The sequence below is a fragment of the Duganella rivi genome, assembly GCF_009857435.1.
Classification (GTDB): Bacteria; Pseudomonadota; Gammaproteobacteria; order Burkholderiales; family Burkholderiaceae_D; genus Rugamonas; species Rugamonas rivi.
Window position 1 is genome coordinate 230,686 of record NZ_WWCK01000005.1, and the last position, 55,813, is coordinate 286,498.

Consider the following 55,813-nt stretch of genomic DNA (forward strand, 5'->3'; position numbering starts at 1 on the left):
CGGATTACCCACTTCCGACGAGTCCAGACCCACACCAATAAATTTATCGCGATATGGCAGCGCCGCTTCCAGCGTGGCAACCGCATCCTCTTCCGACAGGTGACGCAGGAAGCACAGTATCAGCGTGGCGCTGACCGGGCTATCCTGGCAGGCGCGATAGATACCGTTGATGATCACATCCATCGGCACGCCGCGCGCGGTATGCGTTTGCGGGTCAAAGAAAATTTCAGTGTGGCGCACATTGTCCGCCTCGGCGCGCTTGAGGTACGCGGCCGTCATGTCGTAGAAATCCTGCTCCTTCAACAGCACGCTGGCGCCGGCGTAGTAAATGTCGAGGAAGGATTGCAGATCGGTGAAAGCGTACGCCGCGCGCAATTCCTCCACCGAGCCGTAGGCCAGCTTGACGCCGTTCCGTTCGGCCAGCGCGAAGATCAGCTCCGGCTCCAGCGAGCCTTCGATGTGGATGTGCAACTCGGCTTTCGGCATCTGCTGCAAAACACGGCGCAATTGATCATTCAACATTTTAATTTTTTCCTATTACTGAGTTACTGAATCGATCCATCTTATCTCATGCGGCCACAGTACGTCAGCACATCTTTCCTAGGCATGATACTGTGGTGAAAACGAACGAAAAAACATCGTGAAAAATGCGTAGTTAATTCGATATTTCGGTTTGAAATCAGACTCTTACAAAAGAGTATTAACGATATTACGACATACCTTTTGACTTCCTGCACCAATAGCGCAATAATCAATTTCATAGACGTAAGAAGCGTTACGACCAACACATAAAAGCCGCCATCCGGCCATAAAGCCAGCTCATCGATACGGGCAATCCGTGTCACACCAAGAAGCTGACCAGAAGAAAAATAAGATCACAAGGAATTATACGAACCAGAGCCAAGGCAAAGCGAACTGCCGGTGACTCGTGACAAGCAGGTTTCCATCATTAAAGGACATTCAAATGACCATTTTTGACAACTACGCCGCACGATACGAACGAACCAAAGAAGAAGAGATGTCCATGAAGGAGTATCTCGAACTTTGCAAGAAAGACCGGCTGACCTACGCCAGCGCCGCTGAACGGATGCTGGCAGCCATTGGCGAACCGACCCTGGTCGATACCCGCAATGACACCCGGTTGTCGCGTATCTTTGCGAATAAGGTCATCAAGATTTATCCGGCATTCCGCGAATTCTACGGCACCGAGGAAGTGATCGAGCAAGTGGTCTCCTACTTCCGCCACGCCGCGCAGGGCCTGGAAGAGCGCAAGCAAATATTGTATTTACTTGGCCCGGTGGGCGGCGGTAAGTCGTCGATTGCGGAGAAGCTGAAATCCCTGATGGAGCATGTGCCTTTCTATTGCCTCAAAGGTTCGCCGGTCAATGAGTCCCCGCTTGGCTTGTTCAACGAGGATGAAGACGGCACCATACTTGAGGAAGACTACGGCATCCCGCGCCGCTACCTGCGCAATATTCCATCGCCTTGGGCGGTCAAGCGCCTGCACGAATTCAATGGCGACATCAACCAGTTCCGCGTGGTCAAGCGCTACCCTTCCGTGTTGAAGCAGGTCGGCATTTCCAAGACCGAGCCGGGCGATGAAAACAACCAGGATATTTCCTCGCTGGTCGGCAAGGTCGATATCCGCAAGCTGGAAGATTACTCGCAGGATGACCCCGATGCTTACAGCTACTCGGGCGGTTTGTGCCTGGCCAACCAGGGCTTGATGGAATTTGTCGAGATGTTCAAAGCGCCGATCAAGGTGCTGCACCCGCTGCTGACTGCCACGCAGGAAGGCAATTACAAGGGTACGGAAGGCTTCGGCGCGATTCCGTTTGACGGCGTGGTGCTGGCGCACTCGAACGAGTCGGAGTGGAAGTCGTTCAAGAATAACCGCAACAACGAGGCGTTCCTCGACCGGATCTACATCGTCAAAGTGCCGTACTGCCTGCGCGTCACTGACGAGATCAAGATTTACGACAAGCTGCTGTTCAACTCTTCTCTGTCGAGCGCTCCGTGCGCGCCGGGCACGCTGCGCATGATGGCGCAGTTTGCGATCCTGTCGCGGCTGAAAGATCCAGAGAACTCCAGTATCTTCAGCAAGATGCTGGTGTACGACGGTGAGAACCTCAAGGACACCGATCCCAAGGCCAAGTCTATCCACGAGTACGTGGACTATGCCGGCGTGGACGAAGGCATGAACGGGCTGTCGACACGCTTTGCGTTCAAGATTTTGTCCAAGGTCTTCAACTTCGATAACACCGAGGTGGCGGCGAATCCGGTGCACTTGCTGTATGTGCTGGAGCAGCAGGTCGAGCGCGAGCAGTTCCCGCCTGAGCTGGAGCAGAAGTACTTCTCCTATATTAAGGAGCACCTCGCGCAGCGCTACGTGGAGTTCATCGGCAAGGAGATTCAGACCGCGTACCTCGAATCGTATTCGGAGTACGGCCAGAATATCTTCGACCGCTACGTGACCTTTGCCGACTTCTGGATACAGGACCAGGAATACCGCGACCCCGATACCGGCGAGAGCTTCGACCGCGAGTCGCTCAACAACGAGCTGGAAAAAATCGAGAAGCCAGCCGGGATTTCGAATCCGAAGGACTTCCGCAACGAGATCGTCAACTTCGGCCTGCGCGCGCGCGCCAACAACGGCGGCAAGAATCCAGCGTGGACTAGCTATGAGAAGTTCCGCACGGTGATCGAGAAGAAGATGTTCTCCAATACGGAAGAACTGCTGCCGGTGATTTCGTTCAACGCCAAGGCCAGCGCGGAAGACGCCAACAAGCACGCCGACTTTGTCGCGCGCATGGTGGAGAAAGGCTACACGGCCAAGCAAGTGCGCTTGCTGTGCGAATGGTATCTGCGCGTGAGGAAGTCGTCGTAAAGCGCCGTCATTCCGGCGCACGCCGGAATCCATAGAACGCGTGATTGCACGTTCAGCATGGGTTCCGGCGTGCCCGGAACGACGCGACAGGGACTCAGTAGGAGGCATCTTTTGACTTACCTCATCGACCGACGTTTGCAGGGCAAGAACAAGTCCGCAGTCAACCGCGAGCGCTTCTTGCGACGTTACAAAGCTCAGATCAAGGACGCGGTGGGACGCGCCATCAAAGGCCGCTCCATCACCGACGTTGAGAATGGCGAAAAGGTCTCCATCCCGGTCAAGGATGTGAGCGAGCCCTCGTTTGGCCACGCCCATGGCGGCGTGTGGGAGGTGGTCAATCCGGGCAACCAGGAGTATCTGAAGGGCGACCAGATCAACCGTCCCAAGGGCGGCGGCGGTTCCGGCCGCGGCAAGGCCGGCAATAGCGATCAACTGACCGAGGACGATTTCATCTTCGAGCTGTCGCGCGAAGAATTCATGAACTACTTCTTCGAAGACCTGGAACTGCCGCACATGGTCAAGACCCAGCTGACCGCCACCACCGATTTCAAGAACCAGCGCGCCGGCTACAATATGTCCGGCACACCGTCCAACATCCACGTGCTGCGCTCGCTGCGCGGCGCACTGGGGCGGCGCATCGCCGTTGGCGGCAACTCGCGCAAGCGCGTGATTGAAGCGGAGCGCGAACTGGAAGAGCTGCTGCTGGAAGGCGTGCCGCTGCAAGACCAGCGCGTGGTCGAGTTGAAAAAACTGATCCACCACCTGCATACGCGGCTGCTGGCGATCCCGTTCATCGATCCGTTCGACCTGCGCTACACCAACCGCGTCAAGGTGCCCAAGCCGATGACGCAGGCGGTGATGTTCTGCATCATGGACGTATCCGGCTCCATGGACGAAACGCGCAAGGACACGGCCAAGCGCTTCTTCATCCTGCTCTACCTTTTCCTCAAACGCGTGTACGACAAAATCGAAGTGGTCTTCATCCGCCACCACACCGCCGCCGCGGAAGTGGACGAGGAAGAATTCTTCCACTCGCGCGAGTCGGGCGGTACGGTGGTGTCGTCGGCGCTGCACTTGCTGGACAAGGTCATCGATGAACGCTACGGCGCCGGCAGCTACAACGCCTACGTGGCGCAAGCCTCGGACGGCGACAACTGGGACAACGACTCGGTGCTGTGCCGGCAGCTGCTGGTGAACACCATCATGCCCAAGGTGCAGTACTACACCTACGTCGAAATCACCGACGGCCCGCCGCAAAACTTATGGGAGCAATATTCGCAAGTGCCGGATCACCATCCGCACTTCGCCATGCAGAAAATCGTCACACCGGCTGATATCTACCCGGTATTCCGTGAACTGTTCAAGAAGCAGCCGAAATAATCATGAACGACAGGATCGAACCCAAGCCGAAGCATCCTAACGCCCTGCCGGAGCAATCCGAATGGACGTTTGAGCTGATCGAGCAGATACACCAGGAAATCCGCCGCGTGGCCGAGGGCTTCGGGCTGGATACCTATCCCAACCAACTGGAAATCATCACTGCCGAGCAGATGATGGACGCCTACACCTCGGTCGGCATGCCGGTCTCCTACAATCACTGGTCGTTCGGCAAGCACTTCCTCAGCACCGAGAAAGGCTACAAGCGCGGGCAAATGGGGCTGGCCTACGAAATCGTCATCAACTCCAACCCGTGCATCGCCTACCTGATGGAGGAGAACAGCCTGACCATGCAGTCGCTGGTGATCGCGCACGCGGCGTATGGCCACAACTCCTTCTTCAAAGGGAACTACCTGTTCCGCACCTGGACTGACGCCGACGCCATCGTTGACTACATGGTGTTCGCCAAGAATTATATCGCCGAGTGCGAGCAGCGCCACGGCATCGACGCGGTCGAGCTTCTACTGGATTCATGCCACGCCATCCAGAACTACGGCGTCGACCGCTACAAGCGGCCGGCCAAGCTGTCGATGGCGCAGGAGCGCGCGCGCCAGAAGGAGCGCGAGGCTTACGTACAGTCGCAAATCAACGAGCTATGGCGCACCCTGCCCAGGCGCGAGGAAGAGGAAGCGGCCAAGGTCACCAAGCGCTTCCCGCCCGAGCCGGAAGAAAACCTGCTGTACTTTATCGAGAAGTACGCGCCGCTGCTGGAACCCTGGCAGCGCGAGATGGTGCGCATTGTGCGCAAGATTTCGCAGTACTTCTACCCGCAGCGCCAAACCCAGGTGATGAACGAGGGCTGGGCCACCTTCTGGCACTACACCATCCTCAACCAGTTGTACGACGAGGGCGTGGTCGGCGACGGCTTCATGATGGAGTTCCTGAAGAGCCATACCAACGTGGTCTACCAGCCGCCGGTCAACAGCCCGTACTACAGCGGCATCAATCCGTACGCGCTGGGCTTTGCCATGATGACCGACATCCGCCGCATCTGCGAGAACCCGACCGATGAAGACCGCGAATGGTTCCCCGACATTGCCGGCAGCGATTGGCGCAAGACGCTGGACTTCGCCATGCGCAACTTCAAGGACGAAAGCTTTATCGCCCAATACCTGTCGCCCAAGCTGATCCGCGAGTTCCACTTCTTTGCCGTGCTCGATGACGACAATAACGAGAAACTCAGCGTCTCGGCCATCCACGACGACCTCGGCTACCGCTACGTGCGCCAGCAACTGGCCGAGCAGTACAACCTCGGCAACCGCGAGCCGAATATCCAGGTCTGGTCGGTCAATACGCAAGACGACCGCGCCCTGACCTTGCGCCACAGCCAGTTCCAGCGCCGCCCGCTCAACCAGCAGGCCGGTGAAGTTCTCAAGCATGTGGCCCGGCTGTGGGGCTTCGACGTCCACCTGGAAACCGTCGGCCCCGGCGGCGAGGTGGTCAGCACGCTGGAAGTGAAACGGGAGAAACGCGGCCGCACTTTCTGACCCAACATATATATAAGGCTTTTTCCAGCGCCGTCCTGACTCAGGCACGGCTCTTGCAAGGACATCACCGGGAGCAGCGTCGGCGCGCTGTTCCCGGTTTTTTTTGCCCGAGGCACGGTGCGGGCGCGCTGTCAATGTTTTTCTTCAGATACTTGTATAGCGCCCCTCGCAAGAATTTCATGAAAGAAACATTTACGGCCAAATTATTAACTGCGCGTAGTAAAATTACGCGCATAAAATTCCGTTTTTGGCCTTAAGGGAAAACTAAGTAACGTCATGGTGCGCCAGCGCCCAAAAATGCGCCAAGCGGTGTTGCCGATTGAGCCAGAACGGTGCAAAGTGAGCGCTACCATATAGGAAAACCCTATGAAATTTAACCGGTTTTAGGGATGAAAATTCTATGTAAAATCAAGAATTCGTATGTATAATTCGCCGACGTCCCGGATGCGGCTGTTGTTTTGTGTCGCCATTTTGGGGTTTAAGTAGCACCAAAGAGAGTTGGTATTGGAGAAAGCAGGCATGAATTTCACGCACAACGAGAAAAGCACCGGGAAGAACTTTACAGGCATTACGATTGTCGTTTTGTTGCACGTCCTGGTTGCTTATGGGATCGTGACGGGCCTTGGGAAACGCCTGGTGGCCAAGATGGTCGCACCAGTGGAGACCAAGATCATCGAGGAGGTGAAACCTCCTCCACCGAAAGAGCTCCCACCACCGCCACCTCCGCCAGAGATGAAGGCACCACCACCGCCATTCATCCCGCCAGTCGAGGTGAACGTGCAGCAGCCGCCGCCGCCGAACAACACGATCGCCAACGCGACCAACGTGAAGCCGGCAACCACGGAAATCCAGAAAGCACCGCCAGCACCACCGGCAGCGCCACCTGGCCCACCTAAAACTGGTGTCCGTACTGCTGCCGTAGTTGACTTTGGCACTTGCGCCAAGCCGGAATGGCCGAAGTCGTCGCTGCGTAACGAGGAAACCGGTACGGTTCAGCTGTCGTTCTTGATTTCGGCCGACGGCCGCGTCACCGAGAGCAAGGTAGTGAAATCGAGCGGCTTTAGAGATCTGGATAAAGCCGCGATCGCTGGTATCACGAAGTGCCGTTTCAAACCGGCAACCGTGGACGGCGTTCCACAAGAAGGCTGGCAGCAGATGCAATACGTCTGGACGCTGGAGTAAAACCGAGACAGAACACCGTCTCACTTAGTAATTTCGTTGTCATTACGCCAGCGATCTGATTATTTTATCAATTTGGAGGAAGCATGTTTAAGAATACCCGTTTGTCCGCTGTACTGGCCGCTGTGCTGTTCTCGGTGACCGCAGCCACCGCCCTGGTGAGCGCCCCTGCCTTCGCGCAAGAGCAAGCCTCGGCAGCCGCTTCGGCACCAGCAGCTGCGCCAGCAGCGGATGCGGCAGCAGCACCAGCTCCAGCAGCTGAAGCTCCAGCAGCACCTGCAGCTCACGGTGGTAAAGAAGAAGTGGAAAACCCATACGGCTTCGCTGCTGTTTGGGAAGCAGGCTTCGTATCGCGCGGCACCCTGATCATCCTGTCGCTGATGTCGATGGGTTCGTGGTACATCATCATCACCAAACTGATCGACCAGACCAAGATCTTCAAACAGTCGAAAGAAACCTCGGCCAAGTTCTGGAAAGCTTCGTCGATCGCTGCTGGTTCGGCTACCCTGACCGAAGGCTCGCCATTCCGCTTCATCGCTGAAACCGGCACCAAGGCTACCCAGCACCACGACGGCGCCCTGCTGGAACAAATCGACCTGTCGACCTGGGTGACCATGTCGATCCAGCGCGCTGTTGACAAAGTTCAATCGCGTCTGCAAGACGGCCTGTCGTTCCTGGCAACCGTTGGTTCGACCGCACCGTTCATCGGTCTGTTCGGTACCGTTTGGGGTATTTACAATGCACTGATCGCCATCGGCATGTCGGGTAACGCATCGATCGACAAGGTTGCAGGTCCAGTGGGTGAAGCACTGATCATGACCGCGTTTGGTCTGTTCGTTGCAGTTCCAGCCGTTCTGGGTTACAACTGGCTGGTACGCCGTAACAAATCGGCAATGGAAGACGTACGTGCTTTCTCGGCTGACGTGCACTCGGTTCTGATCTCTGGCGCAATGTCGACCGCAACCGGCGGCTCGAAAAAAGTAGGCTAATTAATCATGTCCATGTCCGTAGGCTCCGAGAGCGGAGACGAAGATCAAGTCATGTCGGAAATCAACACGACGCCCCTCGTGGACATCATGTTGGTTCTGCTGATTATCTTCCTGATCACGAGCCCGGTTGTGCTGAAGCTGATTAAAATCCAGCTGCCAGAAGAAACCAACCAGGTTATCCAGACCAAGCCGGAAGACGTCAACATCGTCGTTAGCAAAGATGGCGACATCTATTGGAACCAGCGCAAAATGCGCGACGCCAATGAGCTGTTCGACAATCTGAAGGTGGAAGCTGTCAAATTGCCTCAGCCGGAAGTACATGTACGTGGTGACCAAGAAACCAAGTACGAAGCGATCGGCAAGGTTATTTACACTACCCAGCGTGCTGGTATTCAGAAGGTCGGCTTCATCACCGAACCGCCTGATAAGGGTTAATTCCCGACAGTGCACCGCAGGCCTGTCGTTCAGGCCTGCCCTTCTAAAAAGGAAATATTCATGAGTATGAATGTCGGCTCGCCATCCAGTGGTGGCGCGGATCCGGAACCAATGATGGAAATGAATATGACGCCCCTCATCGACGTGATGCTGGTGCTGATTATCATGATGATCATTACGATTCCTAAAGCCAACCACTCGGTCAACCTGAACATGCCGGTCGGCACCCCGCCGCCGCCAACCAAGGAACCAGTGGTCATTACGATTGACGTCGACTTCGACGGTACGATTCTGTGGGATAACGCAGTCATTCCTGACCGCGGCACCCTGGAAGCGAAACTGACCGATGTCGCAGCGCAAGCTGACCAGCCGGAAGTGCATCTGCGTCCGAACAAGCTGGTATCGTACAAGGTCGTAGCAGGCGTGATGGCTTCGGCTCAACGTCTGGGCGTGACCAAGATTGGTCTGGTCGGTAACGAACAGTTCCAATAAAAAGTCCCATGTACAATGATAGGCAGGACCCTTCCTGCCTATTTTCGTTTTTTGATGAAAGAAAACCCACCCATGACCAAGTTTCGTCTCGCTCATCTCGGCCTGGTAATGGCCGCTATTGGTTTTACTGCAGCAGCCCCTATCGCAGGTTTCTCGTCGGTCGCCTACGCAGCAGAAACGGTGCGCGCAGAAATCGGCAAACCATTGCAAGAAGCGCAGAAACTGGCCGCGGCCGGCAAGAACAAAGAAGCGCTTGCCAAACTGAAAGAAACTGACGCTGTCGGCGGCAAAACCGCCAACGAAACCTATTTGATCGAGCGCACCCGCGCTTCGGCTGCAGTTGCTGCCGGCGATAACGACGCCGCCGCTAAAGCCTTTGAAACGGTCATCAATTCGGGCAAGCTGTCGCCTGCCGAATCGTCCAAATTCTCGGAAGCCCTGGCTGGTATCTACTACCGCGCCAAGGACTACAACAAAGCCGTGACCTGGTTCCAGCGCGTGCTGAAAGACAACCCAAGCAATACCTCGGCCCACGAATACATCGTGCAGATCCTGTACACCTCGGGCAAATATGCCGAGGCGGCCAAGGAACTGCAAGCGACCAAGAACCTGAGCGAAAACCAGCTGGGCATGCTGGCCAACATCCAGCTGAAACAGAACGACAAAGTCGGTTACGTGCAGACGCTGGAAAAGATGGCTGCCAGCTATCCAAAAGCCCAGACCTGGGCTGACCTGCTGCAACGCGTACAGACCAAGCCAGGCTTCTCGTCGGCACTGTCGCTGGATCTGCTGCGCCTGCGCCTGCAACTGGGCCTGCTGACCAAGCCGAATGAATACATGGAAATGAGCCAGTTGGCCCTGCAAGTCGGCAACCCGGCTGAAGCCATCAAGATCATCGACCAAGGCTACAAAAAAGGCGCCCTGGGCACCGGTTCCGACGCCGCGCGTCACCAGCGCCTGAAAGATCTGGCCACCAAGACCCAAGCCGAGTTCGGCGCCAAGCTGCCTGCTGCGCAAGCTGAAGCTGAAAAAGCCAAGGACGCAGACGCACTGGCCAACCTGGGCTACGCCCTGGTGTCGGATGGTAAAGCCGACAAAGGCCTGCCACTGCTGGAACAAGCTGTGAAACTGGGCACCGGCAAAAATCCTGAAGCCATCAAGCTGCACCAAGGCCTGGCTCAGAACATTGCAGGCAAGAAAGCTGCTGCGCTGACCACCCTGAAATCGGTCAAAGGTACTGACGGCACCGCCGACCTGGCCCGCTACTGGACCATGAACATTAACCGCCCACTGTAATCCCGGGCTGCTGATGCGCAAAGCGCTGTCCGGTCCGCCGGCAGCGCTTTTTTTTCGCTTTGAGGGTTTGCCCGTATAATCCCTATTTGCGATAGTTTTCCCCAGATTCCCATGAAGGTATTTCGAGGTCTTCCCAATGCAGCGGCGCGTGCGCCCTGCGCGCTCACGATCGGCAATTTTGACGGCGTCCACCTCGGCCATCAGGCCTTGCTGGCGCGCGTGCGCGCTGCCGCCGACCGCCTGGGCCTGGAAGCAGCCGTGATGACCTTCGAACCGCATCCACGCGAGTTCTTCGCCCAGAAATCGGGCGACCTGTCGAAAGCCCCGGCGCGCATCGCCAACTTGCGCGACAAGCTGCAATCGCTGTCCGACAATGGCATCGACCGCGTCATCGTCGAACACTTCTCCTCCTCCTTTGCCGCTTTAACGCCGCAGGAATTCACCGAGAAAGTGCTGGTCGAAGGCCTGCACGTAAAGTGGCTGATGGTGGGCGACGACTTCTGCTACGGCGCGCGCCGCGCCGGCAACGTGCAAATGCTGCTGGAAGCGGGCCAGAAATATGGCTTCCACGTCGAGACCCTGCCGACCGTAATGAACGGCAGCACCCGCATCTCCTCCTCCGCCGTGCGCGAAGCGCTGCACGCGGGCGACTTCCCGCATGCCGAAGCGCTGCTGGGCCACCCTTATGCCATCTCCGGCCACGTGATCCACGGCCAGAAATTGGGCCGCACGCTCGGCTTCCCTACCCTGAACCTGCGCGTGCCGCACCGCCCGGCGCTGTCGGGCATCTTCATCGTGCAGGTGCACGGTTTGAGCGAGCAACCGCTGCCGGCCGTCGCCAGCCTGGGCGTGCGCCCGACCGTGGAAGACAGCGGCCGCGTGCTGCTGGAAGTGCACATCTTCGACTTCGCGCAGAACTGCTACGGCAAGCAAGTGCGCGTTGAGTTCCTGCAAAAGATCCGCGATGAAGAAAAATACATCGACCTGCCGACGCTGACCGCCGCTATCGACAACGACGCGACCATCGCCCGCGCCTTCTTTGCCAAGCGCGCCACCGACCGAATTTGACCGCGCGATTTAGCTACGCGCGCCGGCTACACAAGACACCCGAATAAATCACTGATCGAATACCATGTCCGATAACAAAAACGCAAAAAAGCCTGAAAGCAAATACCCGGTCAATATGACCGAGACCCCGTTCCCGATGCGCGGCGATATGGCCAAGCGCGAGCCGAACTGGGTACAGCAATGGCAAACCAAGAAAATCTACGAGCGCGTGCGCAAGGCTGCCGCCGGCCGTCCTAAATTCATCCTGCACGACGGTCCTCCGTACGCCAACGGCGACATCCACATCGGCCACGCCGTCAACAAGATCCTGAAAGACATGGTGGTCAAGGCCCGCACCCTGGCCGGCTACGACGCGCCTTACGTACCGGGCTGGGATTGCCACGGCATGCCGATCGAGATCCAGATCGAAAAACAATACGGCAAGAACCTGCCGACCGCCGACGTGCTGAGCAAGGCCCGCGCCTACGCGCTGGAGCAGGTCGAGCGCCAGCGCAAGGACTTCATCCGCCTCGGCGTGCTGGGCGAATGGCAGAACCCTTACCTGACCATGAACTACTCCAACGAGGCCGACGAACTGCGCGCCCTCGGCAAGCTGCTGGAAAAAGGCTACGTCTACCGCGGCCTGAAGCCGGTCAACTGGTGCTTCGACTGCCAGTCGGCACTGGCCGAAGCAGAGGTGGAGTACAAGGACAAACGCGATCCGGCCATCGACGTCGGCTTCAAGTTTGCCGACAGCGCCAAACTGGCGCAAATCTTCGGCCTCGACAAACTGCCGACCGATAACGGCTTCCTGGTGATCTGGACCACCACCCCGTGGACCATCCCATCGAATCAGGCGCTGAACGTGCACCCGGAAGTGATCTACTCGCTGGTGCAGACCGAGCGCGATGGCCAGCCATTGCTGCTGATCCTGGCGCAAGATCTGGTCGAATCCTGCCTGTCGCGCTACAAGCTGGAAGGCACCACCATCGGCACCTGCCACGGCGCGGCCTTTGACGGCGTGAGCTTCCGCCACCCGCTGCACGCGGCCGATCCATTCTACGACCGCCTGTCGCCGGTCTACATGGCCGACTACGTGACCACCGACAGCGGCACCGGTATCGTGCACTCGGCGCCAGCCTACGGCCTGGACGACTTTATCTCGTGCCGCGCGCACGGCATGAAGGACGACAGCATCCTGACCCCGGTGATGGGCGATGGTAAGTACGCGTCGACCCTGCCGCTGTTCGGCGGCCAGACCATCTGGGAAGCGTCGAAACCAATCTGCAACGCGCTAAAAGAAGCCGGCGCCCTGTTCGAACTGAAGATGTTCGATCACAGCTACATGCACTGCTGGCGTCACAAGTCGCCGATCATCTACCGCGCCACCTCGCAGTGGTTCGCCGGCATGGACGTGCATCCGAAGGACGGCGGCCCGACGCTGCGCCAGACCGCGCTGCAAGGCATCGAAGATACGCAGTTCTTCCCGGACTGGGGCAAGGCGCGCCTGCACGGCATGATCGCCAACCGTCCTGACTGGACGCTGTCGCGCCAGCGCCAGTGGGGCGTGCCGATGGCCTTCATCGTCCACAAGGAAACCGGCGCGCTGCACCCACGCACGCCTGAACTGCTGGAGCAAGTGGCGCAGCTGATCGAAAAGAGCGGCATCGACGCGTGGCAGGCGCTGGATCTGAAAGACCTGATCGGCGACGAAGCGTCCATGTACATCAAGAACAAGGACACGCTGGACGTCTGGTTCGATTCCGGCACCACCCACCAGACCGTGCTGCGCGGCTCGCACAAAGAGCAATCGGCCTTCCCTGCCGACCTGTACCTGGAAGGCTCGGATCAGCACCGCGGCTGGTTCCACTCGTCGCTGCTGACGTCCTCGATGCTGAACGGCGCCGCGCCGTACAAGGCGCTGCTGACCCACGGCTTCGTGGTCGATGGCGAAGGCAAGAAGATGTCGAAGTCGATCGGCAACACCGTCGCGCCGCAAGACGTCTGGAACAAGCTGGGCGCCGACATGCTGCGCCTGTGGGTGGCTTCGACCGACTACACCGGCGAGCTGTCGATCTCCGACGAGATCCTCAAGCGCGTGACCGAATCGTATCGCCGCATCCGCAACACCCTGCGCTTCCTGCTGGCCAACCTGTCGGACTTCAACTACGCCAAGGACGCCGTGCCGGTAGCCGAGCTGCTGGAGATCGACCGCTACGCCATCGCCAACATGGCGCAGCTGCAAAAGGAAATCGAAGCGCACTACATGCAGTACGAATTCCAGCCAGTGACCTCCAAGCTGCAGAACTACTGCTCGGAAGACCTGGGCGGCTTCTACCTCGACATCCTGAAGGATCGCCTGTACACCACCGGCGTGACTTCGGTATCGCGCCGCTCGGCCCAGACCGCGCTGTACCACCTGACCCAAAGCCTGCTGCGCTTGATGGCGCCTGCGCTGTCCTTCACCGCCGAAGAAGCATGGGAAATCTTCGCCGGCGCCGAAGGCTGGAAAGCCAGCGATGAAACCATCTTCACGCAAACCTGGTGGCAGCTGCCGGAACTGGCCGATGCCGATGCCCTGCTGGCCAAGTACAACGCCATTCGCACCGTGCGTACCGACGTGACCAAGCAGCTGGAAGACCTGCGCACTTCGGGCGCGATCGGCTCGTCGCTGCAAGCGGAATTGAGCATCAAGGCTGCGGGCGACAAGTTCAAGGTATTGGCAAGCCTGGAAGATGATTTGAAGTTCATCTTCATCACCTCGCTGGCATCGGTCACCGAAGTGGCTTCGGAAGCGGAAGAAGCGGTCAGCGTGGCAGCATCGAAAGCCGAGAAATGCGAGCGCTGCTGGCACTACCGCGCCGACGTTGGCGCGCACGCGGATCACCCTACCCTGTGCGGCCGCTGCCACAGCAACCTGTTTGGTGCGGGCGAAAAACGCAAGTTCGCTTAACATATCGCCGGCGCTCCCACGTGGGAGCGCCTACGCTGACGTATTGAACCACTAATTCATGGCCACCAAAAAAATCTTCCCAACCAAATCGTCTGCCAGCCTGACGCCATGGCTGTGCATCGCAGCGCTCGTGATCCTGATCGACCAGCTGACCAAGATCACCATCACCAAGACCTTCCAGCTGCACGAAGAAAAATTCGTCACCTCGTTCTTTAACCTGGTGCTGGCCTATAACAAGGGCGCGGCGTTTAGCTTCCTCAGTAACAGCGGCGGTTGGCAGCGTTACTTCTTCACCGCCATCGGCATCGGCGCGGCCATCTTCATCGTCTACCTGCTGAAGAAGCACGCCGGCCAGCGCATGTTCTCGTGGGCGCTGTCGCTGATACTCGGCGGCGCGGTCGGCAATGTGATCGACCGCCTGCTGTACGGCCACGTGGTCGACTTCCTCGATTTCCACTGGGCCGGCATCGGCCACTTCCCGGCGTTTAACGTCGCCGATTCGGCGATCTGCGTGGGCGCCGGCCTGTTCATCCTGGACGAACTGCGCCGCGTGAACAAATAACGGAGCTGCATCATGATGGAACTGACTGGTAAAAAAATCGTCCTCGGCTTGTCCGGCGGCGTGGCTTGCTACAAGGCTGCGGAACTGTGCCGCGCCTTTACCAAGGCCGGCGCTTCGGTGCAGGTAGTGATGACCGAAGCGGCCACCCACTTCATCACCGCCGTCACCATGCAGGCGCTGTCGGGCCGCCCGGTGTTCACCGACCAGTGGGATCCGCGCGTCAACAACAACATGGCCCACATCGACGTCACGCGCGATGCGGACGCCGTCATCATCGCGCCCTGCTCGGCGGACTTCATCCGCAAGCTGGCGCATGGCGCGTGCGACGACCTGCTGTCGACCATGTGCGTGGCGCGTCCGCGCCACGTGCCGCTGCTGATCGCGCCAGCCATGAACGTGGAGATGTGGCAGAACCCAGCCACCCAGCGCAACGTGCAGCAGCTGAAGGACGACGGCGTGGTGCTGTTCGGCCCTGCGGCCGGCGACCAGGCTTGCGGCGAAGTCGGTTTCGGCCGCATGCTGGAGCCGGAGCAGCTGCTGGAGGAAGTCATCGCTGCATTCCAGCCGAAAGTCTTGGCCGGCAAGCGCATCATGATTACCGCCGGCCCGACCTTCGAGCCGATCGATCCGGTACGCGGCATCACCAATCTGTCCTCGGGCAAAATGGGCTACGCCGTGGCGCGCGCCGCGCGTGAAGCGGGCGCCGAAGTGGTGCTGGTCTCCGGCCCCGTGGCGCTGCCTACGCCGTTTGGCGTACAGCGCATCAACGTGCAAAGCGCGCAGCAGATGTTCGATGCAGTGATGAGCAATGTCGATCACCAGCACATCTTCATCGCCGTGGCGGCGGTGGCCGACTGGCGCATCGCCAACGCCAGCGACCAGAAACTGAAGAAGAATCCAAACGGCACCGCGCCGGACCTGAAGTTCGAGCAGAACCCGGACATCCTCGCCACCGTGGCAGCCCGCACCAACCTGGCCGGTCACCCTTACTGCGTGGGCTTTGCCGCTGAATCGGAAAATCTGGTGCAGTTCGGCGCCGATAAGCGCGAGAAAAAAGGCATCCCTCTGCTAGTAGGGAATATCGGCCACCACACCTTCGGCCAGGACGACAACACCATCATCCTGTTCGACGAAAACGGCCACACGATTCTGCCGCGCGCCGACAAACTGACGCTGGCGCGCCAATTGATTTCCGAGATCTCGAAGCGGATCTCCCAACATTCCTTGTTTGCTAAATAAATGAAAAACGTTGACGTTAAAATCTTAGACCCGCGCATGAAAGACCAGTTGCCGGCGTACGCTACGCCGGGCTCCGCTGGCCTGGATCTGCGCGCCTGCATCGACGCGCCGATGGTGATCGAAGCCGGCCAGACCGTACTGATTCCAACCGGCCTGGCGATCCACGTGGGCGATCCCGGCTACGCCGCCATGATCCTGCCGCGCAGCGGCATGGGCCATAAAAACGGCATTGTGCTGGGCAATCTGGTAGGCTTGATCGACTCTGACTATCAGGGTCAGTTGATGATCTCGACCTGGAACCGCGGCCACAGCGCTTTCACGCTGAATCCGATGGAGCGCCTGGCGCAGTTGATCATCGTGCCGGTACTGCAAGTCGGCTTTAACGTGGTTGAAGAATTCGACACCAGCGAACGCGGTGTCGGCGGTTTCGGCAGCACGGGCAAACACTAACAAGAATGGAGACGGAGCACAGGGATGAACAAGACAAATAAATTTGGCGCATTATCCCGATTGTCCCTCGTCGCGGCGAGCGCCCTGCTCTCCGCTTGCTCCTCCTTCCAGTCCAAGCCGGCCGCGCCGGAAACGCCGCCTGCTGTCGTCAGCAGCGTGACCGAAGCGCCGCCGGTGGTCACCGCCAAGATGAGCGCCGCGCGCGCGCAATTGAGCCAGATGGTGGCCTTGCAGGATCGCCTGTACCGCATCGCCGGCCCACTGCTGATCAATAACGCGGATCTATGCCGCACGCAGGCCCGCAGCCTGCTCGGCTTCACCGCCAAAAACAAATACTCCTACACCGGCGAATTCGTCGACGCCGCGCAAGCGGTGCTGAACTACGGCGACCGCCTTGAAGTCGCCAGCGTGTTGTCCGGCAGCGGCGCCGCGCGCGCCGGCCTGCGCAAGGGCGACGCGCTGATCGCCGCCAACGGCAAAGTGCTGCCGGTCGGGCCCAACGCTGAATCGCTGGCAGCTGCCATTCTCGGCCCGCTGGCCAGCAGCAGCCAATCGCTCGACCTGACCGTGGCGCGCGGCGGCAGCAACCAGCAGCTCAAGGTGCCGATTACGCGCGCTTGCGCCTTCAAGATCGACATCGGCAACTCGGACAATATCAACGCCTACTCCGACGGCCAGCGCGTGATGATCACGCGCGGCATGGTCAACTTCGCGCAGAGCGACGAAGCTATCGCTTATGTGCTGGCCAAGGACATCGCCCACAATGTGCTGGGCCACGCGGCCATCACCAAGCAGGCATACACGGTCGGCAGCATCATCGACAACCTGGTGGCGGTGCGCCCCGACCTGTCGATGCTGATCGGGACTTCCGGCGTGAAGCCTATGCCGCAGGACCTGGACGGCGCCGCCGACCACCTGTCGCTGTACATGGTGGCGCGCGCCGGCTACAGCGTGGAAGGTGCGCGCGCGTTTTGGCAGCGCCTCGCTGCGCAGTACCCGGCCACGGTGCTGAACGGCTATGTCGCTGTTCACCCGGCCACCGCGTATCGCATGGGCGTGATCGACAAGACCGTCGCCGAAATCCGCAGCAAGCAAGCGGGCAAGCGTCCGCTGGTTCCTTAACCACTGAGGGAGCGCCATGAACAAGTCCGGCCTGATCGCAATCACCTTGATGTTGGCGGCCGGCTGGGCGCAGGCAGCGCAGTGGATGAAGGTGGGCAGCAGCAGCGGCAACGTCTTCTACATCGACAAAGCCAGCGTGATCAAGACCGACAAGACGCGCAAGGTCTGGTCGATGCAAAGCTATGCGCGTCCGCAGAAAACGCCGGAAGGCAAGCTGTATCGCTCGGTGAAAATGCTGCACATTTATGCGTGCGAGGAGCACACCACTACCCTGCTGGCACAGGTCTACTACCCGGAAGCGATGGGCAAGGGCGAGCCGGTGGAGAACTATAAATTCGAGAAATTCAACCCGGAAGACATCGTGCCGGACAGCGCGTTTGATAGCGCGCTGGAAGCGGCCTGCAAGATTTAACTAGGGAAGTTGGGGAAGAAGGTCGCCATCACCCACGTCAGGCCGACACACACCAGCACCGCGCAAATCAGCACGATCAACAGGCGGCCGAACTTTGGCGAACCGTCGTCTTCCTTCTGTGGCATGTCAGTCCCCTGCAAAATTAGCATCGGCGTAGTATATTCCATTCATGGACTCTATCGACCTCGAAGTATTGAAAACCAGCGCCGCATGGATTGCGTCCGGGCGCCGCTGTGAACTGATCACTGTCATCAAGACGTGGGGCTCCAGCCCGCGCCCGATCGGCGCCACGCTGGCCATCTGCGAAGACGGCACGGTGATCGGCTCCGTCTCGGGCGGCTGCATCGAGGATGACTTGATTGCGCGCGTGCGCAACGAGGGCATCAGCCGCACTATCCCGGAAATCGTCAGCTACGGCATCACTGCCGATGAGGCGCATCGTTTCGGCCTGCCGTGCGGCGGCACCATTGAATTGTCGATTGAGCCGCTGTCGGAACGCAGCCGCATCGCCGAGCTGCTGGAGCGGCTGGAGCGCCATGAGCTGGTGCAGCGCCGCCTAGACCTGCATAGCGGCGAGGTGGAGCTCTCCAAGGCCGCGCCGGGCGCACAGCTGCAAGTCAGCGAGCAGGCCATGGTGACCATCCACGGCCCGCGTTGGCGCTTGCTGATTATTGGCGCAGGCCAGTTGTCGCGCCTCCTCGCGCAGATTGCGCTGGCCATGGACTACAGCGTGATCGTGTGCGATCCGCGCGAAGAATACCGCGCCGGCTGGCACGTCGATGGCGTACAGCTGGTGCACGAAATGCCGGACGACGTGGTGATCGATATGAAGCTGGATCGCCGCAGCGCCGTGGTGGCGCTCACGCACGATCCCAAGCTTGACGACCTGGCGCTGATGGAGGCCTTGAAGTCGGACGCCTTCTACGTCGGCGCCATTGGCTCGCGCCTGAACAACAGCAAGCGCCGCGAGCGACTGCTTGAATTCGACTTGACGCCTGAGCAGCTGGCGCGCCTTCACGGGCCGATAGGCCTGTACATCGGCAGCAAGACGCCGTCCGAAATCGCCATCTCCATCCTGGCCGAGATGACAGCGATTAAAAACGGCGTGCCGACTGAGATGATCGTGCCGCACGCCGCCGCGCCGACCAAGCCGGGAGACGCCGCCTGCATCGTCGAGATTGGCGCGATCTGACAATTCTATGGCAAGAATCGGCTGGCGCGTTACCGTCGCGCCGGCGGACAATAGCGACTTCACACCACGGGAATCCGCATGAGCACCACCAACCTCCTCCGCCTAATCCTGCTGGCCGCTATCTGGGGCGGCTCCTTCCTGTTCATGCGGATTGCCGCGCCGGTGCTGGGCGCCGCGGTGCTGATCGAATACCGCGTGCTGTTTGCCGCGCTGTTCCTTGCGGTGATCGGCGTGTTCCTGAAAAAGACGCTGGATCTCAAACAACACTGGAAGCACTACGTCATCCTCGGCCTGTTCAACTCCGCGCTGCCGTTCCTGATGTTCGCGTTTGCGGCGCGCACGCTGTCGGCCTCCGTGCTGGCGGTGCTGAACGCCACCACGCCGCTGTGGGGCACGCTGATTGCCGCCGTGTGGTCGCGCACCATGGTCAGCGGCAAAGTGATGCTTGGTCTCGCGCTGGGCACCATCGGTGTGGCGCTGCTGGTGGGCTTTGATCACGTCAGTTCCAAGCCCGGTGCGGGTATTGCGATTGCGGCGGTGCTGTTCGCGTCCTTCAACTACGGCATCGCTTCCAACTACGCCAAGCAGGCCAAGGCGGTGGAGCCGTTCGCCAATGCGCATGGCTCGATGTGGGCATCAGCGCTGCTGGTGCTGCCGGTGGTGCCGTTCTTCCCGGCGCCGGGCGAACCGACCATCGGCATCATGGGCGCGGTGATTGCACTAGGCGTGTTGTGCAGCGGCGTGGCTTACCTGATCTACTTCCGTTTGATCCAGGACGTCGGCCCATCGTCGGCGCTGACCGTGACTTTCCTTAGCCCGCTGTTCGGCATCCTGTGGGGCGTGATGTTCCTTGGCGAGACCGTGGGCTGGTACACCTTTGCCGGCGCAGCTATCGTGATCACCGGCACCGCGCTGGTGACCGGCTTCCGCCCGAGCTTCGGCTTCCTGAGCAAGGCGCGCCAGGCATGAAGCCTTTCACGCTGGCGCTGCCCCAGGATTTTCGGCTAGGCGACGTACTGGCCTTCCATCGCCGCGACGCCGAGAGCATCGCCGAAGAAGTCAGCGCCGAACGCCTGCGTAAAGGCGTGCTGCTGGATGGCGTGCCGATGGTATTGGATATCGCCTTGGCGCCGTCCAGCGCCAGCATCACTGTGCACGCAGACGGCAAGCTGTCCAAGAACGCGCAGGAACACGCGCGCGAAGCGGCTATCAGCATCCTTGGGCTGCGCATTGATCCCGCGCCGTTCAGCGCCTTCGTCAAAAAGGACAAGCTGTTTGCCGCGCTGGCGCGCAAGCAACCGGGCCTGCGCATCGTGCAATCGGCCACCGTGTTTGAAGCGCTGACGTGGGCCATCATCGGCCAGCAGATCAACCTCTCGTTTGCGATCTCACTGCGCCGCACCTTCATCCTGCAAGCGGGCCGTCAGCACAGCAGCGGCTTATGGTGCTATCCCGATGCGCGCAGCGCTGCCACGCTGTCGATCGAAGACCTCACCAGCCGCAAATTCTCGCGCGCCAAAGCCGAGACCATACTGCGCCTGGCCGCCTTGGTCGCTGACGGCACACTGCGACTAGACCTCGCTGAAGACAACAGCATCGAACAAATCTCGGCCGCACTGCTGGCCGTCAAAGGCATCGGCCCGTGGACCGTCAACTACGGCCTGTTGCGCGGCTATGGCTACGCCGACTGCTCGCTGCATGGCGATGTCGCCGTGCGCGCCGCCCTGCAAACGCTGCTCGGCGAAGACGTCAAACCCGACATCAAACGCACCGAACAAATCCTCGCCGCCTACTCCCCCCACCGCACCATGGCCGCCGCCCACCTGTGGGCCAGCCTGCACCCGCGCTCAGAAGATTAAAAAACGCTTGAGCCTCACGCTACGTCAGGCTTTACGATCGGTGCATGAACCTCAAGGAGAACCTCATGCACGATCTGGACGAAATTCAGCAATCCGGCGCCGTCGCCAGCCTTGAATGGCTGGGCGCCAGCGCTGCACTCAAGCCCGATGAAGTCATGCGTATCTTGCAGGACGTTGCGTGCTGCGCGCCTGGCAGCAGCATCACCTTCGACTACGCGCTTGCCACTTTTCAGCCGCAGATGCTGGAGCACATGCTGTCGCAATTCGGCTTCCGCCACGTCGAGCATGGCGCTGCGGCGGCGGGCCTGGGCCTCATCAAAGCCACCGTTTAACGCTACACTTCAACGCATGGATAAAACAGTACTGAAAATCGGCGAACTGGCGACGCGTTCCGGCCTGACCGTGCGCGCGCTGCACCACTACGACAGCATCGGCTTGCTGACGCCATCGGCGCGCGCCGATTCCGGCTATCGTCTGTATAACAGCGCCGACGTGGCGCGCCTGCACCATATACAAGCGCTGCGCAAATTCGGCATGTCGCTATCGGACATCGCCACTTTTCTCGCCAGTCCCGATGCACCGTTTGCCGATATTGTCGCCCAGCAGATTGCGGCGCTAGACCAGCAGATCAAACAAGCCTCCGCGCTGCGCGAGCAACTAAGCCGCTTGCAGCAGCAAATGAGCGGCGATGGCGATCCCGCGCTGGAAGATTGGCTAGGCACGTTGGAACACATGAAACTGTACGAGCAGTACTTCACGCCAGACGAATTACGCCGCCTGCCCTTCTGGCAGCAAGACGCGCGCCGCAACGCCAAATGGCGCACCATGACCGCCGAACTGAAATCCATGATGATGCGCGGCGTACCGCCGGACAGCGAAGAAGCCAGCATGCTGGCACAGCGCTGGATGGAAACGCTGGAGCGGGACACCGGCAACGATCTCGAATTCGCGATGCGCATGACCGCCATGCTGCAACAACAAAAAGACGCCGGCGAGAACTCGCCGATCAGCGAGAAAATCCAGCAGTACATGTACCTGAGCCAAGCCTTCACGGCGCGCAAGATGGCGATCTACGCAAAGTACCTCACCGAGGAAGAGATGCAGCAGTTGCGCACCACCAGCGCCAAGCCATCGATCGAATCCACCGCGCTCTACCTCAATCTACAACGCCAAATGGAAAACGGCGTGCCGCCGGAAGATCCAGCCTCGCAAGCCCTGGCGCGCGAATGGCAGCAACTGATCCGTGACCGCATCGGCGACAGCCCCGGCCTGCAAGCCCGCATCGACCTCGCCCACGACAACGAGCCCGAACTCCTCAAAGGCACATGGGTCAACCAAGCCACCGTCGACTACATTCGCAAAGCCGTGGCCGCTTGCACCTCTATTTGATCCAGCATAAAGTGAAAGTCCGATCGGCGTTCTACGATGGTGCGCTATGGACAATCACATCAACAACCGCTCTGAACCCGACGCTCTGATTTGGTCGGAACAGCAAATTGCTTTGCTGCGCGCTGGAAAATTCGATCAACTTGATCTTGAGAGCGTCATTGCGGAGTTGGAGTACCAAGTGCAAGAAGACAAGGATGAGGTCGCACGTCGTCTACGCGTCTTAATGACGAATTTGCTGAAGCACGAATTTCGTCCGCAACAACGCTCACGACGCTGGGGCAGCTTAATCCTTGAGCACCGATATGCAATACAGGACATACTGGAACAAATGCCCAGTCTGCGACCGCAGGTTGATGAGTACGTGGCACTTGGCTATCCCAAAGCAGTAAAGGCCGCCGCGCGAGAAACACGCATGCCTAATGCCGCCTTCCCGCAAGAAAATCCATACACCGTGGATCAAATTCTTGATCAGGACTTCTTCCCCGGCGAAAACGATAACGCCGTTGATTCAGCATAAAGTGGGAGCTCCCTCCCCGTTCTACGATGGTGCCTCATGGATGATCATCTCAACAGCCTCTACGAAACCGATGCCCTGATCTGGACGGAACATCAGATCGCCTTACTGCGTACCGGTCAATTCGATCAGCTGGATCTGGAAAACATCATTTCAGAGCTGGGGTACCAAGAGCGTAAAGACAAACGAGAGGTGGAGTCTCGTATCGAACTGCTGCTCCACCACCTCTTGAAATATCAATTTCAGCCAACTCGCAGCTGCAATAGCTGGCTCCGAACCATCAAGACGCAACGCAAACATATTGCGAAGGTGCTCAAAAGAATGCCTAGCCTACGGCGAAATCTCGACGAGTACGTCGCCGACGAATATCCCGGTGCAATAAAAGATGCAGCAGCAGAAACCCATCTGCCACGCTCGACGTTTCCGAAGGAAGTCCCCTACACCACCGATCAAATCCTTGATGAAGATTTTTTCCCGGAACAAAACGAAAAAGCCGCTGATCCTTGACGGTATCAACGGCTTTAGAATTTGGTTGCGGGGACAGGATTTGAACCTGTGACCTTCGGGTTATGAGCCCGACGAGCTGCCAGACTGCTCCACCCCGCGTCTGATGCCAGTATTATAGGGCAGATCTAGAGTTTAGGCAATATCAATCCCGGAAAGATTCGCGATAGATCGAATAAATGCCGAGCCCGTACGAGGGGCAACACGCCGCGCAAGCAGCAATCGGTGTAAAGTAAGCATAAAACCGACTTGCTCAACTAGTTTATGAAATTCTGTTCCGAATGCGCCTCCCCCGTCAGCCTGTCGATCCCGGCTGGTGACAACCGCCCCCGCTTTGTGTGCTCCAGCGCCAGCTGCGCCACCATCCATTACCAGAATCCGAAAATGGTGCTGGGCTCGATCCCGGTATGGGAACGGGATGGCGAATTGAAAGTCCTGCTGTGCAAGCGCGCCATCGAGCCGCGCTACGGCTACTGGACGCTGCCGGCCGGCTTCATGGAAAACAATGAAACCACCGCCGAAGCCGCCATGCGCGAAACGCAGGAAGAAGCTGGCGCCAATATCAAACTTGGCAATCTGTTCACGCTGCTCAACGTGGCGCGCGTTCACCAAGTCCACATGTTCTACTTGGCCGAACTGATCGACCTCGACTTCGCACCCGGTGAAGAAAGCCTCGACGTGCAAATGTTCAGCGAAGCGGAAATTCCGTGGGACGATCTGGCCTTCCCGACCATCCGCACCACGCTGGAACTGTTCTTTGCTGATCGCGTCAAAATCCGCGAAGGCGGCAGCTACGGTTTCCACACGCAGGACATCGTCCGCAATATGCGCTCCGACATCGAACCGACCACGTGACGCATCACCTATGATTCCGTGGCTTGACACCCACACGCCGTTCCCCGACGTCTCCGAGGCGCTGACCACGGACGCGCCGGGTTTGCTGGCAGCCGGCGCCGACCTGTCGCCGCAGCGCTTGCTGATGGCGTATAAAAACGGCATCTTCCCGTGGTTCTCGGAAGGCCAGCCGATTTTGTGGTGGAGCACCGATCCGCGCATGGTGCTGATGACCGACCAGTTCCGCATCTCCGATTCACTGAAGAAAACCCTGCGCAAGATCGAACGCAGCCGCGAAGAAGGCGGCCGCTGGCAAGTCCGCTTCGACAGCGCGTTTGAAGAAGTGATGCGCGCCTGCGCCGCCCCGCGCCGCGACGGCCCCGGCACCTGGATCTCGGAAGACATCATCGCCGGCTACACCGGCTTGCACCGCATGGGCTACGCGCACTCAACCGAACTCTGGCTCGATGGCGAGTTGGTCGGCGGCGCTTACGGCGTCTGCATCGGCCGCATGTTCTACGGCGAATCGATGTTCGCGCGCGTGACCGATGCATCAAAGATCGCCTTATCCTATCTGGTGCGCTTCCTGCGTGACAAAGGCGTAACCATGATCGATTGCCAACAAGAGACCGGTCATTTGGCCTCGCTAGGCGCTGCGCCGATTCCGCGCGCGCAATTCCTGGCGCATCTGCGCAACAGTATTGAATTGCCCCATATCACCGGATGGGAACCAATTGCACCACTCGCGCCAGCCAGTTAAGCTAGCATAAAGACATAACCATCGGCCAGATAGGACGTGCATGACGCACTTGAACGACCTGCCTTTCGCGACGCTGCAGTTTTACACGACGGCGCCCTACCCTTGCAGCTACCTCGACGCTCGTCAGGCCCGCTCGCAGGTAGCCACGCCTTCGCACTTAATCAATGCAGATGTCTACTCGGAACTGGTAAAGAACGGCTTCCGCCGCAGCGGCATCTTTACTTATCGGCCATATTGCGACGGCTGCCAGGCCTGCATTCCGGTGCGCGTGGTGGCCGACCAATTCCAGCCCAACCGCACCCAGCGCCGCGCATGGCTCAAGCACGGCGAGTTGATCGCGGGCGTGGCCACACTATCGTTCTCCGACGAGCACTACGAACTGTATCTGCGCTATCAGAGCAAGCGCCACGCCGGTGGCGGCATGGATCAGGACAGCCGCGACCAGTACGCGCAATTCCTGCTGCAAAGCCGCGTCAACACGCGGCTGGTGGAGTTCCGCGAACCGGGCGGCACGCTGCGCATGGTCAGCATCATCGACGTGCTGTCGGACGGCTTGTCGTCGGTGTACACCTTCTTCGATCCCGATGTCGAGGGCGCATCCTACGGCACCTTCAACGTGCTGTGGCAAATTGAACAAGCCCGCGAACTAAAACTGCCTTACGTCTACCTCGGCTACTGGATCAAGGAAAGCCCGAAAATGTCTTACAAAACCAACTTCAAACCGCTGGAAGCCCGCGTGAAAGGCGTGTGGAGCGTGCTGGACGCCTGATAAAATACGGGCGAACTACAACCAGAGCGCCCCATGTCCAACAAATTCCTGTATTCCCTCGCCCGTCCCATGCTGTTTTCGATGGACGCCGAAGAGGCCCACCACTTCACCCTGCCTGCACTGAAACGCGCCGCGTCGCTGGGTTTGACCAAGCTGGTCCAGCAGCCGAAAGCCGACCCGCGCACCGTGATGGGCATTACGTTTAAAAATCCGGTCGGCCTTGCCGCCGGTCTCGACAAGGACGGCGCGTACATCGATGCGCTGGCCGATCTCGGCTTCGGCTCGATTGAAGTCGGCACCGTGACGCCGCGCGCGCAGCCGGGCAATCCCAAGCCGCGCATGTTCCGCCTGCCGGAAGCGCACGCCATCATCAACCGCATGGGCTTCAACAACGGCGGCGTCGATGCGTTTGTCGCCAACGTGCAATCCTCGCGCTTCTACCAGGACAAGGCCGGCGTGCTGGGCCTGAACATCGGCAAGAATGCCGATACGCCGATCGAGCGCGCCACCGACGATTACCTGCACTGCCTGGAGAAGGTGTATCCATACGCCAGCTACGTTACCGTCAACATCTCCTCGCCGAACACCAAAAACCTGCGCCAGCTGCAAGGCGGCTCGGAACTGGATGGTTTGCTGAGCACGCTGAAGGATGCGCAACTGCGCCTGGCTGACCAGCACAAGCGCTACGTGCCATTGGCGCTGAAGATTGCGCCGGACATGGATGGCGACCAGGTCAAGAACATTGCCGACGCGCTGATCCGCCACAAGATCGACGGCGTCATCGCCACCAACACTACGCTCAACCGCGACGCCGTCACCGGCATGCTGCACGGCGCGGAAGCGGGCGGCCTGTCGGGCGCGCCGGTGTTCCAGTTCTCGAACACCGTGATCCGCCTGCTCAAGGCCGAGCTCGGCGATGCGCTGCCGATCATCGGCGTGGGCGGTATCATGCAAGGCTCGGACGCCAAGGTCAAAATGGATTGCGGCGCGCAACTGGTGCAGCTGTACAGCGGCCTGATTTACGCCGGCCCGGCACTGATCAAGGATTGCGCGGACGCGGTACGCTAAGAGGCTGGTTCAAAATGCACGCAGCGAGGCGCGACGACGAAGACAGTGCGTTAGCACGGCGAGGAGCCGCAACGAAGCTGCGGGCTTTTTGAAACGGACTCTAAAAGGAGCGCATATGCAGAAGGTAAAACTGGGTAACAGCCATCTCCACGTCACCAAGGTTTGCCTCGGCACCATGACGTGGGGCGAGCAAAACACCGAGGCGGAAGCACACAGCCAGCTCGACTACGCATTCGAGCGCGGCATCAACTTCATCGACACGGCGGAAATGTACCCAGTGATGGTGCGCGCGGAAACCTCGGGTCTCACCGAGCGCTACATCGGCAGCTGGCTGAAGAAGACCGGCCTGCGCGACAAGGTGGTGATCGCCACCAAGGCGGCCGGTCCCAACGCCGGCATCACCTGGGTGCGCGGCGGCCGCGCGCGCGACTTCGATGCACGCAACCTCAAGGCTGCGGTGGAGACCAGCTTGCAGCGCCTGCAAATCGAGCATATCGATTTATACCAATTGCACTGGCCCAGCCGCAACGCGCCCATCTTCGGCAACAATACCTTCAATCCCAAGCAGGAGCGGCCGTGCGTGGCCATCGAGGCAACGCTGGCCGCGCTGGGCGACCTGGTCAAAGAAGGCAAGATCGGCGCGATTGGCGTCTCGAACGAGACCAACTGGGGCGTGAGCGAATTCATCAAGCAGTCCGAGATGAAAGACTTGCCGCGCCTTGCCTCCATCCAGAACCTGTACAACCTGACGGCACGCCATTACGAGACCAGCCTGCTGGACGAAACCTGCTTCCGCGAGAACGTCAGCCTGCTGGCGTATAGCCCGCTGGCGTTCGGCCAGCTGACGGCCAAGTATCTCGACGATCCGAAAACCCATGGCCGCCTGACCATCTTCCCGCCGACCTGGAGCCCGCGCTACCTGCGCCCGGCCGTACTGGAGGCGACTGCGCGCTACGCCAAGCTGGCGCGCGACAACGGCCTGACGCCGGCCCAACTGGCGCTGGCGTGGTGCTACTCGCGCTGGTTCGTGGCCTCGACCATCATCGGCGCCACCAATCTCGAGCAGCTCAAGCACAACATCGATGCTTACGACATCGTGCTGCCGCCGGACGTAATCAAGCAGGTGGATCAAATCCACGCCGCCATCACCAATCCAGGCCAGTAACTCGAAACTTGAATATCAATAGTCAGAACCATTCGTGGGCAGCGCGGCTGCCCGCTGATAAGCTTTTGGCATTGATACTTCACAGAGTTTACCGATGCGCGTACGCCCACTGCTGTTAGCCAGCCTGATTTCTTCCGTCGTTATTCCTGCCTTTGCACAGCAAGCCGCTGATGGCGAATTGCAGTCCGTGGTGGTGACCGGCACTTATGCCAAAAACCGCCGCACTGTCGATTCCGAATCGCCGGTCGACATCATCGGCGCGCGCGAGCTGCAAGCCAGCGGCTCCACTGAGCTGGCCACCGTGCTGGGCCGCGTACTGCCGTCGCTGAATTTCCCGCGCCCATCCGGTGCGGACGCCAGTGACGCCATCCGCCCTGCGCAATTGCGCGGCCTGTCGCCGGATCAAGTGCTGGTGCTGGTCAATGGCAAGCGCCGCCATTCGTCGGCGGTGGTCAACGTCAACGGCACGCAAGGCCGTGGTTCGGCGCCGGTCGATCTGAATGCGATTCCGCTGTCGGCCATCGATCACATCGAAGTACTGCGTGATGGCGCGGCGGCGCAGTACGGTTCCGACGCGATTGCCGGCGTGATCAATATCATCCTGAAAAAAGGCGCAGCCGGCGGCGATGCCGAGATCGGCTTTGGCGAATACCAGGAACGCGACGGCAAGCAAGTCTCGCTGCGCGGCTCGACCGGGTTCAACCTGGGCGAGGACGGCTGGGTGCGCATCGCCATCGATGCCGCCGACCGCGATCCGACCAACCGTGCCGGCGCCGACTACCGCTATCCGACCGATCCACGCTACGGCAAAGTCAATCAGCGCTTTGGCGATCCTGAAACCAAGCCCCGCGTGCTGTTCCTCAATAGCCAGTACCGCGTGAGCGACAACATCGACTGGTATGCCTTCGCCAACTACGGCCAGCGCGACACCTCGGCAGCCGCCACGTGGCGCAGCTTTGGCCGCTCGACGATTTACCCGGAAGGCTTCCTGCCGCTGGAGAACAGCAAATCGACCGACACCTCGCTGGTGACCGGCCTGCGCGGCGAAGCGTCTGGCTGGCGTTGGGATGTGAGCCTGAACTATGGCCAAAACGAATTCAAGCTGGATCTCGACAACACCGTCAACCTGGATCTGAAAGAAGCCAGCCCAACCCACTTCTACGCGGGCAAGCTGAAGAACTCGCAATCGCTGCTGAACGTGGACGTGGCGCACGACTATCCGGTGGAAGCTTTCAGCGGCCCGCTGACGGTAGCGCTGGGCGCAGAATACCGCCGCGAGGAATATGAGATCGGCGCCGGCGATGTGGCTTCGTACAGCGGCTCCGGCGCGCAAGGCTTCTCCGGTTTCCGCGCCGTGAATGCGGGCAGCAACAGCCGCCACAACGAATCGATCTACGCCAACTTTGAAGCCGAGGTGACCAAACAGTTCTCCGCCTCGGCCGCAGTGCGCCACGAGCGCTACAGCGACTTCGGCAACACCACCTCGGTCAAAGGTTCGACCCGCTACGCCTTCAACGACGTGGTGTCGCTGCGTGCAACCGCTTCGTCCGGCTTCCGCGCGCCGTCGCTGGCGCAGCAGTTCTACACCATCACCACCACCAACTTCTCGGTGGTAAATGGCGTGAATACGCCGATTGAAACCGGCACCTTTGCAGTCGGCAGCCCAGCCGCCGCTGCGCTGGGCGCCACGCCGCTGAAGGCCGAGAAAGCCCGCAACTACAGCCTCGGCTTGTTGTTGCAGCCTAGCCGCAACTGGACTACCAGCATCGACGCCTATCGCATCAATATCGATGACCGTATTGCGCTGTCAGCCAATATGACCTTGAACCAAGCGCTGAAAGACACGCTGGCCAAGCAAGGCTTGCTGGTGGGCGCTGGCCGCTACTTCACCAACGCCATCGATACCCGCACCACCGGCGTCGATGTACTGAGCACCTATCGCTGGGACACCAGCAAGGCCGGGCGCTATGACTTCACGGCTGCCTACAACCACAACAAGAATTCGGTTGAGCATGTGAACGCCAATCCAGCCATCTTGACCGCCAACGGCTTGACGCTGATTGACCGCCAAACCGTCAACCGTCTGACGGTCGGCTCGCCTAAGGACAAGTTCAGCCTGGCGACCGACTGGTCGCTCGATGCATGGGGCGCGCGCGCAGTCGTCACGCGCTACGGCAGCTTTACCGTGCCGCAGAATAGCGCCGCGCTGGATCAGACTTACGATCCGCAGTGGGTGCTGGATTTGTCGGCCAGCGTTAAGCTGGGCAAAAACTGGCGCCTGAGCGTGGGCGTGGACAACGTGACCGACCGCTACCCGGATCAAGTCACGTCGGCCGGCAATCTCAACAACAACGGCATCAACCCGTACAGCGGCTGGGCGCCGAACGGCTTCAACGGCCGCTACTACTACGCCAAGGCCGGCTTTAGTTGGTAAGAGCCGCGTAGCGCCGCGCCGGCAATGCCGGTGACGGCGTGCCGGCCAGCTTGAACACGCTGACAGCCTTTGCCAGCAAGTCCGCCTGGTCGCGCATGCTTTGCGCCGCGGCGGCCGCTTCCTCCACCAGCGCGGCGTTCTGCTGGGTGACGTCGTCGATCGACACGATGGCTTGATTGACTTGCTCGATGCCGGTGCTTTGCTCGCTGCTGGCGGCGCTGATCTGCTTCATGATGTCCGCCACCTGCTGCACCGATTGCACGATGCCCTGCATGGTCGCGCCGGCTTGATCGACCAGCGCTGCGCCCGCGTCGACCGTCTCCACCGAGCGCCCGATCAGCTCCTTGATTTCCTTGGCCGCCGAGGCCGAACGCTGCGCGAGGTTGCGCACTTCCGACGCCACCACCGCAAAGCCCCGGCCCTGCTCACCCGCGCGCGCCGCTTCCACCGCTGCATTCAGTGCGAGGATGTTGGTCTGGAACGCGATGCCGTCAATCACGCTGATGATGTCGACAATCTTGGTCGAGCTTTCCTTGATCGCGCCCATGGTGGTCACCACCTCGCCCACGACTTGCCCGCCCTTGGTGGCGTAATCGGACGCTGCCACCACCAGCTTGGTCGCTTGCCGCGCATTCTCGGCGTTTTGCGACACGGTTGACGTCAGTTCCTCCATTGAAGACGCGGTCTCCTCCAGACTGGAGGCCTGCTGCTCGGTGCGCGTCGATAGATCGAGATTGCCGTTGGCGATTTCGTTGGAAGCGTTGGTGATGGTGTCCGTTCCCGAACGCACCTGCCCCACCGTGCGCGCCAGCGAATCGTTCATATCGATCAGCGCCCGCAGCAACTGGCCGGTTTCGTCGGTCGAGGTGCACTCCATGCGCATGGTCAGGTCGCCGCCGGCCACCGCCTGCGCCATGCCGACCGCGCGATTGAGCGGCTGCGTGATGCTGCGCGTGATCCAGTACAGCACCCACGCCGCCAGCGCGGCCGCCACCAGCGTCAAGATCACCATGGTCATGCGCGAACTGCTGTAGGCTTGCTCGGCCACGGCGCTGGTCTCTTCAATCGCGGCGGTCTGGAATTTGACCATGTCGGTCAGCGCATTCATGTAGGCGGTCTGCTCTTTACGCACCGTGGTGAGCAGGTATTTGATCGACTCGTCGTGCTTGCTGACGTCGCCCGACATCGCCACGAAGGCATTCTGCACCACCAGGTATTTTTCGCGCGCATCGAGCACGGCTTGCAGTTTGGCCTGGCTTTCCGTGTCGTGATCGTCGGCGATCAGTTTGCCCAGCTTGTCGAGCCGCTCGGCGTTTTCGATCTTGCGCTTGTCCACGCGCTCCAGCTCGGCTTTGACCACGGCCGGATCGCTGGATAGCATGGCGTTGCGCATCGCGCGCGCGATGTCGTTGAGTCCGCCGATGGTCTCGTACGCCAGTATCACCTTGGGAACCTTGTCCGTGGCGAGATCTTTGGTGTTGTTATTCAACTTGCCAAGATTGCCTATTCCGACAACGGAAATGCCGATCATGAAGATGATGGCCACGCCCAAACCGGCCGCCAGCCGGTAACCGATCTTCCAATTGCCGATGCCCATAACGCGCTCCCCGGAGTTGGTTGCAGGGATTCAGTATATGGCGATTTGTTAATGCAATTTAGGAAAATTTAAGAACTGTTTTGCCGCCGCCACAATTACGAGGCGGCGGCAGGGGAATCAGGACAGATCCCCGCCGTTGAGGGCGGCGTCGATATCGGCGCGGGTCAGATCCGGCGCGAATTGCTGGATGAAATGGTAGGCGTAGGAGCGAAGGTAAGCGCCCTTGCGCACCGCCAGCCGGGTGGTGTTTTGCGCGAACAGGTGCGACGCTTCCACCGCGCGCATGCCTTTGTCGCGGCCGTGGTCGAATGCCATCGAGGCGACAATGCCCACGCCGAGGCCGAGCGATACGTACTGCTTGATCACGTCCGAGTCCATGGCGGTCAGCACGATGTCCGGACGCACGCCGGCCTGCTCGAAAGCGGCGTCGATGTGGCCACGGCCAGTAAAGCCGACGTCGTAGGTAATCAGCGGGAACTCGGCCAGATCTTCCAGCTTGATCGGCGACTTGGACAGCAGCGGGTGGCCGTCCGGCACTACGATCAAGTGGCTCCAGCGGTAGCACGGGAAGGACACCAGATCCGGGAACGCCGACAAGCCCTCGGTTGCAATGCCGATGTCGGTCTTGCCGGACAAAATCCATTCGGCGATGTGCTCGGGCGCGCTCTGCTGCAAGGCGATGCGCACGTCAGGGTACGCGGTACGGAAACTCTGCACCACTTTCGGCAGCGCATAGCGCGCTTGCGTGTGGGTGGCCGCCACGCTCAAAGTGCCGCTTTGCTGGCCGGTGTATTCGAGACTGGCTTGCTGCAAGTTCTCGGCCTCGATCAGCAGGCGGTCGATGATTTTCAGGATGCCTTTGCCCGGCTCGGTCATGCCGGTCAGGCGCTTGCCGTTACGTTCGAAAATCACGACGCCCAGTTCGTCTTCCAGTTCGCGGATCTGGCGCGACACGCCAGGCTGCGAGGTGAACAAGGCATTCGCTACTTCAGTCAGGTTGTAGCCGCGACGGGCGGCTTCGCGGATAGACCGCAGCTGTTGAAAATTCATATGGACGCTCCTTCGTCCACGAACACGCGCAGACGTTTTGGACGCACCACCAGCGTTTCGCCTTCTTTGAGGCCAAGGCTGCTGAAGCGTTCGTTAGGGATCACTGCTTCGATCAATTCGGCGTTGTCGCCACGCTCCAGGTCGAGCTGGGCCAGTGGGCCGATGGCGTGGGCGCGGCGCAGCTTGACCACAATGCCTTCGGCGCCGGGGGTGTAGCGGTCCACGTCCAGTTCGTGCGGGCGCACGTAAGCGGTACCTTTGCCATCCGCACCCGGCTGGCCCGGCACGGTGAAGCTGGCGTCGCCGCTAGCCAGCACGCCGTCTTGCACGCGGCCGTGGAACACGTTGACGTTACCGAGGAAGCCGTACACGAATGGCGAGGCCGGATGGTTGTACACCTCGTCCGGCGCGCCGATCTGTTCGACGTTACCCTTGTTCATCAGCACCACCTGGTCGGCCACTTCCAGCGCTTCTTCCTGGTCGTGGGTGACGAAGATGGAAGTGACGTGCAGTTCGTCGTGCAGGCGGCGCAGCCAGCGGCGCAGTTCCTTGCGCACCTTCGCGTCCAGCGCGCCGAACGGTTCGTCCAGCAGCAGCACGCGCGGCTCAACGGCCAGCGCGCGCGCCAGGGCGATACGCTGACGCTGGCCGCCCGACAGCTGCGGCGGATAACGGTCGGCCAGCCAATCGAGCTGCACCAGTTCCAGCAGGTCTTTGACCTTGCGGCGAATCTCCGCTTCCGACGGACGCTCGCTGCGCGGTTTCACGCGCAGGCCGAAGGCGACGTTTTCAAACACGGTCATGTGCTTGAACAGCGCGTAGTGCTGGAACACAAAGCCGACCTGGCGCTCGCGCACATGGCGGTCGGACGCGTCCTGGCCGTCCAGCAGCACCTGGCCCGAATCAGGATGCTCGAGGCCGGCGATGCAGCGCAGCAGCGTGGTCTTGCCGCAGCCCGACGGGCCGAGCAGCGCGGTCAGTTCGCCCTGCGGGAAGTCCAGCGAGATGTTGTTGAGGGCGACGAAATCGCCGAAACGCTTGTTGATGTTTTTAACTTGGATCGTCATGGTATTACTCCGTAGTGCGTACTTCGTCGGCGACGGATTCGTTCAGGCGCCAGGAGATAAAGGTTTTCACCACCAGCGTCACCAGCGCCAGCAAGGCCAGCAGGGACGCCACGGCAAAGGCGGCGGCAAAGTTGTACTCGTTGTAGAGAATCTCCACTTGCAGCGGCATGGTGTTGGTCTCGCCACGGATGTGGCCGGACACCACCGACACTGCGCCGAATTCGCCCATGGCGCGCGCGTTACACAGGATCACGCCGTACAGCAGGCCCCACTTGATGTTCGGCAGCGTCACGCGGCGGAAGGTGTCCCAGCCCGATGCGCCCAGTACGATAGCGGCCTCTTCTTCTTCGCTGCCTTGTGCCTGCATCAGCGGAATCAGCTCACGCGCCACGAATGGGAAGGTGACGAAGATGGTCGCCAGCACAATGCCCGGCACCGCGAACAGAATCTTGATGTCGTGCTCCATCAGCCAGGGGCCGAACCAGCCTTGCGCGCCGAATAGCAGCACATAGATCAGGCCCGAAATCACCGGCGATACCGAGAACGGCAAGTCGATCAAGGTCAGCAGCACGCTCTTGCCGCGGAACTCAAACTTGGCGATGCACCACGAAGCAGCCACGCCAAACACCAGGTTCAGCGGCACGGCAATCGCGGCGGTAATCAGGGTCAGCTTGATGGCCGAGATGGCGTCTTCTTCGATAATGGCGGCAGCGTATGCATCCCAGCCTTTTTTCAGCGCCTCGAAGAACACCGCGACCAGCGGCACGAACAGGAACAGCGTCAGGAAAATCAGCGCGATGGCGATCAGCACGCCACGCACCCAGCGCGGTTCAAGGATTTGCGGCGCGGATGGCAGTTCGCCGCGGCGCACGTTGTTGACAGGAGCTCCGCTCATATTATTTCCCCGACTTTCCGCGAGCCCAAGCTTGCAGCAGATTGATACCTAGCAGCAGGATGAAGGACACCACCAGCATCACCACCGCGATCGAGGTGGCGCCGGCGTAGTCGTACTGCTCCAGCTTGGTGATGATGAACAGCGGCGTAATTTCCGACACCATCGGCATATTGCCGGCGATGAAAATCACCGAGCCGTATTCGCCGGTGGCGCGCGCGAAAGCCAGCGCGAAGCCGGTCATCAGCGACGGCAGAATGGTGGGGAACACCACGCGCGAGAAGGTTTGCCAGGCATTGGCGCCGAGGCTGGCGGCGGCTTCTTCCAGCTCGCGCTCAGCATCTTCCAGCACCGGCTGCACGGTACGCACCACGAACGGCAGGCCGATGAAGGTCAGCGCAATCACTACGCCCAGCGGCGTGAAGGCGACTTTGATGCCGAGCTCGCCCTCGATGAAGCGGCCCAGCCAGCCATTGGCCGAGTACAGCGCGGTCAGGGTGATGCCGGCCACGGCGGTCGGCAGCGCGAACGGCAGGTCAACCAGCGCGTCGACGATGCGTTTGCCAGGGAATTCATAGCGCACCAGCACCCAGGCGACGATGCCGCCAAAGATGACGTTGATGAAAGCGCCAATCAGCGAGGCGCCAAACGTCAGCTTGTAGGATGCAATCACGCGGGCCGAGGTGACGGTGTTCCAGAACTGGTCCCAGCTGACAGTGAAGGTCTTGAGGAAGACCGCCGACAAGGGAATCAGAACGATCAGCGTCAGATAGAAAATGGTAAATCCCAGCGACAGCCGGAAACCCGGCATCACGCGGAATGGCGCGCCCCGCTTGGCCACCGGTGGGGTGGCGCCGGACGCAGCAAGAACAGCAGACATGTAGGCTCCCTTATTACAAATCCTTCTATAAGGGCTGCATGTTCTCATCCTTGCTTCATATTACAAACGAAGCATTTGTCATTTGATTAGATGATTCAGCTATATACCAGCTTCACTGCTACTGCCACCAGGGTCACTGCCAAGATGCCTCGTAACAAGCGTTCCGGCACGGCGCGGGCGGCGTAAGCGCCGATGGTGATGCCGGGCACCGAGCCCACCAGCAGCGTTACCAGCAAGGTCCAGTTGATCGAGCCCAGCCACCAGTGGCCAACGGCCGCAATCGCGGTCAGCGGCACGGCGTAGGCGATGTCAGTGCCGGCCACTTCGGCGGCGGTCAGGCGCGGGTAGAGCATCACCAGCACGGTGGCGCCAATCGCGCCGGCGCCGATGGAGGAAATGGTCACCAGCACGCCCAGCACAGCGCCCGTGAAAATGGTGGCGTTGTGCAGCGCCCCGCCCTGCAACTGGCGCTCGGGGTGGGCGGTGATCCATGCCAGCATCTTGCGCTTGAACAGCAGCGCGGTGACGGTCAGCAGCACCGAGCCGGCAATGCTGTAGCGGATGATTTGGCCCTTCTCTTTGCTGAGAGTGCCGAAGTATTTGAGGCCGATGCTGGCCAGCAGGGCGGCCGGCAGCGCGCCAATGCAGAGACGACGCACGATGTCCCAGTGGACGGTGCCGCGTAAGCGATGGGTGAAGGTGCCGACGCCCTTGGTCACGGAGGCAAATGCGAGGTCTGTGCCGACCGCCACGGCAGGCGTGACGCCGAAGAGAAGGGTCAGCAGCGGCGTCATCAACGAGCCACCGCCTACGCCGGTCATGCCGACCAGCAAGCCAACTGCGAATCCGGATGCGACAAACTGCAAATCCATACAATTTCCCCAAAGTAGGCCCGAAGGTTAACTACTTTGGGGAAAGATCCAAACAACGGAAAACTTATAAGCTTATCCGCGTTGTGGTGAATTACTTGTTCGGCTGTGGCGTCACGCGCAGGTATGGGCGTGGCGAGCTGAAGCCTTTTGGATATTTCTGTTTCAGCACTTCTGGATCTTGCACGGTCAGCGGGATGATGACGTCGTCGCCATCTTTCCAGTTGCCCGGCGTTGCCACGGTGTAGCCATCGGTCAGTTGCAGTGCGTCGATCACGCGCAGCACTTCGTCGAAGTTACGGCCGGTGCTCATTGGGTAGGTGATGCTCAGGCGAACTTTCTTGTTCGGGTCGATCACGAACAGGGTACGCACGGTGGCGGTGGCCGAAGCTTCCGGGTGGATCATGTCGTACAGGGTAGCGACTTTGCGATCCGCGTCGGCGATGATCGGGAAACCTACCACGGTGTTCTGGGTTTCTTCGATGTCCTTGATCCAGGCGGTGTGCGATTCAGCTGGATCTACCGACAGCGCGATTGCTTTCACATTGCGCTTGTCGAATTCTGGTTTCAGCTTGGCGGTCAGGCCCAGCTCGGTTGTGCACACTGGCGTGAAGTCAGCCGGATGCGAGAACAGCACCACCCACGAGTTACCAGCCCATTCGTGGAATTTCAGTTTGCCGATGGACGAGTCTTGTTCGAAATCTGGCGCGGTATCGCCGAGGCGAATGGTCATAGTAGTCTCCGAGGAAAAAAGGTTAAACAGACAATACGCTATTGTGCGCCTGCGCTGCTAAAAAGTACAAGGTTTCCAGCCCCTCGGGCCAATCACCCAGACCGGACTCCGCATTGATGTGGCCGAGTGCGCCGCCGTTGATGAAGCGGCTGTGCCAGCGCTGGGCCCACTGCTCGGCGCGCGGGGCGGCCATCCATGGATCGTTGGTGCTGCCTACCATGATCGAAGGCACGCTCAAGGCTTGCTGCGGCAGTAGCGCAGCAACGTTGAATTTATCGGGATCGGCAGGCGCCACCAGCAGCACGCCAAGCACGCCGTCAGGATCGCGCGCCACGCTGTGCACCGTCGCCAGTGCGCCGAAGCTGTGGGCGACGATCAGCGTCGGACGCGCATCGCGCTGGCGCAGCTCGTCCACGCGGGCCGACCAGCGCGGCAAATCCGGTACTTCCCAATCATCCTGCTGCACCCGCTCGAACGCGGGGAACAGGCGTTGCCAGCGGCTTTGCCAGTGATCCGGCCCGCTGTTATGCAGACCGGGCGCAATCAGCACGCGTAACTGTTCAAAGCCGCTGCTCATGCTGCTTACTTGCCGGTTGGCTGGTAGATCTGGTCGAACAGGCCGCCGTCAGCGAAGTGCGTCTTCTGCGCTTTAGTCCAGTCGCCCGCCACATCAGCGATGGTGAACAGTTTCACTTTCGGGAATTGCGCGGCGTATTTCTTGCCGGCTTTCTCGGTGCCTGGACGGTAGTAGTTCTGGGCGATGATGTCTTGCGCTTCATCGGTGTACAGGAAGTTCAGGTAGGCTTCCGATACTTTGCGGGTGCCGCGCTTGTCGACCACTTTATCGACCACGGCCACTGGCGGCTCAGCCAGGATCGAAACCGATGGCGCGATGATGTCGAACTTGGTTGGGCCCAGTTCCTTGATGGCCAGCAGCGCTTCGTTTTCCCAGGCGATCAGTACGTCGCCGATGCCGCGTTCCACGAAGGTGGTGGTGGCGCCGCGTGCGCCGGAATCCAGCACTGGCACGTTTTTGTACAGCTTGCTCAGGAAGTCTTTCGCCGATGCTTCGCTGCCGCCCGGTTGGCGCAGTGCGTAGCCGTAAGCGGCCAAGTGGTTCCAGCGGGCGCCGCCCGAGGTTTTTGGATTAGGGGTAATGACGGCCACGCCCGGTTTTACCAGGTCGTTCCAGTCCTTGATGCCTTTAGGGTTGCCTTTGCGTACCAGGAATACGATAGTCGAGGTGTACGGGGTGCTGTTGTGCGGCAGCTTTTTCTGCCAGTCCGAGGCCAGCAGCTTGTGGTCGGCGATGGCGTCAATATCGTAGGCCAGTGCCAGCGAAACGACGTCCGCTTCCAGGCCGTCGATCACGGCGCGGCCCTGCTTGCCCGAACCGCCGTGCGATTGCTTGATTTTGACGGTGTCGCCGGTTTTGGCTTTCCACTCTTTGGCGAACGCAGTGTTGACGTCCTGATACAGCTCGCGGGTCGGGTCATACGACACATTCAGCAGCGAGATGTCCGCAGCAAGCGCTGGGGCAACGGCGGAAATAGCCAGAATGGCGGCGGCAATGATTTTCTTGGACAACATTGGAATCCCCTAATAGTGAAGGACTCCAGATTAATCCCACCTCTTATAAATGAGAACTAAACTTTTATCAGTTCTATATACAAGAAAATCATATGAAGCGGTTGTACAGCACCACGGCCCAGGTGGCGGTAGCCAGCAAGCAGGTCAGCAACACGGCAGCGCTGCCGAAATCCTTGGCGTTCTTGGACAAGGGATGGCGTTCCAGCGACACCCGGTCGACTACCGCCTCAATCGAGGAGTTAATCAATTCTACGATGAGAATCAGCAGCAGCACGCCGATCAGCACCAGCTTTTCAAACGCCGACACCCGCAGCAGCAGCGCGATGATGGTGCCCACCACGAACACGCTCACCTCTTGGCGGAACGCGTGTTCGCCCTTCCACGCGGCCTTGAAGCCGTCGATCGAATAGAAAAAGGCCGTAACGATGCGTTTCAGGCCGCTCTTGCTTTTGAATTCGCTGACTGGTTCCATGACGTAGCAAAAAGAAATAATGTCACATTATGCAGCATTTTCGTTTTTTTCCACATTATGGTATAAAGTTTAGTATCGAATACTGCATCGCACCAACCACATCATGAAAATCGAACCCGTACCAGAGCAAAAGACCACCATCCAGGTGATCGAGCGCATGGTGGCGCTGCTCGATGCGCTCGCCAAGTATCCCGACCCCGTCAGCCTCAAGGAATTGTCCAAGGTCTCGGGGCTACACCCGTCCACCGCCCACCGGATTTTGAACGATATGGTGGTCACCCGCTTCGTTGACCGGGTCGAACCGGGCACCTACCGGCTCGGTATGCGGCTGCTGGAACTGGGCAATGTGGTGAAGAGCCGGCTGTCGGTGCGCGAGGCGGCGCTGGACTTTATGCGTGCACTGCACAAAAAAACCCAGCAGACCATCAACCTGTCGGTACGCCAAGGCGACGAGATCGTCTACATCGACCGCGCCTTCTCGGAACGTTCGGGCATGCAGGTGGTGCGCGCCATTGGCGGCCGCGGCCCGTTGCACCTGACCTCGACCGGCAAGCTGTTCCTGTCGGTGGACGAGCCGAAGGCCATCCGCGCCTACGCCACCCGCACCGGCCTGGCGGGCCACAACAAGAATTCGATCACGGATTTGGGCAAGCTGGAGCGGGAGCTGAGCCTGGTGAAATCGCGCGGCTACTCGCGCGACAACGAGGAATTGGAGCTGGGTGTGCGCTGCATGGCCGCCGGCATCTACGACGATAGCGGCAAGCTGATCGCCGGCCTGTCGATCTCGGCGCCGGCCGACCGCTTGCAGGAAGATTGGCTGGAAGACCTGGTGCTGACTGCGCGCCAGATCTCCGTCACCCTCGGTTACATCCCGGTCGAATAAGAAGAGCTGGTGAGGCCGGCCGGTTTCAGCGCTTCCAGCCATTTGCGCATGCGGCCGGCGTCGGCCGTACGCGATTGCTTGCCCTTGGAATCAAGGAACACCATGATCACCGAGCGGCCTTCGATGACCGCCTGCATCAGCAGGCAACGTCCCGCTTCATTGATAAAGCCGGTTTTCTGCAAACCGATAGCCCAGTCCGGGCTGGCTACCAAGTGGTTGGTGGTGCCGAATTGCATAGGACGGCCGTTGCTCAGTTCCACCGTGGCTTTCGGATCGGTGGAGAACTGGCGCAGCATCGGTTGCTGATAGGCAGCCATCGCCAGCTTGGCGAGGTCGCGCGCGCTGGCCACATTCATTTTCGACAGGCCGCTGGAATCGACGTAATGGGTGTCGGTCATGCCCAGTTCGCGGGCCTTGGCGTTCATCGCTTCCACGAAAGCCGGCTTGCCGCCCGGATAGTTGCGGCCCAGCGCCGAGGCGGCGCGGTTTTCCGAGCTCATCAGAGCGATGTGCAGCATATTAGCGCGCGTCATCTGGGTGCCGACTTTCAGGCGCGAGCTGCTGAATTTTTCGCGGTCGACGTCCTCGTCGGTGACGGTCAGGATTTCATCCATGTCCTGCTTGGCTTCCACCACGACCAGGCCGGTCATCATCTTGGTGATCGAGGCGATCGGCAAGGCGATGTTGGAATTCTTTTCGAACAGCACTTCCGAGTTGGCCTGGTCCAGGACCAGCGCCACGTTGGATTTCAGGTCGAGCGGATCGCTGGTCTGGCTCAGGCCGGCGAGGTCGCCCATGGTCGGCACGGCTGGCGCTGCGGCCAGCACGCGCTGGTACACCACCTTGCGCTTGCCGTTGACCTTGATCACGCGCTTGACCACGCGGTCACCCACATCGGCGGCGGCCACGCGCACCGGTTGACGTTTCTTTTTCACCTGCTGTTTTTTGGGCGCAACGCCGCCGGCCTCCGTTGCCGGTGCAGCGATGGCAGCGGATGCAAACATCAGCGAGATGAGCGCGCACATTGCGATTTTAATCATTCGATTTCCCCAAAAAAATCATTCCAAATCTCGTTGCAGTGTAGCAAAACGCTGAGCGAGCGCAAGCAAATTTAACCTTTTCCCCGCTGATGGTTGCGCAGCCGCAATACGGGAAAAACAAGCTGAGTTATTCGACAAATTTAACAAATTCTTCGACCGTCATACGCTCCGTGATCAAAGAATTCTCAATTTTGCTCATATCGGCCACGCCGAGCGCCATGCCGCACACCACAGTTTCATTTTCCGGCAAGCCCAGCTGCTCGCCGATGATGCGGTGGTACTGGGTAAAAGCAGCTTGCGGGCAAGTGTCCAGTCCCCGCCCACGCGCCGCCACCATGATGTTTTGCAGGAACATGCCATAGTCCAGCCACGAGCCCTGCTCCATGATGCGGTCGATGGTAAAGATCAGGCCGACCGGCGCGCCGAAAAAATCGTAATTCTTGCCGTGCTGAGCCGCCATGCCGGCCTTGTTGTCACGGGTCAGGCCCAGCAGCGCGTACAAATCCCAGCCGACCTTGCGGCGGCGGTCGATGTAAGGCGATACCCACTCACGCGGGTAGTAGGCATATTCTTCCTTGTGCTGGGCGGCCAGCACCGGATCATTATGTGCGGCCAAAATCGCGCTGGACAACTGCTGCTTGCGCTCGCCTTGCAGCACGTAGACTTTCCACGGCTGGGTGTTGGTGCCGGACGGCGCGCGCGCTGCTATCTGTAAGATGGCGGCGATGTCCTCATATGCAACCGGCGTCGGCAGAAAAGCGCGGATCGAGCGGCGCGAGGTGATGGCGGCATCGACGGCTTGCTGGGCTGGACTGGAAATCATGCGAATTTGCTCACTTAAGCTCACTTGGGTTTCGTAACGACGAAGATCACACCGGTCACCGCCAGCACCATGCCGGCCATGCCGAGGGCGTTAAACGCCTCGCCAAACATCAGCCAAGCCATGATAGCGGTGGTTGGCGGCGTCAGATACATCAAACTAGTGACTTGCGTGGCGTCATTTCTGCGGATCAGCGCGAACAGCAGGAAAATCGCGCCGATCGACAGGCCCAGCACCGACCACAGCAAGGCGCCTATAAAGCGCGGCTCCCAGTGCACCGCAGCAAAATCCGGGCCTAGTCCTTCGAAAATGATAGCCAGCGGCAATACGAGCACTGCGGAAGAGGAGAACTGGATCACCGTCCCCACGCGCAGATCGAATTGCGGGCAGTAATGCTTTTGATACAAAGTACCGGCCGTGATGCTAATTAGTGCAAGCACGCACAACAAGATGGCATCCAGCGACAAACCAACCAGCTTGATCTTGGCGGCCACTACCAGCCCTACCCCGGCGATACCAAAAAGCAAACCCAGCCACTGGCGCGGACGTACCTTTTCGCCGATCAGCGGGGCGGCAAAGGCGGTCAGGATCGGCTGCATGCCGACGATCAGGGCCGACAAGCCGGCCGGCATGCCCTGCTTGATGGCGCACCAGACACCGATCAGGTAGCCGGCCTGCACCAGCAGCCCGGCCACGGCGATGTGGCCGACCTTGCCGCGCGGCCAAGGCGCTTTTAATAGCAGCACGGCCGGCACCAGGAACATCAGCACGCCGAGGAAGCGCAGCAGCAGGAAGGTGAGCGGCGGCGCGTACGGCAAGCCGAACTTGGCGACGATGAAGCCGCTGCTCCACAGCAGCACGAAAAACAACGGCAACGGCGACAAAAAACTGGCGTGCCGGGCGGCAGGCGCGGCTATTGAGGTGTCGGACATCGGCTTAACTTGTGATCTAAAAGGCAATCGGCGCCCAATTGCGGCGCCGACTGGAGAGTGACCAAGTCTAACACGGTCGTCCATTTCTCACCGGGAAGCCGCTATTTGCCTCATTCTTAAGGAATAGTTCTTTAAGCAAATGTTTCCAGTGAACGAAGAATCGGTTCTTTGATGCAACGCACAAAAAATCGCTTGACTTAATTTTTGAAGGCCGTAAAATCGGGTTTGTTGCGTTGCACAATTCGTTGTTCGGTCTGAAACGTAGTTGGTTTGTTTCTCACCGACGGTAGAAACACAAAAGTATTCATCAACGACTATTTTTCCTGGAGAACTAAATGTTTTCGATTCCTGAGCAATTTTCGAATGCGACCAAAGCTAACTTCGAAGCCCAATTCGCTATCTTCTCGACCCTGACCAACAAAGCGTTTGAAGGCGTGGAGAAATTCGTCGACCTGAACCTGACCGCTGCCAAGGCATCGCTGGAAGAAACTTCGGCCACCACCAAGCAATTGCTGGCCGCTAAAGATCCACAAGAATTCTTCTCGCTGGCAACTGCCCAGGCTCAGCCAAGCGCTGAAAAAACCATCGCTTATGGCCGTCATCTGGCGACCATTGCTTCGAGCACCGGCGCTGAATTCAGCAAAGCCGCTGAAACCCAAATCGCTGAAACCAACCGCAAAGTAATTTCGCTGGTTGAAGAAGTGAGCAAAAATGCACCTGCCGGTACCGAAAATGCTGTAGCCCTGTTTAAATCGGCGATCGGCAATGCTAATGCCGGTTACGAGCAATTCACCAAAACCGCTAAGCAAGCTGTTGAATCGATGGAAAGCAATCTGAATGCCGCTGTTGGCCAATTCACCGCTGCTGCCGCTAAAGCCGCTCCAGCCAAGAAATAAATCAAGGATGCCGGCGCGGTAGGGCGCCGGCATGTCCTTAAAAGCCTCGGTTAATCCCGGGGCTTTTTTTATTTAAACCCAAAATCAACAGCGGGTTAAGGTTTTGTTTTTCTGCTGAGTGCGCGGGAATCGCTAAACCCGCACTGCGGCGAATAGGGGTCTGACCCCGTACGGGGTCAGACCCCAAACTTTTGGGGTGGCTGTGCGGCTCAATCTACAGTCACTTAAGCTGGAAAATAGTGCGTACATGCTAATTTTTAGCATGCTCAGGACAATAAAAAAGCCGCACTGGGCGGCTTTTTCATAGGAGGAAGCGGGATTACTCGCCGAGGTAGGCAGCCTTGACGCGCGGATCGTCCAGCATGTCCTTGGCGTTGCCGGTCATGGTGATGTTGCCGGAGTCCATGACGTAGCCGCGGTGCGCAGCTTGCAATGCCAGTTTCGCATTTTGCTCTACCAGCAAAATAGTAATGCCCTCTTTCGAGACATTGCGAATCACCTCAAAAATCTTTTCCACCATAATCGGCGATAAACCCATCGATGGCTCATCCAATAACAGCAATTTAGGATGGGACATTAATGCGCGCGCCATTGCCAGCATTTGCTGTTCACCACCGGATAAAGTACCCGCCAATTGCTGGGCTCGTTCTTTTAAACGAGGGAATACATCAAACCATTTAGCAATATCGGCCTCGATCCCAGCTTTATCGTTGCGAGTATATGCGCCCATCATCAGATTCTCATGAATCGTCATGCGGGTAAATACACCACGGCCTTCCGGCACCATTGCCAGTTTCTTTTCCACCAAATGGAATGATTTAGTGCCTTTCAAAGCCTCGCCCTGATAACTAATCGTGCCTTCGACTTTGCATGGCGGCAAAGTGCCGGTAATCGCTTTCAGCGTAGTGGTTTTACCGGCGCCATTGGCGCCAATCAAAGCAATTAATTCGCCCTTGTTTACTTCGAGATCGATACCCTTAACGGCCTTAATACCGCCATACGCGACTTTCAGTCCCGATACTTTTAGAACGTTGTCGCTCATTAGTGCGATCCTCCGAGGTAGGCGTCAATCACCGCCTGATTACTTTGTATTTCTGCCGGCAGGCCTTCCGCGATCGGTTTGCCGTATTCCAGCACCATCAAGCGGTCGCACAAGCTCATCATCATCTTGACATCGTGTTCAATTAACAACACGGTCTTGCCCTGCTCTTTGATCTTGATCAACAGTTCGCGCAGTGCCAGTTTTTCGGTAGCGTTCATGCCGGCCGCCGGTTCGTCCAGCGCCAGCAGTTGCGGATCGGTTGCCAGCGCGCGGGCGATTTCCAAACGGCGCTGGTCGCCGTAGGACAGGAACTTGGCCGTGCGCTTGGCAAACTGGCCGATGCCGACGAAGTCCAGCAGCTCCTGCGCGCGGCGGCGGATATCCGCCTCCTCTTCACGCGCCGCCTTGTGGCGGAAAATCGCACCGAACACCCCCTGCTTGGAACGCACATGGCGGCCCACCATGACGTTTTCCAGCGCCGTCATCTCGCCAAACAGGCGGATGTTCTGGAAAGTACGGGCGATGCCGGCCTTGGCCACCTCATGCGGCGCGGACGGCGAATACGGCTTGCCAGCCAGCTCAAAAGTGCCGGTATCCGGCTGGTACAGGCCGGTAATCACGTTGAAAAACGTCGTCTTACCGGCGCCATTGGGGCCGATCAGGCCATAAATCTGGCCTTGCATAATCTTGATGCCAACATCGGTCAGCGCCTGCAAACCGCCGAAACGCTTGTTGACGCCGGCGATGTGGAGAATTACCTGTTCAGTCATTGTTGTGTCTTCCTCAAGCCGCGATCACGCCGGACGATTGATTCTTGGTGTCGGAGTCGCCATCCGGGCGATCTTCATGCTTGGGCGCTGGCCACAGGCCGGCTGGACGATTCAGCATGATCAGCACCATGGCCAGGCCGTACAGCAGCTGGCGCAGCACTTCCGCCTCGATCAGCACGTGGCCGAACAGTTTCTCCTGCAGCGGCTCGACCACGTGACGCAGCACTTCCGGCAAGGCCGCCAGCAGTGCGCCGCCCATGATCACGCCCGGAATGTGGCCGATACCGCCCAGCACCACCATCGCCAGCACGGCAATCGACTCGGTCAGCGAGAACGATTCCGGCGACACAAAGCCCTGGAACGAACCGAACATGGCGCCGGCGATACCGCCGAACGAAGCGCCCATAGAGAACGCCAGCAATTTAACGTTACGGGTGTTGATGCCCATCGCCTTGGCGGCGATCTCGTCTTCACGAATCGCCACCCAGGCGCGGCCCAGGCGCGAATGTTGCAGGCGCGAGGTCACAAACACCACCGCCACGCACAGGAACAGGAACAGGAAGTAGTAGGCGTTCACCGACGGCATGCCGTAGCTGCCGATAAACACTGTGGCGCGCGAGCCGGCCTCGCCGGCCAGGTTCACGCCAAACACCTTGATCGGATCGATCAGGTTGATACCCTGCGGGCCGTTGGTGAAGTTGATCGGCTCGTTCAGGTTGTTCATAAAGATACGGATGATCTCGCCGAAGCCCAAGGTCACAATCGCCAGATAGTCGCCACGCAGCTTCAGCGTCGGCGCGCCCAGCAGTGCGCCGAAGAACGCTGCCAAGGCCGCAGCCAGCGGCACAATCACCCACACTGACAGGTGGATGCCGTTCTGCTGAATCTCCGGGCCAAGAATCGCCACCAGCGATTCACCCAGCGCCGGGTACTGGTAGATGATCGATTCCAGCAAGGTCGCAAACTGCGGCGAGGACAGCAGGCCGGCCAAGTAAGCACCGACGGCGTAAAACGCGATGTAGCCCAAGTCCAGCAGGCCGGCAAAGCCGACCACGATGTTCAAGCCCAGCGCCAGCATGATGTACAGCAAAGCCATATCGGCAATGCGCACCCAGGAGTTACCGTAGTTCTGCGCAAAGAACGGGAAGGCGATCAGCAGGATGGCTAGTACGGCCATGCTCGCGTAAGCCTTGCGCGGATTGCGGGTGGTGTCGAAATTCATAATGCCCATGTTCCGCCCTCCTTACGCGCGATCCGCCACGCGCTCGCCCATGATGCCGGACGGGCGCACCGTCAGCACCAGGATCAGAACGACGAACGCGAAGATGTCTTGGTAGTGGCTGCCCAGGAAGCCGCCGGTCAGGTCGCCGATGTAGCCGGCGCCCAGGCTTTCAATAATGCCCAGCACGATACCGCCCAGCATGGCGCCGTAGATATTGCCGATACCGCCCAGCACCGCTGCGCAGAAGGCTTTCAGGCCCGGCAGGAAGCCCATCGAGAACTGGATCGAGGCGTAATTCGCGCCCCACATCACGCCGGCCACCGCCGCCAGCGCCGCGCCCAGCGCGAAGGTGGCGATGATGACCTTGTTCGAATCCACGCCCATCAGGCCGGCCACGCGCGGGTTTTCCGCCGTGGCGCGCATGGCGCGGCCCATGCGGGTTTTCTCAACCAGCAGCACCAGCCCGGCCATCGACACCAGCGCCAGGGCCAGCAGCAGGATCTGGGTCGGCGAAATCAGCGCACCGCCGATGGCGATCGGGTCAGCCGGCAGCAGCTGCGGGAACGGCAGCGGGTTACGGCCCCAGATCATCATGGCAAAGGTATTGAGCAAGGTCGACACGCCGATCGCGGTGATCAGCGGCGCCAGGCGCGGCGCATTGCGCAGGCTGCGATAAGCCACGCGCTCGATGATGATGTTGACGATCATGCAGACAGGAATTGCACCGCCGATGGCAATCGCCAATTTGATGTAGCCTGGCAAGTCGGGGAAATGGGTGTTGAGGATGTTGAGGATGGTGAGGCCGGTCATGGCGCCGATCATCAAGACGTCGCCGTGGGCGAAGTTAATCAGATTCAGCACGCCGTACACCATGGTGTAGCCCAGTGCGACCAGTGCGTACATGCTTCCCAGCACTAGCCCGTTAATAATTTGTTGGATAAAAGTATCCATGAGTGCCTTTACCTATTGTTATACGGTCATGTAACAAAAACGGCACCCGGGTGTCCCCGTAGTGCCGCCGTTGACTACACGTCACGATGCAAGAATCATGCCTGATCGGTGTCTCACCACTCCTTTAGAGCGCTGCAAATGATAACGAACATTCCGAAAAACTAATCGTGGAATAATATCAACGGCACTGAATTATATTCCGTACCGCCCGAACAATAGTTAGACGTTGCCCTCGACTGGTGCGTTTTTTGGTACACCGTCCAGGCCTTTCGGCAGTGGGAAGGTGACATTTTCCTCCACGCCTTCCAGTGGACGCACGCTGCGCACGCCCAGTTCTTTCAGGCGGTCGATCACGGCTTGCACCAGCACTTCGGGGGCCGAGGCGCCGGCGGTGACGCCGACGCGCAGTTTGCCGTCCAGCCATTCAGGCTTGATCTGGGTGGCGTTGTCGACCATGTAGGCCGGTGTGCCCTTTTTCTCCGCCACTTCGCGCAGGCGGTTGGAGTTGGAACTGTTCGGGCTGCCGACCACGATCACCACTTCCACTTGCGGCGCCATGAATTTCACCGCTTCCTGGCGGTTGGTGGTGGCGTAGCAGATGTCGCCCTTCTTCGGCTCGATGATGGCGGGGAACTTGCGTTTCAGCGCTTCGATGATGTCGGCGGTATCGTCCACCGACAGCGTGGTTTGCGACACGTAAGCCAGTTGCTCCGGCTTGGTCACGACCAGCTTTTCCACATCGGCCACGGTTTCCACGAGGTACATGCCCTCGTCGGTCTGGCCCATGGTGCCTTCCACTTCCGGGTGGCCGTCGTGGCCGATCATGATGATTTCGCAGCCCTGCTTGCGCATCTTGGCCACTTCCACGTGCACCTTGGTGACCAGCGGGCAGGTGGCGTCGAAAATGCTGAAGCCGCGCGCGGCGGCTTCGGCGCGCACCGCCTGCGACACGCCGTGAGCTGAGAACACCAGCGTTTGGCCGGCCGGCACTTCGCTCAACTCTTCGATAAAGATAGCGCCCTTGGCGCGCAGGTCGGCCACCACGTAGGCGTTGTGGACGATTTCGTGGCGGACGTAAATCGGTGCGCCAAATTGCTGCAAGGCGCGCTCGACGATTTCGATTGCGCGGTCGACGCCGGCGCAGAAGCCGCGCGGCTGGGCCAACAGGAGTTCTTTATCGCTCATTACAGCACCGAGATGAGTTGCACTTCAAACTTCAACGGCTGGCCGGCCAGCGGGTGATTAAAGTCGAACAAGCAGGTTTCTTCACCCAGCTCGCGCAGGATGCCGGCAAAACGGCCGCCGCCCGGCGCAGCGAAATCGACCAGGTCGCCGATCTTGTAATCGGCGTCCGGGGCCGAGTTGGCGTCCAGCGTGGCGCGGCTGACCTGGCGGATCAGCTCCGGGTTGCGCGGGCCAAAGCCGACACCCGGCTCCAGCTCGAAAGTCTTGTGTGTGCCTTCCGGCAGGCCGATCAGCAATTCTTCCAGCACCGGCGCCAGCTGGCCCTGGCCCATCAGCAGCGTGGCCGGGGTGGTGGCAAAGGTGGTGACGATGTCGGCGCCATCCAGCGAGGCCAGACGGTAATTCAAAGTGAGATACGACGACGCGGTGACGACAGGTTGCTCGTTAGACATGACTTCAACTAAGTTGGACTTGGAAAGGCCATATTGTAAGCCACCTTTGATCCGCATCGCTTCCCGCGCTCGCAGCTGATGCAAAGTAAATGCTGATTTAAGGAGAATTCATCATGCCTATCCAGAATTGGCCGCAGGAAAAGCGCCCGCGCGAGCGCTTGATACGTGAAGGCGCGCAAGCGCTGTCGGACGCCGAATTGCTGGCGATCTTCCTGCGCACCGGCGTCATGGGCAAGGATGCCGTCCAACTGGGGCACGATACGATGCACCATTTTGGATCACTGCAAAAACTGTTCGCCGCCAGCCTGCCGGAGTTCGCGGTCGTCAAAGGCCTTGGGCCAGCCAAATTCACCCAGTTGCAAGCCGTGATGGAACTGGCCCGCCGCGCCATGCTGGAGGAAATCAAGTCCGGCTCCATGCTCAGCTCGCCGCAGGCGGTAAAGACTTATTTACGCAGCACCTTTACCGGCAAACCGTTCGAATCCTTCCACGTGTTGTTCCTCGACGTGAAAAACCGCCTGATCGACGCCAAGGAAATGTTTCGCGGCACGCTCACCCATACCTCGGTCTACCCGCGCGAGGTGGTGAAAGAAGCGCTGGCGCGCAACGCCGCCAGCGTGATGCTGGCGCACAACCACCCGTCCGGCACGCCCGATCCCAGCGAGTCCGATCTGCTGCTGACACGGGCGCTAATGCAGGCGCTAGCGCTAGTCGATATCCGCATCCTCGACCATTTTGTCGTCGCCGGGCATCAAATCCACTCGTTTGCCGAGCATGGGCAGCTGTAAGTTTACCCCTATGCGCTCAAGGGTTTACGAGTGAAAATCAAATTGTTAAATTTTTTCACGCGATCAAGACACCATTGTTTTTCGTAAGTGATTGAAAAACCTGATTTTTTTGGATATACTCTTGTTTTTCCAATTTTGGAATGTCTTTTAAGGAGTGCGTTATGGCACGTGTTTGCCAAGTTACTGGGAAGAAGCCGATGGTCGGCAACAACGTTTCCCACGCAAACAACAAAACCAAGCGTCGTTTCCTGCCTAACCTGCAGAACCGTCGTATTTTTGTTGAATCTGAAAACCGCTGGGTCTCCCTGCGTCTGTCCAACGCTGGTCTGCGCGTAATCGACAAAGTCGGCATCGATGCCGTACTGGCCGACCTGCGCGCCCGTGGCGAAAAAGTCTAAATAGGGAGCTATCATGGCAAAAACTGGCCGCGACAAAATCAAGCTGGAATCGACCGCAGGTACTGGTCACTTCTACACCACCACCAAAAACAAGCGCACGATGCCTGCCAAAATGGAGATCACCAAGTTTGATCCTAAAGCACGCAAGCACGTGATCTACAAAGAAACCAAGATCAAGTAATCCGGTCTTCGCTTCTCCGAAAAAGCCACTCATCGAGTGGCTTTTTTTATTGCGTACTGCGCCAGTCGCTGGGCGAACAGCCCTCCCACTCACGAAAAGCGCGCTGGAAAGACGTCAGGTCCTGGAAGCCCAGTAGATACGAGACTTCGTCCACCGGAACGGCGTGATCCGCCAAGTAACGGCGCGCCATCTCCCGGCGCGCCTGCGCCAGCAAATCGCGGAAGCTGGTGTTTTCCAGCGTAATGCGCCGCTGCAGCGTACGCTCGCTCATGCCCAGTTGACGGGCAATCTCGCCGACATTCGGCCGCCCGCTGGGCAGGCCGCGCTTCAACAGGGCGACCACCTGCTCGCTGACCACGCCGTGTACATCGAGTTCGCGCAAGGCGGAACCGAGCGCAGGCTCCAGCATGGACAGCAATTCCGGGTTATGGCCGGAGAACGGCCGATCCAGGTCACTGCCGTCAAAAATCAGTACATCGGCCGACGCAGCGTAGCGTACCGGCGCATCGAAGTAAGCCGCATAGATGTCGTCCTGTGGCATGGGCCGGGTCAGCTCCACCCGCAGCGGCTTAAAGCCCGGCCCGATGCAGCGCCGTCCAAGCTCCACCAGCAAGGCAAAGGAAATATCGACGCTGATATCGGGCTCCGGCTCGCTCGCATACAGCCAGTGGACAGAGACGCTGCACAAGCCGTCCGCCTCGCTCATCACCAGCGCCTTGGGCGTGCACAAGCGCTTGAAGCGCGCCAGCCGCCCCAGCCCGTCGCGATAGTCGCGTGCATAAAATGCCGACAGCGTGGACGGCGGATGCACGGAGGTGGCCGTCTTCTCCATCATCTGGATGCCTACGCCGGGCATCGCCACCAGCTCCTCCAGCGCGCGCATCAAGGCAAAGTACTGGGTGGTGTTAAGCATCTGGCCGGACAAGTGCAGCGCGGCGGGCAAGCGCGCCTGGCGCAGCAGCACCGGCGGCGAGACGCCGAGTGCCTGCACCGCCTGCCAAAAGGCAGGCGGTACTTTGCATCGGTCTGCGGGAATATGCGCCATCTTCACCCTCAAGGCAACTGGCTGAGCAGGATCTTGTCGAACAGGCGATCGCCCAGCCACGCGCGCATTGCGATCATCAGCCGGGCAAACTTGCCGGCCACGTAGCGGGTGCGCGGACGGCGCGACTTCAGCGCTTCTCCGATCACATCCGCGATGACGCCGGGCGGCGTATTGCTGCCTTGGCCATAGGTGGCGCGCGTCGCTGCGGCAACGCTTTCCACCAGCTTGGCATAGGCGCCGCTGCCGGAGCGCTTGAGCAGGCCGTCGGCCACCACCTCGCCGAACGCGGTCTCGATCAAGCCTGGTTCAATCACCACCACATCGATGCCAAACGGCGCCAGCTCCAGCCTCAGGCAATCTGACCAGCCTTCCAGCGCATGCTTGGTGGCGTGATACCAGCTGCCGAGCGGCGTGTAGATCTTGCCGCCCATCGAGCTGATATTGATGATCTTGCCCGATTTTTTCGCGCGCATGGCCGGCAGCAGCAATTGCGTCAGCCGCGCCGGGCCAAACAAGTTGACTTCGAACTGGTAGCGCGCCTCGTCCATGCCGATTTCCTCCGCCGGCCCATACAGCCCGAAACCGGCATTATTGACCAACACGTCCACGCCGCCAGCCTCGCGCTGAATCCGCGCGGCGGCAGCCTGCATATCCGCGTCGGACGACACATCCATCTGGATCAGCGTGGCGCCAAGGCGCGCCAGGTCGTCCATTTTTTCCACCTGGCGCGCGGCGGCATAGACGCGGCAACCGTCGGCCATCAGGCGTTTCGCAATCTCTTTGCCCATGCCGGACGATGCACCGGTGACCAGCGCTACCTGCTTAGTTTGATGAATCATTTAAACCTCCATAAAGTATGGAGTGAACTCTACGCGCGGCATCGTTTTCCACCTAAACAAACGGCGCCAATCAATCTGCAGACTACGCCAATCTCATCGAGCGTCGCCGTTACAGGCTTAGCTCCTTCAGTGCTTGCTGGCGGTAGCGCTCGATCTGGCCGCTGTCGCGCATTTTCTTCAGCACCTGTGACAGGCGTGGCACCAGTTCGGCGTGTTTCTTGTTCAGGAAAGTATGGAAGGGGCTGCGCTCCATCACCGCCACCTGGTGCACGCCGGAGTTGCGGAACTCCGGGCTGGCCAGCAGCGTATCGACAATATCGACGAAATCCACGTAGACGTCGGAGCGGCCGATAATGAGCTTGCGCAAGCCGCTCACCGCATCGCGGGTGCCGGAGGTTTGTTCGGCCGGGATCACCGTCGCCAGCCGGCGCGGGATGATGGCGTAGCCGAAACGGTATTCGATCCGGTACGGCGAGTCGCGCAAGCCGCGCCAGCCCGGCTTGAGATGAATCTCGGGCCGCTTGGCATACGCGCCAATGGACGCATGAAACGCCGGCTCGTCAACCCGCAGCAGGTTGGCCTTCGCGGGAACGTAGTCGAAGCTGCGGCACAGCTCGCCGTCCACCTTGCCTGCCGCCGCCTCGGCCGCGGCCCGTGCCGCAGGATAGGCGCGGATTTCCAACGCCACGCCCAGCCGCTGGAAAGCATCGGTGTAGATCAGATCCAGCCAGCGCGCAACAAATCCGTCGGTCGTGCCGACCAGCGTGGACAGCACGATGCGCGGCGGCGTGTCAGCCAGTGCCGGCCTGGCGATGAAGGCAGATAAAGCAAGACTGGTCACGAAGTGTCTGCGCTGCATAAGCCTCCTGGTCAAAAAAAATGGCCCCGAAGGGCCATTTTATTATGCATAGCTGCGTAAGCGCAGCGAAAAATCTTCCAGGGACTTGATGCCCGACGCTTCCGCGCGGTTGCACCAGTCTTGCAGCTTGTGCAGCAACTGGTCGCGGGTGAAGTGCGAACGCTCCCAGATCACGCCCAGCTCCACGCGCATATTGTGCATGGTTTCCAGCGCCTTGCTGTGCTGGAACAGTTCCGACAGCTGCTGCTGTTGCGGCGCCTCCAGCTTGCCCGGCTCGCGCTGCAGCAGCTTGCGCGACGTTTTCAGGAAGCGCGACTCCAGCTCGGCCTTGTGCTTCAGGTGTTCCAGCTCTTCCTTCCAGGCGCTCTTGATCGACTTGGCGTACTTGGCCATCACGTCATAGCGGTTGGCGATCACCGATTGCAGGGTGTCGAAGTCGGCTTCCAGCTTGCCTTTGGCGAACTTCGGCTCCGGTGCGCGTTTTTTCACCTTGGCCAGGCCGACCATTTCCAGTGCGCGGATATAGCCCCAGCCGATATCGAACTCGTACCATTTCGACGACAGCTTGGCCGAGGTCGCAAACGTGTGGTGGTTGTTGTGCAGTTCTTCGCCGCCGATCAGCAGGCCGAACGGGATGATGTTGGTGGCCGCGTCCGAGCACTCGTAGTTGCGGTAGCCCCAGTAGTGGCCGATGCCGTTGATAATGCCGGCCGCCGTTACCGGGATCCACAGCATCTGCACGGCCCACACGGTAATGCCGATCACGCCGAACAGCGCGAAGTTGATCACCAGCAGCGACGACACGCCCAGCGCGCTATGGCGGGTGTAGACGTTGCGTTCCATCCAGTCATCCGGCGTGCCATGGCCGTACTTCTCCATGGTTTCCTTGTTCTTCGATTCAGCGCGGTACAGTTCGGCGCCTTCCCAGAACACTTTCTTGATGCCGCGGGTCACCGGGCTGTGCGGATCTTCCTCGGTGTCGCACTTGGCGTGGTGCTTGCGGTGGATCGACGCCCATTCCTTGGTCACCTGGCCGGTGGTCAGCCACAGCCAGAAGCGGAAGAAGTGGCTCACGATAGGATGCAGATCCAGCGCGCGGTGCGCCTGGCAGCGGTGCAGGTAAATCGTCACACTGGCGATCGTGATGTGGGTCACGATCATCGTGTAGAAGAACACTTCCCAGGCACTGAAACGGGTAATACCGTTCGACAGGAAATCCAATACTGCGTATAAACTCATTACTACTCCAACCAAGATTGTGTTTTTTACAGGCGTACGTCGCCCGCCGTTCCTACTTTTGGACGGTATTGTACGATGATTTTCTCTGGATCACTGACTATTCCTTAGGCACGGTCGTGCTTTCTTGCCCTGTAACGGGCGATGGCACCGGGCCGAGGATGCGCATTTCCCGTTGCGGGAATGGAACAGAGATATTGTTTTCCTTCAGCGCGCGCCAGATTGCGCGGTTGACATCCGAGGTTACACCACCGCGGCCGTTTTCCGGGTCGCTGATCCAGAAATTCACGGTCAGGTCGAGGCCGTCCGCGCCAAAGCTGGTCAGGTTCACCGACGGCGCCTTGTCTTTCAGCACGCGCTCGACCGTCAGCGCGGCGTCGGTCAGCAGCTGGATCACGAAATCGACGTCGGTATCGTACGCTACCGAGACCTTGGTCGAGATGTTGAGATTGCTACTCGTCAGCGACGAGTTCTGCACCGCGCCCGACACCAGCATCTCGTTCGGCACGATGGATTCCATACCGTCCAATCCTTGCAGCACGGTGTAGCGGGTATTGATTTGCGTGACCTTGCCGCTGTACTTATCGACCGTAATCATGTCGCCGATAGTCAGGCTACGATCCAACAGTATCACGAAACCGGAAACGTA

General features: G+C 59.6%; 59 protein-coding genes and 1 tRNA gene (2 of these 60 running past the window's edge). 33 read left to right on the forward strand and 27 right to left on the reverse strand.

Going from position 1 to position 55,813, the window contains the following annotated elements; translation table 11 throughout:
• Window positions 1-522, reverse strand: the 5' portion of a protein-coding gene (locus GTP45_RS17150) for an adenosine deaminase (RefSeq protein ID WP_161015099.1). The gene continues 486 nt to the left of window position 1, outside the view; only the first 522 of its 1,008 coding nucleotides appear in the window; it begins with the start codon at window positions 520-522; its stop codon lies beyond the left edge, outside the window.
• Window positions 523-964: 442 nt separating this feature from the next.
• Between GTP45_RS17150 and GTP45_RS17155 the strand changes: the two genes are divergently transcribed.
• The 15 genes from GTP45_RS17155 (at window position 965) to GTP45_RS17225 (ending at window position 17,987) form a co-directional block, all read left to right on the forward strand.
• Window positions 965-2,887, forward strand: coding sequence for a PrkA family serine protein kinase (locus tag GTP45_RS17155; protein WP_161015100.1), 1,923 nt, complete (start codon window positions 965-967; stop codon window positions 2,885-2,887).
• 111 nt (window positions 2,888-2,998) lie between these two features.
• Window positions 2,999-4,267, forward strand: coding sequence for a YeaH/YhbH family protein (locus tag GTP45_RS17160; protein WP_161015101.1), 1,269 nt, complete (start codon window positions 2,999-3,001; stop codon window positions 4,265-4,267).
• Between the two features lie 2 nt (window positions 4,268-4,269).
• Window positions 4,270-5,811, forward strand: a complete 1,542-nt coding sequence (locus GTP45_RS17165; RefSeq protein WP_161015102.1) for a SpoVR family protein — start codon at window positions 4,270-4,272, stop codon at window positions 5,809-5,811.
• A gap of 519 nt (window positions 5,812-6,330) precedes the next feature.
• Window positions 6,331-6,993 (forward strand): energy transducer TonB, encoded by a 663-nt coding sequence (locus GTP45_RS17170; RefSeq protein WP_161015103.1) that lies wholly within the window; start codon window positions 6,331-6,333, stop codon window positions 6,991-6,993.
• A gap of 83 nt (window positions 6,994-7,076) precedes the next feature.
• Complete coding sequence (locus GTP45_RS17175; protein WP_166454662.1) at window positions 7,077-7,979, forward strand: MotA/TolQ/ExbB proton channel family protein; 903 nt, start codon at window positions 7,077-7,079, stop codon at window positions 7,977-7,979.
• Between the two features lie 6 nt (window positions 7,980-7,985).
• Window positions 7,986-8,414 (forward strand): ExbD/TolR family protein, encoded by a 429-nt coding sequence (locus GTP45_RS17180; RefSeq protein ID WP_161015104.1) that lies wholly within the window; start codon window positions 7,986-7,988, stop codon window positions 8,412-8,414.
• 60 nt (window positions 8,415-8,474) lie between these two features.
• Window positions 8,475-8,906, forward strand: a complete 432-nt coding sequence (locus GTP45_RS17185; RefSeq protein WP_217363368.1) for an ExbD/TolR family protein — start codon at window positions 8,475-8,477, stop codon at window positions 8,904-8,906.
• Window positions 8,907-8,978: 72 nt separating this feature from the next.
• Window positions 8,979-10,202 carry a tetratricopeptide repeat protein gene (locus tag GTP45_RS17190; RefSeq protein WP_229258515.1) on the forward strand — a complete coding sequence of 408 codons (1,224 nt, stop codon included), beginning with the start codon at window positions 8,979-8,981 and terminating at the stop codon, window positions 10,200-10,202.
• Window positions 10,203-10,313: 111 nt separating this feature from the next.
• Window positions 10,314-11,270 carry a bifunctional riboflavin kinase/FAD synthetase gene (locus GTP45_RS17195; protein ID WP_161015105.1) on the forward strand — a complete coding sequence of 319 codons (957 nt, stop codon included), beginning with the start codon at window positions 10,314-10,316 and terminating at the stop codon, window positions 11,268-11,270.
• 64 nt (window positions 11,271-11,334) lie between these two features.
• Entirely contained in the window at window positions 11,335-14,202 is a 2,868-nt protein-coding gene (ileS, locus tag GTP45_RS17200) for an isoleucine--tRNA ligase (RefSeq protein WP_161015106.1), read from the forward strand.
• Between the two features lie 58 nt (window positions 14,203-14,260).
• Window positions 14,261-14,764 (forward strand): signal peptidase II, encoded by a 504-nt coding sequence (gene lspA, locus GTP45_RS17205; protein WP_161015107.1) that lies wholly within the window; start codon window positions 14,261-14,263, stop codon window positions 14,762-14,764.
• A 15-nt stretch (window positions 14,765-14,779) separates the two neighbouring features.
• Window positions 14,780-16,003 carry a bifunctional phosphopantothenoylcysteine decarboxylase/phosphopantothenate--cysteine ligase CoaBC gene (gene coaBC, locus GTP45_RS17210; protein ID WP_174821667.1) on the forward strand — a complete coding sequence of 408 codons (1,224 nt, stop codon included), beginning with the start codon at window positions 14,780-14,782 and terminating at the stop codon, window positions 16,001-16,003.
• Entirely contained in the window at window positions 16,004-16,453 is a 450-nt protein-coding gene (gene dut, locus GTP45_RS17215; protein ID WP_161015109.1) for a dUTP diphosphatase, read from the forward strand.
• 24 nt (window positions 16,454-16,477) lie between these two features.
• Complete coding sequence (locus GTP45_RS17220; RefSeq protein ID WP_161015110.1) at window positions 16,478-17,575, forward strand: M48 family metallopeptidase; 1,098 nt, start codon at window positions 16,478-16,480, stop codon at window positions 17,573-17,575.
• Window positions 17,576-17,591: 16 nt separating this feature from the next.
• Window positions 17,592-17,987 carry a surface-adhesin E family protein gene (locus tag GTP45_RS17225; RefSeq protein ID WP_161015111.1) on the forward strand — a complete coding sequence of 132 codons (396 nt, stop codon included), beginning with the start codon at window positions 17,592-17,594 and terminating at the stop codon, window positions 17,985-17,987.
• On the opposite strand, the gene GTP45_RS29040 is transcribed toward GTP45_RS17225, so the two are convergent.
• Window positions 17,984-18,112 (reverse strand): hypothetical protein, encoded by a 129-nt coding sequence (locus tag GTP45_RS29040; protein WP_267876204.1) that lies wholly within the window; start codon window positions 18,110-18,112, stop codon window positions 17,984-17,986. The genes GTP45_RS17225 and GTP45_RS29040 overlap by 4 nt on opposite strands.
• 44 nt (window positions 18,113-18,156) lie before the next feature.
• On the opposite strand from GTP45_RS29040, the gene GTP45_RS17230 reads away from it, so the two are divergent.
• From GTP45_RS17230 to GTP45_RS17260, 7 genes are all read left to right on the forward strand, one after another.
• Window positions 18,157-19,179 carry an XdhC family protein gene (locus tag GTP45_RS17230; RefSeq protein ID WP_161015112.1) on the forward strand — a complete coding sequence of 341 codons (1,023 nt, stop codon included), beginning with the start codon at window positions 18,157-18,159 and terminating at the stop codon, window positions 19,177-19,179.
• A 78-nt stretch (window positions 19,180-19,257) separates the two neighbouring features.
• Window positions 19,258-20,148, forward strand: coding sequence for a DMT family transporter (locus GTP45_RS17235; RefSeq protein WP_161015113.1), 891 nt, complete (start codon window positions 19,258-19,260; stop codon window positions 20,146-20,148).
• Window positions 20,145-21,038, forward strand: a complete 894-nt coding sequence (locus tag GTP45_RS17240; protein WP_161015114.1) for a DNA-3-methyladenine glycosylase family protein — start codon at window positions 20,145-20,147, stop codon at window positions 21,036-21,038. Before GTP45_RS17235 ends, GTP45_RS17240 begins: the two co-directional genes overlap by 4 nt.
• 65 nt (window positions 21,039-21,103) lie before the next feature.
• A complete protein-coding gene (locus GTP45_RS17245) occupies window positions 21,104-21,370 on the forward strand; it encodes a hypothetical protein (RefSeq protein ID WP_161015115.1) in 267 nt (88 codons plus the stop codon).
• A 16-nt stretch (window positions 21,371-21,386) separates the two neighbouring features.
• Window positions 21,387-22,427, forward strand: a complete 1,041-nt coding sequence (locus tag GTP45_RS17250; protein ID WP_161015116.1) for a MerR family transcriptional regulator — start codon at window positions 21,387-21,389, stop codon at window positions 22,425-22,427.
• Between the two features lie 46 nt (window positions 22,428-22,473).
• Window positions 22,474-22,944: a DUF29 domain-containing protein gene (locus GTP45_RS17255; RefSeq protein WP_161015117.1), complete on the forward strand. Its 471-nt coding sequence runs from the start codon at window positions 22,474-22,476 to the stop codon at window positions 22,942-22,944.
• 36 nt (window positions 22,945-22,980) lie between these two features.
• Window positions 22,981-23,448, forward strand: a complete 468-nt coding sequence (locus GTP45_RS17260) for a DUF29 domain-containing protein (protein WP_161015118.1) — start codon at window positions 22,981-22,983, stop codon at window positions 23,446-23,448.
• Between the two features lie 22 nt (window positions 23,449-23,470).
• Here the strand turns inward: GTP45_RS17260 and GTP45_RS17265 are convergent.
• Window positions 23,471-23,547, reverse strand: a tRNA-Met gene (locus tag GTP45_RS17265).
• A 162-nt stretch (window positions 23,548-23,709) separates the two neighbouring features.
• On the opposite strand from GTP45_RS17265, the gene GTP45_RS17270 reads away from it, so the two are divergent.
• The 6 genes from GTP45_RS17270 (at window position 23,710) to GTP45_RS17295 (ending at window position 30,475) form a co-directional block, all read left to right on the forward strand.
• Window positions 23,710-24,300, forward strand: a complete 591-nt coding sequence (locus GTP45_RS17270; RefSeq protein WP_161015119.1) for an NUDIX hydrolase — start codon at window positions 23,710-23,712, stop codon at window positions 24,298-24,300.
• Between the two features lie 10 nt (window positions 24,301-24,310).
• Window positions 24,311-25,039 carry a leucyl/phenylalanyl-tRNA--protein transferase gene (gene aat / locus GTP45_RS17275; protein ID WP_161015120.1) on the forward strand — a complete coding sequence of 243 codons (729 nt, stop codon included), beginning with the start codon at window positions 24,311-24,313 and terminating at the stop codon, window positions 25,037-25,039.
• 40 nt (window positions 25,040-25,079) lie between these two features.
• Window positions 25,080-25,808 carry an arginyltransferase gene (locus GTP45_RS17280; protein ID WP_161015121.1) on the forward strand — a complete coding sequence of 243 codons (729 nt, stop codon included), beginning with the start codon at window positions 25,080-25,082 and terminating at the stop codon, window positions 25,806-25,808.
• Window positions 25,809-25,841: 33 nt separating this feature from the next.
• Window positions 25,842-26,876, forward strand: a complete 1,035-nt coding sequence (locus GTP45_RS17285; RefSeq protein WP_161015122.1) for a quinone-dependent dihydroorotate dehydrogenase — start codon at window positions 25,842-25,844, stop codon at window positions 26,874-26,876.
• 115 nt (window positions 26,877-26,991) lie between these two features.
• Window positions 26,992-28,041 (forward strand): aldo/keto reductase, encoded by a 1,050-nt coding sequence (locus GTP45_RS17290; protein ID WP_161015123.1) that lies wholly within the window; start codon window positions 26,992-26,994, stop codon window positions 28,039-28,041.
• 94 nt (window positions 28,042-28,135) lie between these two features.
• A complete protein-coding gene (locus GTP45_RS17295; RefSeq protein ID WP_161015124.1) occupies window positions 28,136-30,475 on the forward strand; it encodes a TonB-dependent receptor plug domain-containing protein in 2,340 nt (779 codons plus the stop codon).
• Here GTP45_RS17295 and GTP45_RS17300 read toward each other — a convergent pair.
• The 10 genes from GTP45_RS17300 to GTP45_RS17345 all read right to left on the reverse strand — a co-directional run bounded on the left by GTP45_RS17300 (window position 30,465) and on the right by GTP45_RS17345 (window position 39,625).
• The gene (locus GTP45_RS17300; protein WP_161015125.1) at window positions 30,465-32,072 is read right to left on the reverse strand and encodes a methyl-accepting chemotaxis protein; all 1,608 of its coding nucleotides are present in this window, start codon (window positions 32,070-32,072) and stop codon (window positions 30,465-30,467) included. The two genes, GTP45_RS17295 and GTP45_RS17300, sit on opposite strands and share 11 nt — an antisense overlap.
• Window positions 32,073-32,189: 117 nt before the next feature.
• Window positions 32,190-33,122: a CysB family HTH-type transcriptional regulator gene (locus GTP45_RS17305; protein WP_161015126.1), complete on the reverse strand. Its 933-nt coding sequence runs from the start codon at window positions 33,120-33,122 to the stop codon at window positions 32,190-32,192.
• Window positions 33,119-34,189 carry a sulfate/molybdate ABC transporter ATP-binding protein gene (locus GTP45_RS17310; protein ID WP_161015127.1) on the reverse strand — a complete coding sequence of 357 codons (1,071 nt, stop codon included), beginning with the start codon at window positions 34,187-34,189 and terminating at the stop codon, window positions 33,119-33,121. Before GTP45_RS17310 ends, GTP45_RS17305 begins: the two co-directional genes overlap by 4 nt.
• A 4-nt stretch (window positions 34,190-34,193) precedes the next feature.
• A complete protein-coding gene (cysW, locus tag GTP45_RS17315) occupies window positions 34,194-35,084 on the reverse strand; it encodes a sulfate ABC transporter permease subunit CysW (protein ID WP_161015128.1) in 891 nt (296 codons plus the stop codon).
• 1 nt (window position 35,085) lies between these two features.
• Window positions 35,086-35,961 carry a sulfate ABC transporter permease subunit CysT gene (cysT, locus tag GTP45_RS17320; RefSeq protein WP_161015129.1) on the reverse strand — a complete coding sequence of 292 codons (876 nt, stop codon included), beginning with the start codon at window positions 35,959-35,961 and terminating at the stop codon, window positions 35,086-35,088.
• 95 nt (window positions 35,962-36,056) lie between these two features.
• The gene (locus GTP45_RS17325; RefSeq protein ID WP_161015130.1) at window positions 36,057-36,833 is read right to left on the reverse strand and encodes a sulfite exporter TauE/SafE family protein; all 777 of its coding nucleotides are present in this window, start codon (window positions 36,831-36,833) and stop codon (window positions 36,057-36,059) included.
• A gap of 91 nt (window positions 36,834-36,924) precedes the next feature.
• The gene (locus GTP45_RS17330) at window positions 36,925-37,563 is read right to left on the reverse strand and encodes a peroxiredoxin (RefSeq protein ID WP_161015131.1); all 639 of its coding nucleotides are present in this window, start codon (window positions 37,561-37,563) and stop codon (window positions 36,925-36,927) included.
• A 22-nt stretch (window positions 37,564-37,585) separates the two neighbouring features.
• Complete coding sequence (locus GTP45_RS17335) at window positions 37,586-38,140, reverse strand: RBBP9/YdeN family alpha/beta hydrolase (protein WP_161015132.1); 555 nt, start codon at window positions 38,138-38,140, stop codon at window positions 37,586-37,588.
• 5 nt (window positions 38,141-38,145) lie between these two features.
• Window positions 38,146-39,153, reverse strand: coding sequence for a sulfate ABC transporter substrate-binding protein (locus GTP45_RS17340; protein ID WP_161015133.1), 1,008 nt, complete (start codon window positions 39,151-39,153; stop codon window positions 38,146-38,148).
• 88 nt (window positions 39,154-39,241) lie between these two features.
• Window positions 39,242-39,625, reverse strand: coding sequence for a diacylglycerol kinase (locus tag GTP45_RS17345; protein WP_161015134.1), 384 nt, complete (start codon window positions 39,623-39,625; stop codon window positions 39,242-39,244).
• A gap of 103 nt (window positions 39,626-39,728) precedes the next feature.
• Here GTP45_RS17345 and GTP45_RS17350 point away from each other — a divergent pair, with 103 nt between their 5' ends.
• The gene (locus GTP45_RS17350; RefSeq protein ID WP_161015135.1) at window positions 39,729-40,508 is read left to right on the forward strand and encodes an IclR family transcriptional regulator; all 780 of its coding nucleotides are present in this window, start codon (window positions 39,729-39,731) and stop codon (window positions 40,506-40,508) included.
• On the opposite strand, the gene pbpG is transcribed toward GTP45_RS17350, so the two are convergent.
• The 3 genes from pbpG to GTP45_RS17365 form a co-directional block, all read right to left on the reverse strand.
• Window positions 40,490-41,548, reverse strand: coding sequence for a D-alanyl-D-alanine endopeptidase (gene pbpG, locus GTP45_RS17355; RefSeq protein WP_161015136.1), 1,059 nt, complete (start codon window positions 41,546-41,548; stop codon window positions 40,490-40,492). The genes GTP45_RS17350 and pbpG overlap by 19 nt on opposite strands.
• Window positions 41,549-41,675: 127 nt before the next feature.
• Window positions 41,676-42,371 (reverse strand): nitroreductase, encoded by a 696-nt coding sequence (locus GTP45_RS17360; RefSeq protein WP_161015137.1) that lies wholly within the window; start codon window positions 42,369-42,371, stop codon window positions 41,676-41,678.
• Between the two features lie 20 nt (window positions 42,372-42,391).
• Window positions 42,392-43,300, reverse strand: coding sequence for a DMT family transporter (locus tag GTP45_RS17365; protein ID WP_161015138.1), 909 nt, complete (start codon window positions 43,298-43,300; stop codon window positions 42,392-42,394).
• Between the two features lie 335 nt (window positions 43,301-43,635).
• Between GTP45_RS17365 and phaP the strand changes: the two genes are divergently transcribed.
• Complete coding sequence (phaP, locus tag GTP45_RS17370; protein WP_161015139.1) at window positions 43,636-44,196, forward strand: TIGR01841 family phasin; 561 nt, start codon at window positions 43,636-43,638, stop codon at window positions 44,194-44,196.
• A 319-nt stretch (window positions 44,197-44,515) separates the two neighbouring features.
• Here the strand turns inward: phaP and GTP45_RS17375 are convergent, their stop codons facing one another.
• From GTP45_RS17375 to GTP45_RS17400, 6 genes are all read right to left on the reverse strand, one after another.
• A complete protein-coding gene (locus GTP45_RS17375; RefSeq protein WP_161015140.1) occupies window positions 44,516-45,238 on the reverse strand; it encodes an ABC transporter ATP-binding protein in 723 nt (240 codons plus the stop codon).
• Complete coding sequence (locus GTP45_RS17380) at window positions 45,238-46,008, reverse strand: ABC transporter ATP-binding protein (RefSeq protein ID WP_161015141.1); 771 nt, start codon at window positions 46,006-46,008, stop codon at window positions 45,238-45,240. Before GTP45_RS17380 ends, GTP45_RS17375 begins: the two co-directional genes overlap by 1 nt.
• 13 nt (window positions 46,009-46,021) lie before the next feature.
• The gene (locus GTP45_RS17385; RefSeq protein ID WP_161015142.1) at window positions 46,022-47,239 is read right to left on the reverse strand and encodes an ABC transporter permease subunit; all 1,218 of its coding nucleotides are present in this window, start codon (window positions 47,237-47,239) and stop codon (window positions 46,022-46,024) included.
• A 12-nt stretch (window positions 47,240-47,251) separates the two neighbouring features.
• A complete protein-coding gene (locus tag GTP45_RS17390) occupies window positions 47,252-48,181 on the reverse strand; it encodes a branched-chain amino acid ABC transporter permease (protein WP_161015143.1) in 930 nt (309 codons plus the stop codon).
• A 219-nt stretch (window positions 48,182-48,400) separates the two neighbouring features.
• Entirely contained in the window at window positions 48,401-49,366 is a 966-nt protein-coding gene (gene ispH / locus GTP45_RS17395) for a 4-hydroxy-3-methylbut-2-enyl diphosphate reductase (protein ID WP_161015144.1), read from the reverse strand.
• Window positions 49,366-49,818: an FKBP-type peptidyl-prolyl cis-trans isomerase gene (locus GTP45_RS17400; protein WP_161015145.1), complete on the reverse strand. Its 453-nt coding sequence runs from the start codon at window positions 49,816-49,818 to the stop codon at window positions 49,366-49,368. The genes ispH and GTP45_RS17400 overlap by 1 nt, the downstream gene beginning before the upstream one ends.
• Window positions 49,819-49,931: 113 nt before the next feature.
• On the opposite strand from GTP45_RS17400, the gene radC reads away from it, so the two are divergent.
• The 3 genes from radC (at window position 49,932) to rpmG (ending at window position 51,185) form a co-directional block, all read left to right on the forward strand.
• A complete protein-coding gene (gene radC, locus GTP45_RS17405) occupies window positions 49,932-50,606 on the forward strand; it encodes a RadC family protein (RefSeq protein ID WP_161015146.1) in 675 nt (224 codons plus the stop codon).
• 161 nt (window positions 50,607-50,767) lie between these two features.
• A complete protein-coding gene (gene rpmB, locus GTP45_RS17410) occupies window positions 50,768-51,004 on the forward strand; it encodes a 50S ribosomal protein L28 (RefSeq protein WP_161015147.1) in 237 nt (78 codons plus the stop codon).
• A gap of 13 nt (window positions 51,005-51,017) precedes the next feature.
• The gene (rpmG, locus tag GTP45_RS17415) at window positions 51,018-51,185 is read left to right on the forward strand and encodes a 50S ribosomal protein L33 (protein ID WP_005665735.1); all 168 of its coding nucleotides are present in this window, start codon (window positions 51,018-51,020) and stop codon (window positions 51,183-51,185) included.
• 46 nt (window positions 51,186-51,231) lie between these two features.
• Here rpmG and GTP45_RS17420 read toward each other — a convergent pair whose 3' ends face one another.
• The 5 genes from GTP45_RS17420 to GTP45_RS17440 all read right to left on the reverse strand — a co-directional run.
• Window positions 51,232-52,230 (reverse strand): AraC family transcriptional regulator, encoded by a 999-nt coding sequence (locus GTP45_RS17420; protein WP_161015148.1) that lies wholly within the window; start codon window positions 52,228-52,230, stop codon window positions 51,232-51,234.
• An 8-nt stretch (window positions 52,231-52,238) separates the two neighbouring features.
• Window positions 52,239-53,069 (reverse strand): oxidoreductase, encoded by an 831-nt coding sequence (locus tag GTP45_RS17425; RefSeq protein WP_161015149.1) that lies wholly within the window; start codon window positions 53,067-53,069, stop codon window positions 52,239-52,241.
• A gap of 109 nt (window positions 53,070-53,178) precedes the next feature.
• A complete protein-coding gene (locus GTP45_RS17430; RefSeq protein ID WP_161015150.1) occupies window positions 53,179-53,928 on the reverse strand; it encodes a transporter substrate-binding domain-containing protein in 750 nt (249 codons plus the stop codon).
• Between the two features lie 42 nt (window positions 53,929-53,970).
• Complete coding sequence (locus tag GTP45_RS17435) at window positions 53,971-55,167, reverse strand: DesA family fatty acid desaturase (RefSeq protein ID WP_161015151.1); 1,197 nt, start codon at window positions 55,165-55,167, stop codon at window positions 53,971-53,973.
• Window positions 55,168-55,264: 97 nt separating this feature from the next.
• Window positions 55,265-55,813, reverse strand: the 3' portion of a protein-coding gene (locus GTP45_RS17440) for a mechanosensitive ion channel family protein (protein WP_161015547.1). It continues 795 nt past the right edge of the window; only the last 549 of its 1,344 coding nucleotides appear in the window; its start codon lies off the right edge, out of view — the gene reads right to left on this strand; its stop codon occupies window positions 55,265-55,267.

Bases quoted from the DNA above. Each gene is read 5' to 3' on its own strand.
- GTP45_RS17155 (WP_161015100.1), top strand. From the start codon at position 965: ATGACCATTTTTGACAACTACGCCGCACGATACGAACGAACCAAAGAA.
- GTP45_RS17165 (WP_161015102.1), top strand. From the start codon at position 4,270: ATGAACGACAGGATCGAACCCAAGCCGAAGCATCCTAACGCCCTGCCG.
- GTP45_RS17170 (WP_161015103.1), top strand. From the start codon at position 6,331: ATGAATTTCACGCACAACGAGAAAAGCACCGGGAAGAACTTTACAGGC.
- GTP45_RS17175 (WP_166454662.1), top strand. From the start codon at position 7,077: ATGTTTAAGAATACCCGTTTGTCCGCTGTACTGGCCGCTGTGCTGTTC.
- GTP45_RS17180 (WP_161015104.1), top strand. From the start codon at position 7,986: ATGTCCATGTCCGTAGGCTCCGAGAGCGGAGACGAAGATCAAGTCATG.
- GTP45_RS17185 (WP_217363368.1), top strand. From the start codon at position 8,475: ATGAGTATGAATGTCGGCTCGCCATCCAGTGGTGGCGCGGATCCGGAA.
- GTP45_RS17190 (WP_229258515.1), top strand. From the start codon at position 8,979: ATGACCAAGTTTCGTCTCGCTCATCTCGGCCTGGTAATGGCCGCTATT.
- GTP45_RS17195 (WP_161015105.1), top strand. From the start codon at position 10,314: ATGAAGGTATTTCGAGGTCTTCCCAATGCAGCGGCGCGTGCGCCCTGC.
- ileS (WP_161015106.1), top strand. From the start codon at position 11,335: ATGTCCGATAACAAAAACGCAAAAAAGCCTGAAAGCAAATACCCGGTC.
- lspA (WP_161015107.1), top strand. From the start codon at position 14,261: ATGGCCACCAAAAAAATCTTCCCAACCAAATCGTCTGCCAGCCTGACG.
- coaBC (WP_174821667.1), top strand. From the start codon at position 14,780: ATGGAACTGACTGGTAAAAAAATCGTCCTCGGCTTGTCCGGCGGCGTG.
- dut (WP_161015109.1), top strand. From the start codon at position 16,004: ATGAAAAACGTTGACGTTAAAATCTTAGACCCGCGCATGAAAGACCAG.
- GTP45_RS17220 (WP_161015110.1), top strand. From the start codon at position 16,478: ATGAACAAGACAAATAAATTTGGCGCATTATCCCGATTGTCCCTCGTC.
- GTP45_RS17225 (WP_161015111.1), top strand. From the start codon at position 17,592: ATGAACAAGTCCGGCCTGATCGCAATCACCTTGATGTTGGCGGCCGGC.
- GTP45_RS29040 (WP_267876204.1), bottom strand. From the start codon at position 18,112: ATGCCACAGAAGGAAGACGACGGTTCGCCAAAGTTCGGCCGCCTGTTG.
- GTP45_RS17230 (WP_161015112.1), top strand. From the start codon at position 18,157: ATGGACTCTATCGACCTCGAAGTATTGAAAACCAGCGCCGCATGGATT.
- GTP45_RS17235 (WP_161015113.1), top strand. From the start codon at position 19,258: ATGAGCACCACCAACCTCCTCCGCCTAATCCTGCTGGCCGCTATCTGG.
- GTP45_RS17240 (WP_161015114.1), top strand. From the start codon at position 20,145: ATGAAGCCTTTCACGCTGGCGCTGCCCCAGGATTTTCGGCTAGGCGAC.
- GTP45_RS17245 (WP_161015115.1), top strand. From the start codon at position 21,104: ATGCACGATCTGGACGAAATTCAGCAATCCGGCGCCGTCGCCAGCCTT.
- GTP45_RS17250 (WP_161015116.1), top strand. From the start codon at position 21,387: ATGGATAAAACAGTACTGAAAATCGGCGAACTGGCGACGCGTTCCGGC.
- GTP45_RS17255 (WP_161015117.1), top strand. From the start codon at position 22,474: ATGGACAATCACATCAACAACCGCTCTGAACCCGACGCTCTGATTTGG.
- GTP45_RS17260 (WP_161015118.1), top strand. From the start codon at position 22,981: ATGGATGATCATCTCAACAGCCTCTACGAAACCGATGCCCTGATCTGG.
- GTP45_RS17270 (WP_161015119.1), top strand. From the start codon at position 23,710: ATGAAATTCTGTTCCGAATGCGCCTCCCCCGTCAGCCTGTCGATCCCG.
- aat (WP_161015120.1), top strand. From the start codon at position 24,311: ATGATTCCGTGGCTTGACACCCACACGCCGTTCCCCGACGTCTCCGAG.
- GTP45_RS17280 (WP_161015121.1), top strand. From the start codon at position 25,080: ATGACGCACTTGAACGACCTGCCTTTCGCGACGCTGCAGTTTTACACG.
- GTP45_RS17285 (WP_161015122.1), top strand. From the start codon at position 25,842: ATGTCCAACAAATTCCTGTATTCCCTCGCCCGTCCCATGCTGTTTTCG.
- GTP45_RS17290 (WP_161015123.1), top strand. From the start codon at position 26,992: ATGCAGAAGGTAAAACTGGGTAACAGCCATCTCCACGTCACCAAGGTT.
- GTP45_RS17295 (WP_161015124.1), top strand. From the start codon at position 28,136: ATGCGCGTACGCCCACTGCTGTTAGCCAGCCTGATTTCTTCCGTCGTT.
- GTP45_RS17300 (WP_161015125.1), bottom strand. From the start codon at position 32,072: ATGGGCATCGGCAATTGGAAGATCGGTTACCGGCTGGCGGCCGGTTTG.
- GTP45_RS17305 (WP_161015126.1), bottom strand. From the start codon at position 33,122: ATGAATTTTCAACAGCTGCGGTCTATCCGCGAAGCCGCCCGTCGCGGC.
- GTP45_RS17310 (WP_161015127.1), bottom strand. From the start codon at position 34,189: ATGACGATCCAAGTTAAAAACATCAACAAGCGTTTCGGCGATTTCGTC.
- cysW (WP_161015128.1), bottom strand. From the start codon at position 35,084: ATGAGCGGAGCTCCTGTCAACAACGTGCGCCGCGGCGAACTGCCATCC.
- cysT (WP_161015129.1), bottom strand. From the start codon at position 35,961: ATGTCTGCTGTTCTTGCTGCGTCCGGCGCCACCCCACCGGTGGCCAAG.
- GTP45_RS17325 (WP_161015130.1), bottom strand. From the start codon at position 36,833: ATGGATTTGCAGTTTGTCGCATCCGGATTCGCAGTTGGCTTGCTGGTC.
- GTP45_RS17330 (WP_161015131.1), bottom strand. From the start codon at position 37,563: ATGACCATTCGCCTCGGCGATACCGCGCCAGATTTCGAACAAGACTCG.
- GTP45_RS17335 (WP_161015132.1), bottom strand. From the start codon at position 38,140: ATGAGCAGCGGCTTTGAACAGTTACGCGTGCTGATTGCGCCCGGTCTG.
- GTP45_RS17340 (WP_161015133.1), bottom strand. From the start codon at position 39,153: ATGTTGTCCAAGAAAATCATTGCCGCCGCCATTCTGGCTATTTCCGCC.
- GTP45_RS17345 (WP_161015134.1), bottom strand. From the start codon at position 39,625: ATGGAACCAGTCAGCGAATTCAAAAGCAAGAGCGGCCTGAAACGCATC.
- GTP45_RS17350 (WP_161015135.1), top strand. From the start codon at position 39,729: ATGAAAATCGAACCCGTACCAGAGCAAAAGACCACCATCCAGGTGATC.
- pbpG (WP_161015136.1), bottom strand. From the start codon at position 41,548: ATGATTAAAATCGCAATGTGCGCGCTCATCTCGCTGATGTTTGCATCC.
- GTP45_RS17360 (WP_161015137.1), bottom strand. From the start codon at position 42,371: ATGATTTCCAGTCCAGCCCAGCAAGCCGTCGATGCCGCCATCACCTCG.
- GTP45_RS17365 (WP_161015138.1), bottom strand. From the start codon at position 43,300: ATGTCCGACACCTCAATAGCCGCGCCTGCCGCCCGGCACGCCAGTTTT.
- phaP (WP_161015139.1), top strand. From the start codon at position 43,636: ATGTTTTCGATTCCTGAGCAATTTTCGAATGCGACCAAAGCTAACTTC.
- GTP45_RS17375 (WP_161015140.1), bottom strand. From the start codon at position 45,238: ATGAGCGACAACGTTCTAAAAGTATCGGGACTGAAAGTCGCGTATGGC.
- GTP45_RS17380 (WP_161015141.1), bottom strand. From the start codon at position 46,008: ATGACTGAACAGGTAATTCTCCACATCGCCGGCGTCAACAAGCGTTTC.
- GTP45_RS17385 (WP_161015142.1), bottom strand. From the start codon at position 47,239: ATGGGCATTATGAATTTCGACACCACCCGCAATCCGCGCAAGGCTTAC.
- GTP45_RS17390 (WP_161015143.1), bottom strand. From the start codon at position 48,181: ATGGATACTTTTATCCAACAAATTATTAACGGGCTAGTGCTGGGAAGC.
- ispH (WP_161015144.1), bottom strand. From the start codon at position 49,366: ATGAGCGATAAAGAACTCCTGTTGGCCCAGCCGCGCGGCTTCTGCGCC.
- GTP45_RS17400 (WP_161015145.1), bottom strand. From the start codon at position 49,818: ATGTCTAACGAGCAACCTGTCGTCACCGCGTCGTCGTATCTCACTTTG.
- radC (WP_161015146.1), top strand. From the start codon at position 49,932: ATGCCTATCCAGAATTGGCCGCAGGAAAAGCGCCCGCGCGAGCGCTTG.
- rpmB (WP_161015147.1), top strand. From the start codon at position 50,768: ATGGCACGTGTTTGCCAAGTTACTGGGAAGAAGCCGATGGTCGGCAAC.
- rpmG (WP_005665735.1), top strand. From the start codon at position 51,018: ATGGCAAAAACTGGCCGCGACAAAATCAAGCTGGAATCGACCGCAGGT.
- GTP45_RS17420 (WP_161015148.1), bottom strand. From the start codon at position 52,230: ATGGCGCATATTCCCGCAGACCGATGCAAAGTACCGCCTGCCTTTTGG.
- GTP45_RS17425 (WP_161015149.1), bottom strand. From the start codon at position 53,069: ATGATTCATCAAACTAAGCAGGTAGCGCTGGTCACCGGTGCATCGTCC.
- GTP45_RS17430 (WP_161015150.1), bottom strand. From the start codon at position 53,928: ATGCAGCGCAGACACTTCGTGACCAGTCTTGCTTTATCTGCCTTCATC.
- GTP45_RS17435 (WP_161015151.1), bottom strand. From the start codon at position 55,167: ATGAGTTTATACGCAGTATTGGATTTCCTGTCGAACGGTATTACCCGT.